This is a genomic window from Singulisphaera rosea (genome assembly GCF_054877945.1).
Map to the genome: position 1 here is coordinate 1 of NZ_JBTYIP020000049.1, position 41,384 is coordinate 41,384.

Annotated in this window: 34 protein-coding genes; 12 read left to right on the plus strand and 22 right to left on the minus strand. The window is 65.3% G+C overall.

The features are described 5' to 3' along the window. Positions 1–280: 280 nt before the first annotated feature. The 3 genes from ACYOEI_RS39435 (at position 281) to ACYOEI_RS39445 (ending at position 2,892) form a co-directional block, all read left to right on the plus strand. Positions 281–721: a hypothetical protein gene (locus ACYOEI_RS39435; protein WP_462856056.1), complete on the plus strand. Its 441-nt coding sequence runs from the start codon at positions 281–283 to the stop codon at positions 719–721. Next, the gene (locus ACYOEI_RS39440; RefSeq protein WP_462856057.1) at positions 714–1,175 is read left to right on the plus strand and encodes a hypothetical protein; all 462 of its coding nucleotides are present in this window, start codon (positions 714–716) and stop codon (positions 1,173–1,175) included. The genes ACYOEI_RS39435 and ACYOEI_RS39440 overlap by 8 nt, the downstream gene beginning before the upstream one ends. Positions 1,176–1,602: 427 nt before the next feature. Continuing rightward, positions 1,603–2,892, plus strand: a complete 1,290-nt coding sequence (locus ACYOEI_RS39445) for a hypothetical protein (RefSeq protein ID WP_462856059.1) — start codon at positions 1,603–1,605, stop codon at positions 2,890–2,892. A 214-nt stretch (positions 2,893–3,106) separates the two neighbouring features. Here the strand turns inward: ACYOEI_RS39445 and ACYOEI_RS39450 are convergent, their stop codons facing one another. Continuing rightward, complete coding sequence (locus tag ACYOEI_RS39450; protein WP_462856061.1) at positions 3,107–3,793, minus strand: phospholipase D-like domain-containing protein; 687 nt, start codon at positions 3,791–3,793, stop codon at positions 3,107–3,109. Between the two features lie 243 nt (positions 3,794–4,036). Next, complete coding sequence (locus tag ACYOEI_RS39455; RefSeq protein WP_462856063.1) at positions 4,037–4,624, minus strand: hypothetical protein; 588 nt, start codon at positions 4,622–4,624, stop codon at positions 4,037–4,039. A gap of 355 nt (positions 4,625–4,979) precedes the next feature. Here ACYOEI_RS39455 and ACYOEI_RS39460 point away from each other — a divergent pair, with 355 nt between their 5' ends. The 3 genes from ACYOEI_RS39460 to ACYOEI_RS39470 all read left to right on the plus strand — a co-directional run bounded on the left by ACYOEI_RS39460 (position 4,980) and on the right by ACYOEI_RS39470 (position 9,390). After that, a complete protein-coding gene (locus ACYOEI_RS39460; protein ID WP_462856109.1) occupies positions 4,980–5,345 on the plus strand; it encodes a BlaI/MecI/CopY family transcriptional regulator in 366 nt (121 codons plus the stop codon). Continuing rightward, positions 5,342–8,740, plus strand: a complete 3,399-nt coding sequence (locus ACYOEI_RS39465) for a M56 family metallopeptidase (RefSeq protein WP_462856064.1) — start codon at positions 5,342–5,344, stop codon at positions 8,738–8,740. The genes ACYOEI_RS39460 and ACYOEI_RS39465 overlap by 4 nt, the downstream gene beginning before the upstream one ends. Positions 8,741–9,165: 425 nt before the next feature. Continuing rightward, on the plus strand, positions 9,166–9,390 hold the full coding sequence (locus tag ACYOEI_RS39470) for a hypothetical protein (protein WP_462856065.1): 225 nt from the start codon (positions 9,166–9,168) through the stop codon (positions 9,388–9,390). A 405-nt stretch (positions 9,391–9,795) separates the two neighbouring features. On the opposite strand, the gene ACYOEI_RS39475 is transcribed toward ACYOEI_RS39470, so the two are convergent. Beyond that, positions 9,796–10,788, minus strand: coding sequence for a YsnF/AvaK domain-containing protein (locus tag ACYOEI_RS39475; RefSeq protein ID WP_462856066.1), 993 nt, complete (start codon positions 10,786–10,788; stop codon positions 9,796–9,798). A gap of 653 nt (positions 10,789–11,441) precedes the next feature. Here ACYOEI_RS39475 and ACYOEI_RS39480 point away from each other — a divergent pair. Together ACYOEI_RS39480 and ACYOEI_RS39485 are read left to right on the plus strand one after the other, a co-directional pair. Then, a complete protein-coding gene (locus tag ACYOEI_RS39480; protein ID WP_462856068.1) occupies positions 11,442–12,263 on the plus strand; it encodes a helix-turn-helix transcriptional regulator in 822 nt (273 codons plus the stop codon). A 280-nt stretch (positions 12,264–12,543) separates the two neighbouring features. Next, the gene (locus ACYOEI_RS39485; protein WP_462856069.1) at positions 12,544–14,118 is read left to right on the plus strand and encodes a hypothetical protein; all 1,575 of its coding nucleotides are present in this window, start codon (positions 12,544–12,546) and stop codon (positions 14,116–14,118) included. A gap of 27 nt (positions 14,119–14,145) precedes the next feature. On the opposite strand, the gene ACYOEI_RS39490 is transcribed toward ACYOEI_RS39485, so the two are convergent. After that, positions 14,146–14,574 (minus strand): type II toxin-antitoxin system VapC family toxin, encoded by a 429-nt coding sequence (locus ACYOEI_RS39490; protein WP_462856071.1) that lies wholly within the window; start codon positions 14,572–14,574, stop codon positions 14,146–14,148. Positions 14,575–14,605: 31 nt separating this feature from the next. Next, the gene (locus ACYOEI_RS39495; RefSeq protein WP_462856072.1) at positions 14,606–14,860 is read right to left on the minus strand and encodes a type II toxin-antitoxin system Phd/YefM family antitoxin; all 255 of its coding nucleotides are present in this window, start codon (positions 14,858–14,860) and stop codon (positions 14,606–14,608) included. Positions 14,861–15,019: 159 nt separating this feature from the next. On the opposite strand from ACYOEI_RS39495, the gene ACYOEI_RS39500 reads away from it, so the two are divergent. Then, positions 15,020–15,283, plus strand: coding sequence for a type II toxin-antitoxin system ParD family antitoxin (locus ACYOEI_RS39500; RefSeq protein ID WP_462856074.1), 264 nt, complete (start codon positions 15,020–15,022; stop codon positions 15,281–15,283). Between the two features lie 348 nt (positions 15,284–15,631). Here ACYOEI_RS39500 and ACYOEI_RS39505 read toward each other — a convergent pair whose 3' ends face one another. Then, complete coding sequence (locus ACYOEI_RS39505) at positions 15,632–16,636, minus strand: DUF3616 domain-containing protein (RefSeq protein ID WP_462856076.1); 1,005 nt, start codon at positions 16,634–16,636, stop codon at positions 15,632–15,634. 222 nt (positions 16,637–16,858) lie between these two features. On the opposite strand from ACYOEI_RS39505, the gene ACYOEI_RS39510 reads away from it, so the two are divergent. Continuing rightward, positions 16,859–17,815: an aldo/keto reductase gene (locus ACYOEI_RS39510; RefSeq protein ID WP_462856077.1), complete on the plus strand. Its 957-nt coding sequence runs from the start codon at positions 16,859–16,861 to the stop codon at positions 17,813–17,815. Positions 17,816–17,864: 49 nt separating this feature from the next. Here ACYOEI_RS39510 and ACYOEI_RS39515 read toward each other — a convergent pair whose 3' ends face one another. The 6 genes from ACYOEI_RS39515 to ACYOEI_RS39540 form a co-directional block, all read right to left on the minus strand. Then, positions 17,865–18,701 (minus strand): mycofactocin-coupled SDR family oxidoreductase, encoded by an 837-nt coding sequence (locus tag ACYOEI_RS39515; protein WP_462856078.1) that lies wholly within the window; start codon positions 18,699–18,701, stop codon positions 17,865–17,867. Further along, complete coding sequence (locus ACYOEI_RS39520) at positions 18,694–19,227, minus strand: carboxymuconolactone decarboxylase family protein (RefSeq protein ID WP_462856080.1); 534 nt, start codon at positions 19,225–19,227, stop codon at positions 18,694–18,696. The genes ACYOEI_RS39515 and ACYOEI_RS39520 overlap by 8 nt, the downstream gene beginning before the upstream one ends. Before the next feature lie 284 nt (positions 19,228–19,511). Further along, positions 19,512–19,919 carry a cytochrome c gene (locus ACYOEI_RS39525; protein WP_462856082.1) on the minus strand — a complete coding sequence of 136 codons (408 nt, stop codon included), beginning with the start codon at positions 19,917–19,919 and terminating at the stop codon, positions 19,512–19,514. Positions 19,920–20,180: 261 nt separating this feature from the next. Continuing rightward, on the minus strand, positions 20,181–21,161 hold the full coding sequence (gene galE, locus ACYOEI_RS39530; protein WP_462856084.1) for a UDP-glucose 4-epimerase GalE: 981 nt from the start codon (positions 21,159–21,161) through the stop codon (positions 20,181–20,183). Further along, a complete protein-coding gene (locus tag ACYOEI_RS39535) occupies positions 21,158–22,543 on the minus strand; it encodes an HAD-IIIA family hydrolase (RefSeq protein ID WP_462856086.1) in 1,386 nt (461 codons plus the stop codon). The genes galE and ACYOEI_RS39535 overlap by 4 nt, the downstream gene beginning before the upstream one ends. Beyond that, positions 22,540–23,532 (minus strand): GHMP family kinase ATP-binding protein, encoded by a 993-nt coding sequence (locus tag ACYOEI_RS39540; protein ID WP_462856087.1) that lies wholly within the window; start codon positions 23,530–23,532, stop codon positions 22,540–22,542. The genes ACYOEI_RS39535 and ACYOEI_RS39540 overlap by 4 nt, the downstream gene beginning before the upstream one ends. Before the next feature lie 950 nt (positions 23,533–24,482). Between ACYOEI_RS39540 and ACYOEI_RS39545 the strand changes: the two genes are divergently transcribed. Next, a complete protein-coding gene (locus ACYOEI_RS39545) occupies positions 24,483–26,648 on the plus strand; it encodes a ligand-binding sensor domain-containing protein (RefSeq protein ID WP_462856089.1) in 2,166 nt (721 codons plus the stop codon). A gap of 249 nt (positions 26,649–26,897) precedes the next feature. Further along, entirely contained in the window at positions 26,898–27,494 is a 597-nt protein-coding gene (locus ACYOEI_RS39550) for an SIS domain-containing protein (RefSeq protein WP_462856090.1), read from the plus strand. Positions 27,495–27,587: 93 nt separating this feature from the next. Here the strand turns inward: ACYOEI_RS39550 and ACYOEI_RS39555 are convergent, their stop codons facing one another. The 10 genes from ACYOEI_RS39555 to ACYOEI_RS39600 all read right to left on the minus strand — a co-directional run bounded on the left by ACYOEI_RS39555 (position 27,588) and on the right by ACYOEI_RS39600 (position 41,055). Continuing rightward, the gene (locus ACYOEI_RS39555; RefSeq protein WP_462856092.1) at positions 27,588–28,898 is read right to left on the minus strand and encodes a UDP-glucose dehydrogenase family protein; all 1,311 of its coding nucleotides are present in this window, start codon (positions 28,896–28,898) and stop codon (positions 27,588–27,590) included. Positions 28,899–29,465: 567 nt separating this feature from the next. Then, positions 29,466–30,422, minus strand: a complete 957-nt coding sequence (locus ACYOEI_RS39560; protein ID WP_462856093.1) for a GDP-mannose 4,6-dehydratase — start codon at positions 30,420–30,422, stop codon at positions 29,466–29,468. A gap of 176 nt (positions 30,423–30,598) precedes the next feature. After that, positions 30,599–32,095, minus strand: coding sequence for an O-antigen ligase family protein (locus ACYOEI_RS39565; RefSeq protein ID WP_462856096.1), 1,497 nt, complete (start codon positions 32,093–32,095; stop codon positions 30,599–30,601). Positions 32,096–32,624: 529 nt separating this feature from the next. After that, on the minus strand, positions 32,625–33,575 hold the full coding sequence (locus ACYOEI_RS39570; protein ID WP_462856097.1) for a GDP-mannose 4,6-dehydratase: 951 nt from the start codon (positions 33,573–33,575) through the stop codon (positions 32,625–32,627). A 167-nt stretch (positions 33,576–33,742) separates the two neighbouring features. After that, positions 33,743–34,489 carry an FkbM family methyltransferase gene (locus tag ACYOEI_RS39575; RefSeq protein ID WP_462856098.1) on the minus strand — a complete coding sequence of 249 codons (747 nt, stop codon included), beginning with the start codon at positions 34,487–34,489 and terminating at the stop codon, positions 33,743–33,745. A gap of 84 nt (positions 34,490–34,573) precedes the next feature. Further along, on the minus strand, positions 34,574–35,770 hold the full coding sequence (locus ACYOEI_RS39580; RefSeq protein ID WP_462856101.1) for a glycosyltransferase family 4 protein: 1,197 nt from the start codon (positions 35,768–35,770) through the stop codon (positions 34,574–34,576). 367 nt (positions 35,771–36,137) lie between these two features. Continuing rightward, entirely contained in the window at positions 36,138–37,283 is a 1,146-nt protein-coding gene (locus ACYOEI_RS39585) for a glycosyltransferase (RefSeq protein WP_462856103.1), read from the minus strand. Positions 37,284–37,465: 182 nt separating this feature from the next. Further along, the gene (locus tag ACYOEI_RS39590; RefSeq protein ID WP_462856105.1) at positions 37,466–38,017 is read right to left on the minus strand and encodes an acyltransferase; all 552 of its coding nucleotides are present in this window, start codon (positions 38,015–38,017) and stop codon (positions 37,466–37,468) included. Between the two features lie 126 nt (positions 38,018–38,143). Further along, positions 38,144–39,670, minus strand: a complete 1,527-nt coding sequence (locus tag ACYOEI_RS39595) for a lipopolysaccharide biosynthesis protein (RefSeq protein WP_462856106.1) — start codon at positions 39,668–39,670, stop codon at positions 38,144–38,146. A gap of 422 nt (positions 39,671–40,092) precedes the next feature. Continuing rightward, positions 40,093–41,055, minus strand: coding sequence for an NAD-dependent epimerase/dehydratase family protein (locus ACYOEI_RS39600; protein ID WP_462856107.1), 963 nt, complete (start codon positions 41,053–41,055; stop codon positions 40,093–40,095). Positions 41,056–41,384 lie beyond the last annotated feature (329 nt).

The window sequence follows — 41,384 nt, forward strand, 5'->3', positions numbered from 1 at the left end:
GGGGGGGGGGGGGGGCGCCCCCCCCCCCCCCCCGAGACGGGAAGGCGGAAAAACCGCAAACCGGGGTTGACGGGTCCAACCATATCAGGCGGGGCACTGCTGCCCCGCGAGATCAGCCAGTGACAGGTCTTGTGTGCAAGTCGACCGTGAGCCGCCTTCACGATTGCTGGATATCGACCTGGAACTGATTTTTGGTACACTGTGATGGTTGCCTTGGATCGATCCGAAAGGAACGGATCACCTAGGACATGCTCGGGCCGATCACCGAGGAGGGGGACCGATGTCGTTGATGGAAACGCGAATCGCGGACCCGGAGGCCGTGAAGGCCGAATGGTTGAAGTCCCTGGACGCCTTGGTCTCGCTCGTCAAGCACTGGGTCGAAGCGGTGGGATGGCAGACGAGGTTGACGACCAAGCTGGTGACGGATCCGGATTTGGGCCGGTACGAAGTCCCACTCATGCTCATGGAGCGGGGTGGTGTGGAAGTGGTCTTGAGCCCGTTGGCTCGGACTGAGCCCGGGGCCGTGGGAGTGGTTGACCTCAACCTGATGCCGACCTACGACGATATCGCAAGCCTCGAATACGATGGCGATTCATGGTCCATCCGGCTCGCCTCCCCTCTCAACTCAACGAGCTCACGTCCCGCGAGCGGGCTCCAGCGGCATCCTCTCGACAGAAATGCCATGAATCGGATCCTCGACGCGGTCGCGACCCATGCCTAACCTCTATGAGGTGTTCGACCGGCTGAAGGCGACCCGTCGTGAGTATACTGTCGTGGCCGACGCCGTCCAGCGACTCCGAGACGCTGTCCGAGCTCACCAGGTCCCCGCCCCGCAGGACTCATCCCTCCGCGACTACAATGCTGCGGCCCGCCAACTCGAGCCCACCTATCTCGTCCGGCTATGGGCCGAGTTCGAGACGGCACTTCGCTCCTATCGTAGGCATGTGATTGGCAACCCCAACGAGAATCTGAGGGCGTCCGACCTCATCGACTGGGCGCAAGGAATCCAAGAGGGGCGTAAGGTCGATGCCCGGACGCGCGAACTGGTCCACGAGGTTCGCGAGTATCGCAATTCGCTGGTCCACGAACGAGATGATATGGTGCTGGCCATCGACATCGAAGAGGCCCGCCGTCGCCTCAGTACCTATCTCTCGAAGCTCCCCGACCAGTGGTGACCACGCCCGCCGTCGGTCTCGTCGGGTTTTGGGGCAGCCGACGCCTCGGTCGATCCACCGACGACAATGAAACGCGAGCCGCGTTTGGGGAATGCCATCGGTCGTCTCTTTTGAAACCTCAAGCCTCCTGCGCGACAAGATCCACTGCGACTGAAATAGGAGTTACGCAGTTGGTATTCTGGGTGGTTTAGACTCGACGCAAGTCGTTATTTCTCGACGGATTTCCCCTGCCAGCAAATTGCCCAGAATCCCAACTGCGTAACTCCTATGAAAGTCGTCTTCGTCCAATTTCAGCAGAAGCATCGTTGCATTGGGAGCCCAGGAGTGAGCGACTTGACAGACATGCCGCGATACAACTTGAATAAGGCGACCTTTTACTTCACTAGGACGTTCCGATTCGATAGTGCCTTCATGGAAGGAGACGATCATGCGTGGTTTACCCGTGTCAGGGGCAATTGCATGGATTGTATTCGGCTCGAGTACTCTTGCCCAGGATGTTTCGGCGTCTCGATCATTATCCAGCGTGACATCGAAGCTCAGGGCCGAGGCGAAGAAGACGACCGAGGCCGAACTCTCGAAGCTCTTTACGTGGCTTGAAGACGTAAAAAACCAAGAACACATAGGATTGTCGAAAAGTCAGGTCGAGCTTATCCGGCAATTCAAGACGCTGACACGTGACATCATTCGGGCCTGGTTGCTTCGAGACCTGGACGCAAAAACGGCCCCTGCCGCGTCGATTCTCGAAGAGCGTCTCTCGGAGCGAGGGGTCCGGCTTCGGGCCCGACTCGCGGCCCATGCCGAGGCCATCGTGCTCGAAGGCATCCTGACCCCGAGGCAGGCGGAACGCTCGCGGAGGGCGACCAGTCGGAAGGCTGAGCCGTTGCTCTTCGGACACTATGGCTTGCAACCGATGCCGGTCGATCTTTCGGAGAGGACTCTTACCGAACTGGTGGACGAACTTCGTGTTATGGGTACCGAGTGGGGCCGTGCCGGTCAGTTCATTGAGGTCGTTCTTGGCCGGGCGGATTTCCGAGAAGCCTTTCCGGGCGGAATCGAGCACCTTGATCCCATCCGCCGGATCCTGGCGCGGAAGTATATGCCGAAGGTGGAACTCCTCGAGGCTCAGAGAGTGCTTGCCGAGCGGATCGATACCCTGACGCTGAGCGTGCTCCGAGCTTGGGCGACTCGTGACCTGGATCAAACTCCCCTACCACCACGAGCTATCTTGGCTGAGCGGTTGGCATGGACGGAGAGGTTCAGAGATAGCCTATTCACCCACGCCGAAGCGATTACGCTCCTGGGCATCCTGACCCAGTCACAAGCGGACCGCGGCCTGTCGGTCATTTGGGAGGGGCTAGGCCCTCGTGCTCTCTTCGACCCCTCGTTGGTCTCGCGGTTGCGAATTACGAAGTCGCAGCAAGAGTATGCTCTTCATCTGCTCGATGAAAGAGAGGCCGTTTTGCGAGAGATTATGGGGCAGACAAAATACTTCAGGATCCTTTCTGATTCCAATCCCGAGTTCCAGAAGCAAGTTCATCAAAACGAGGCCGCGTTTCATGTGAAAGAAAAAGAAATGGGCGATCTAATCATCATGGAAGCACTTACTCGGACACAGTTGCGAGCGTTTCAGCGAATTATGGGTGCCACGTCGTCGGCTCGTATCCCGGTCCCCAAGGTGAAACAACCAGAGCGTTCGAGTGGACCGCACTCATCGTGAATGAGTTGGACGACGGTGGTCATGGTGGTTGCATACGTGAAGTCCGCATGCTCCAAAACGCGGTCTGAACCCGCCCGATCTCTACTTGGCAAGACGGATCGCTCCGTGTTTGCCACGCGGCGGCATGACAACTCGAGTCCGCCGACCTCGTCGGTTCTCCACTGTTGGATCAAGACGGCCTCGTCGGGGGGAAGCGCGAGGGCCGCCGGCCGGGTCAGGCGAGGGATTTCCAGATCCGGTCGAAGTGGGCCATGAACGACGAGACGAGGCGGGCTTCGGTCGTGACGATCAGGTTCTCGGCGTTGTCGCGGGCGGCGCCTCGGGTCCAGTTGTAGCTGCCCGTTAAGAGGATTTCGAAGTCGACGAGCGCGAATTTGTGGTGCATGTGGAACGGGCTGTGGTCCACGCGGACGGCCATCCCGGCTTCCTCGAAGCGGCCGATGTCGGAGCCGAGGTCCTCGGCCTTGGCGTTGTCGGTGACGACCCGCACGGCGACGCCGCGACGGTGGACCTCGATCAGGGCGTCGGAGAGGCGGTCGTCGGTGATCGTGAAGACGCAGACGTCGACCGACCGGCGTGCCGACTTCAGGAGCCGCTGGATCGCGTGGGGGCACTCGTCGCCGGGGCTGAAGTAGACGTCGGCGAGCGGGGAGTGCGCCTCGCCTCGCTGCCCGACCCGGAGCGCCGCGAGGACGTCTTCCAGCCAGTCGAGGACGTGCTGGTCGTCTTCTTCCTTCATGGCGTCGCGAGCGATGTCGAAGGCCCGGTCGCGGATGGCCTCGCGCTTCATCTGCGGGCCTAGCTTGGCGACCAACTCGGCCAGGGCCTGCCGCTCATTCCTCGAGAGACGACGGTCCTCGAGCGTATGCGTGAGCCATTCGTCGATTTCGAGGGGTGTCATGGGGAACGGATCCTGTGGAAAATACGATGCGGACGCATCGCGCCGATCGACATCACCGGCGATATCGCCGAGGCCTTTCCGGCCGCCCTTGGCGGGCTTTGTTTTGGAGGTTACTCCCATTCTTGTCAAGGGGAATTAAAGCTATTGGCAATCTAAATATGGTGTTTTGATTGATTGAAAAGCCCGCTCGAGGGTCACAGGGGAGAGCCCCGATGACTTGCGTCACTCACTACCGGTTCCGAGTCAACCGGGGACGTTGACGACGAGCTGTCGACCGTAGTTTTCGAGCTTGCGGACGACCGCGGCGGCCTGGTTGCGGGCGTTGCGGACGTAGAGATTGCTGGTCTTCGTCGCGTCGGCGACGATCGCCGTTACGCCGTCGCCGACGTCGTTCTCGATGTTGGTGATGCCGTTGTCGATGTCGACGTCCTTGACGCCACGGGACACGGTGATGGCGTTGGAGACGCGGGTCGCGGCCGAGGCGCCGAGGGCGGCGAGCTGGCGGTCACGCGCGAGGCCTTTGGAAAGGGCGCGGATCCGCCCTGGCGCTTGGGCCTGCTGCCGGGCGTCGGCGAGCGACTGGGTCAGGCCGCTGACGGCGGTGGCGGCCCGGCCGGCGAACTGGGACGCGGCCGAGTCGATCTGTCGCGAGGCGTCACCCAACGCTTGCAAGGTGGAGACCCGGATGGCCTCGAGCTGGCGGATCCCCGCGCTCGCGTCGGCTGGGAGGGTCGAGAGCAGCCGACGCCCCTCCAGGGCCTCGACGCCCGGGGCGGCCGTTCGGCGTCGGGCAGAGTGCTCAGGAAGTGTCCGGAAAGGGCGAGCAGGCACGGGACGGACTCCACGTCGAGAAAAGTTTGAATAAATTGTTACGTGTAAATTTGGTTGGCTGTATTGCTTGGGACGCTTTGCGGTCGACCCGTGCATAGCCATAGCGGAGTGGGGACGCTCCGTTCTCTCCCCACTCTTGCCCCGCATTTTTGCGCGAGACATTTGGGAACCGCTCTGGCGGAATCCGGGTTCGCTCGGCCAATCATCGGATGTGGCCACGCTAAAAATTTCGCGGAAAGGGTCTTGCTTGAGGAAGGCTGTAGACGCTAAAAAATTAGCGTCGGCCCGGCGAGTCGTCGGGGCCGAGGGGCGCGATCGGGCCGGGTTCGGCCGGGAGGGGCCGTTGGGCGAAGGGTTGAGCCGCCGGGAGCGGCAGGTGATGGACATCTTGTATCGGCGCGGGCACGCGACGGCGGCGGAGGTCCGCGAGGACCTCGAGGAGCCGTCGAGCGACTCGGCCGTCCGGACGTTCCTGAAGATCCTCGAGGACAAGGGACAGCTCCGCCGAGAGCGTGAGGGGGGGCGGTACGTCTACCGGCCCGCCCGGTCGCGCCAGAGCGCCGCGAAGACGGCGCTGCGGAGGGTCCTGCGGACCTTCTTCGACAACTCGACGGAGAAGGCCGTCATGGCGCTCCTCGACGTCTCCGAGACGAAGCTCCCCCAGGACGAGCGCGAACGGCTCGTCCGGCTCATCGAGCAGGCCCGGAAGGAGGGGCGATGACCACGGCGATCTCAGTTCCTATCGTACTATCGGCCGTCACCTCGTCCTGGTTGACGATTCTGGGGGCCGCCACGCTCAAGGGGATGGCTCTCCTTACGGCCGGCCGGCTGTCGATGCTCGTACTGCGCGGGTCTTCCGCCCGGCATCGGGCCTGGTCCCTGGTGCTCGCGGGGCTGCTGATCCTGCCTGCCCTCGAAATGATTCCCGCGAGCTGGGGCTGGAGGGCCTGGTCGACAGAGCCGGCTTCGTTAGCCGGGGCCGATCTCCTGCCGGCCGTCCTGCCGCCGAGGGCGGAGGCGAGACTCGAGCCGACTTCGCCTCCGCCCATGCTCCCCACCCGGGAGGGCTTCGCCGAGGCTCGGTCGTCGGTGCCCCTGCCGGTGGCCTTCGAGGGGTTACCGTCGCGATCGAGGGCCTGGATCCCGGCCGGACTGGTGGAGAGTTGGCCGGTCGTGATCTTCGGGGCCTGGATTGCCGGGGCCCTGGTCGCGATCGCCCCGTTCGTGCTGGGTTTGGCGACGACCCGAGCGCTGGCACGCCGGTCGGCCTCGGTGGAGGAGGGGCCGTGGGTGGAGCTGGCCGGGGAGATCGCTCGAGGATATGGCCTCGGGCGGCGGGTGGAGCTGCGTCGGGGCGAGGCGGGGATGATGCCCGTGACCTGGGGGCTCTGGCGGCCGGTCGTCCTGCTGCCTGAGGACGCCGAAGGTTGGCCGGCGGAGCGGCTCCGCGCGGTGCTCCTGCACGAGCTCGCCCATGTCGTGCGCCTCGACATCCTGGCGCAGCATCTCGCGAGGCTGTCGTGTGCGGTCTACTGGTTCAATCCGCTCGTCTGGATCGCCGCGGGGAGGCTCCGCGTCGAGGCGGAGCGGGCCAGCGACGACCTCGCGCTCGGGGCGGGGCTGCGGGCTTCGGACTACGCTTCGGACCTCCTGCGACTGGTGGATGAGCTTCGGCCGGGCGCGGCCCCCGCGACCGTCGCGCTGGCGATGGCCCGTCGCGGCGTCCTGGAAGGGAGGCTGCGGGCGATCCTCGACGCGGGGCGCGACCGCCGAGGCCTCTCCCGGCGACTCGCCATCGCGCTGGGCCTGGCGACGCTCGGCGTCCTCGCGACGCTTGGCACCGCCCGGCTCTCGACGTGGGAGGAGGCCCTCGCACCGCCGAAGGTCGTGACGCCGAGTCCACTCAAGGACGACGCGGACGGGCTTCCGGGGCCGCCGACTCCGCCGACTCCGCCGACCCCGGAGGCCCCCTGGCGCAAGTGGGTCGGGGGAGTGGCGACGGTCGAGCTCGTCGCGGTCTCGACCAAGCCCCCCGGGGCGAAGACGTGGTGGCGCCCCGATGGCAGGGCCCTTACGGAGCCCCCGCGCAAGGAGCCGATCGGGATCGAGGCGGCGAGCCCGGACGACGCGAAGCGAAGAGTGTTTATGCTTCGGGTCCTGACCACGGCCGGGGACGCCGACGTGAACGTCGACTTTCGCCCGAACTCGGGGGGCTCCGGCTACGGTGTGACGCCGGGCGCTCGGGAAGGGGCGAGGATGGTGCAGTGGCTCGAGGTCTCGACGATCTTCCCGGAGGGCCAGGCGACGTGCTCGATCCGCGTCGGGGTCGCGGGAGGCCCCTGGAAGACGGAGGGGGAGTCGCACGGGGGGAATGAGTCGTCAGGGGGCTCCACGGAACGCCTGCCGCTCATCTTCGCGAAGCCGAGGGAGTCCAACGGGGTGACGTCACGGGTGGTCACGACCCGGGCCCGCGAGGGCCATGTCACCCGGGTGGTCGCCGTCGACCTCTCGGGCAAGGTCCTCGGGCCGAGCCGGTCCGCGACGGGCTCCGGCGACGTCCTCAAGCAGTTCGACGTCGAGTTCATGCGGCCCCTGTCCGAGATCGCCTCGTTCCGGGTCGAGAGCCGGCCGATCGCCTGGACGGAGTTCAAGGACGTCCCCCTCAAGGCCCTCCCCGGCCTCGAGCCCGTGGCCCCCGAGGTGCCCCAGGCCCATGAGACGAAAAATCGGCATGCGATCGCATTTCGGCTCGTTGATGGACCGACGGTTGCCAAGGGGCCGATCTCCGACGAGTTGATGCGACTCTCCCTGCCTGCCCCGGGTTCCCTGCGACCCGAGGTCTTGCTCGACGAGTCCCACGTCAACGGCGCCGAGGCGCTCGGGTGGGGGAGCGACGGCTGGTCGTTCGCGGTCAACTTCACGCCCGAGGGGGCGAAGGCCTTCGATGCGATCCTCCACACTTACGCCCGACGTCGCCTGGCCCTGGTGCTCAACGGCCGGGTCGTCTCGGCCTCAATCCTCGAGCCCGAGCCGGGCCTCGTCGATTATCTCTCCGGCCGGATGGAGGTGGCCGGGGCCAAGACCCTCACGGCGGAGGTCCTGGACGTGGTCGACCCCGGCACGGCCCACCCGCGACCCGTCGTCGGGTCGATCGTCTCGCGTCCTTCGCTGACGATTGGCGACGGCCTGACGGGCACGGACGCCATGGCGTTCGCGACGTCCGGCACGGCACTGGTCGGCCTCGGGACGCTGCCGGGTCCCGGCGGAGGGCAGGGGGCCCGGTCCTGGGACCTCCGGTCGGGCACCCTCGTCCACAAGCAGGTCGGGCCTTCCGAGGCGACGAACTCGTTCGCGCTCTCCCACGACGCATCGAGGGCGGTCAGCCTCGATAATCAGGGACAATTGCTTGTCTGGGACACATCCTACGGAAAAACGATTCAGTCTTTTCCGGGCTATGGAAACGCGGACCTGCGTGTTGCCTTCTCGCACGACGGTCGTTGGCTTGTGACCGCCGGTTCTTCGCGGGAACTGAAGCTTTGGGACCTTCGCAGCGGGATGGTGAAGTGGACTTTGCCCGACCGTTGGGCCAACGCCCTGGCCTTCTCGCCCGATGGCACGACCCTCGCCGGCAGCGGCTCGGGTCCGGAAGCCCGGCTCTGGGATGTCGAGACCGGGAACCTCGTCCGCACCCTCTCCGGCGCTCGCGGCGGGGTCGTCTCGGTCGCATTCTCTCCCGACGGTGCAACCTTGGCGGGTGGGGACCTTGTCATGGGCGACCGCGTCCAGAAAGGGATCCACCTCTTCAACAAGACCGTCGCCGGCGAGGTGACCCTCTGGGACGTCCGGTCGGGGAACCTGAAGCACAGGCTCGTCGGCCACGACAACGGGGTCGTCTCGGTCGCATTCTCTCCCGATGGCAAGTTCGTCGCGAGCGGCTGCGTCTACGACTACTCGGCCCGTGTCTGGGATGTCGCGACCGGACGGCCTGTCCGAACGTTCGGCATCCACGACATCGGGGTCAACTGCGTCGGCTTTTCTCCCGATGGCGCGACCTTGGCCACCATCGGCAGTGAGGGGAAGATCCGCCTCTGGGATTGGAAACAAGAGAGGCGATAGCGCGTGGCCTTCGCCGGCTCGGCCAGACAGGCGCCCCGAATTCCTCAAGACGCGCGAGATCACGCACAGGGGCGTGATGACTTGAGGATTTGGGGAGTCTTGGATGGAATGGTGAGAGGCGTTATCTGGGCCGATTTTGGTCGAGCGTCTGTTTTTGACACGGCCATGGACGATTCGCTCGGGTCTGTGGATTGGTCTCCGCCAGCGGTCCCGGGGCGTTTCTCGGCGGCCGGGCACGTCCCCTCGGCGAAATGTCGGGGATTGCACAGTTTTGCATGCACCGCTGTGAAAGGACGACTTTCGCCCGGGGCCCACGCGTGTTACCATGAGTCCCCCCACCAACAGCCCCAGTTCCCGGGGCGACTGTATGCCGAAGCGTTCGGGGATGCCCAACGTCCCCTCGCGAAGGCAAGCATGGAGGACTCATGGAGTCACGCGACCTCGAATTGTTCAGCAGTGAAGATCTCATCGACGAGTTGCTTGGCCGGGCGACGTTTCAGGGAGTCATCATCCACTCGAAGGAAGAGGCAAGATCGCCAGATTGGAGCGGACAGCGAGTCTTCCGCGTCCGCTTGAACCAGAATCTTGGTACCGAAGAAGCCGGCCGTCTGCTGGATGTCGTCGGTCAGTACATCGCCGGCCAAGAGTAAGGCGCGAAGATGGATAGACCTGGGGCGGATTGATTTCAACCCCCTTGAACTCCGAGTGGTCGAGGCGACGGCCGAGGTTGACGACGGACCGCGCAACGGGCGCTTCGGCCTTCTCGAGGCCGACCCGACCAACGCCAACGGGACGGGGGATGCCGATGCATCCCCCGTCCCGTTTTGATCAAGGGCCGAACCTCGGGCGAGGACCTGAAAATCACGGATGGGAGAGGAGGAGAACGATCAACAGATGACGCAGATTGCCGCAGATAAAATATTGGAAATATCGAATTTGGTGATAGTCTTCTGATCTGCGTTCATCGGCGCCATCCGTGGATGAATCCTCCGATCCCCTGGACTATCCGTGTTTCTCCGCTGCGGGTCGGTCTGTCGTCAGGATTGCGTGCGAGGTCAGGAGGGAAGGCCGTTCTTGCTGCGGGAGCCTCGCGAGTGGACCTCGACGTTGCCCTGCTGCTCGACTTTGACCTCTTCCTTGCGGACCTGGCCGGACACCCGCTTGGTATCCTTGACGACCCGCTTGCCGACCTTGACCTCTTCGATCACGACGGCGTCCTTGCTCACGGTAACCTGCTCTTCGCGGACGGGGATGCGGATCTCCTCGCCTTCCCGGATCGATTCCACCGACGTGCGGCCGTGGACGGGGGTCCGCTCGATGATCACCTCTTCGCGCTCGACGGGGATCTCGAGCGTTTTGGTCTCGGTGTGGACCTCCTTACGGACGCGGACCTCGCCGGCTTCCACCGGTCGCTTGTCGGCGTGGAGGCGTTCCTCCTTGACCTGGATGGTGTCGCCCTCGCTCACCTTGGCCGCTTTGGCCTTCGTGCGAGTCGAGGCGGACTTGGTCACGGGCGTGGTCGTCTCCATGGCGGTGGCGACGTTGCCGTGCGTATTCATGTCGTAGGCCCGGTGGCGGCGGAGGATCGCCTCCGCCTCGTCCGTGCGTCCCTCGGCGCTGACGGTCACGATCGTGCGGCCGGCTTCGAACTCGCCCTGGTAGTATTTCGCTTCGTGCTCGGGGATGCCGGAGCCGACGAGCGCGCCCACGAGGCCGGCGATGCTCGCCCCGGCCGCCGCGTTCGAGAGGATCACGCCCAGGGTCCCCGCGGCGAGGGCAGGCCCCACGACCGGGATGATCCCGGAGAGGACCCCGAGCCCCGCCAGGGCCCCCAACCCCAGGCCCGTCAGGGCGCCGGCCAGGGCCCCCGTTTCTGCCTGCGAGTCATCGTCGGCGACGGTCGTCGAGTCGTCCACCATCCCATGACGCATGGCCACGCCGATCTGGTCGTCGCGGAACCCGGCCATGCGCAAATCGTTCACGGCCTGGTCGGCTTGAGCCTGGTCTTCGAAGACGCCGACGACGGTACTACGCTTGATGGCCTTCATGATCGTCTCCTTCGGTTTGGAGAGTGAGCCCCTTCGGAGGCGTTGCGGCCCCTCGAAAGGTCCTCGCTCCGTCGGATCGTATGAGAGAATTGACGTTTGCAAAGCTCGTGCCGTCTGTATCCCCTGATTTGACGGATTCGAAGCACTCCCGAGAACCTCCCCCACGGTGCAAATTGCCCAGGGTCGCCCGTCTGCCACGGGGAATCGCGCCGCCAACGAATGATTTGCCACATCAAAGAAGCAAGGGGTTTTTAGCCACGGATGAAACACGGATAAATCGAAAAATCAGAGAATTGATCAACAGATGACGCGGATGAACGCAGATTGGAAATGCGATTAAATGTTCTTGATTAAAGAATTTTATTAATCATGGAAATGATTTTGAGTTTTATTTGTTTGTTGTCCGTGTTCCATCCGGGGCTAAATATTCCCCGTCTTCCATTCCATGGCAGATTTTCGCCCGATGTCAGGTCGTTTTTTCGCGACCCTGTAAGGTTCGGTCTTTCGGCGTGAATTTAGACTGCTGGGTGCGAGTGGCAGGCGATATCATCGATGACAGGACGTCCGGTCGTCGATGTTCGGGGGTGACCTCGCCGACTGACGCCTAGGCGGCGATGCCGACCGCGTGGGATCCACGGATTCGAGGGCCGACGATGACCACGAAGCTTGCGCCGGGGATGTATTTCGGGGAGAGGGGGCGAGGTTTCGAAGTCGGTGGCCTGACGTTCGCCGAGTCGGCGTACCAAGCCGGGCTCGACATCCCGGAGCACGGGCATACCCACGCGTTCTTCTATCTCGTGGTCGACGGCGCCTGCGACGAGGTCTGCCGGCGTGCTCGACGGTTCTGTGGCACGTCGACATTGGTGTTCCACCCTGCCGGCGAGCTTCATGCCAACCGCTGGTACGAGGCGGGCGGCCGCGCATTCCACGTCGAGATCGCGTCGGCCCGTGCCGACGCGCTCCGCGAATACACCACGGTCCTCGACAACCCGGCCGACTTCCGCGGAGGGGCCGCGACCTGGCTCGCCGAACGCCTCTACCGCGAGTATCGACGCCCCGACGGCGCCTCGTCGCTCGCCCTCGAAGGGCTGGCCCTCGAACTGTTGGGCGAATGCTCGAGGCACTCCGCGCCCGTCCCGGATCGCACGCCCCCGAGGTGGCTCGTCCGGGTCGTCGAGATGCTCCACGACCGGTTCTCCGAGCACCTGTCGCTCGACGAGATCGCCGACGAGGCCGGGGTCCACCGCGTCCATCTCGCCCGGTCCTTCCGCGCCCACCACGGCTGCACCCTCGGCGACTACGTCCGCCGGCTGAGGATCGAAGAGGCCTGTAGGAAGCTCGCGGACTCTCCGCTTTCGCTCGTCGAGATCGCCCTGTCGGCCGGATTCTCGGACCAGAGCCATTTCTCGAAGACTTTCCGAAATGCCATGCGCATGACCCCCGGCGAATTCCGCCGCCAACATCGCAAGGGTTGACGGCTCGAAGGCGGGTTCCCGAATTCTTGGATTCTGATGGGGTCGTGTCATTGTAGCTATGATCTTTGATGCGAGTTGGGGGCCTCGTGGGAGTCGCCGGGCGGCCTGCGACTCGGCCGCGGGTTGAAAGAACGGTCGGCGGCCGGTATTTTGTGGTCTTGCGACCGGCCCCAAGGGTCCCGGACCTCGCGACGGAGACGCGCGAGTGTACGGTGGAAGTCCTCGCGGCCGACCGGACGGAACCTGAGACGCGCATCGGCATCAGGGAGGAGACACCTCGATGAAGGACGAAGCTCAAGCCTCATCGCGGGCATGGATGGTGGTCGCCGGCCTTGCCGCAACCCTGGGCGTGGCGCTTCGGGCTCGGGCCTACCTCGCGAATCGCTCGCTCTGGATGGACGAGGCCATGCTCGCCTTGAACATCCGAGGACGAGACTTCGCCGCCCTCAGCCGCCCGCTCGAGTACGACCAGGGTGCGCCAATCGGGTTCCTGTACCTCGAGCGGCTCTCGCTGCTCACCTTCGGCACGAACGAGCTGGCCTTGCGCCTGCTGCCGTTCCTGGCGTCGCTGGCGACCCTGGCGCTTGCCTACCGCTTCTGCCGGGCGAACCTCGGGGGCTGGGGGGCCGCCATCGGGCTCTCGGTGTTGGCCGTGATCCCGGGGCTCATCTCGTACTCGGGCGAGGCCAAGCAATACGCCTTCGACGTCGCCGCCGGAGTGCTGGTGCTGACCTTGGCGGCCGACATCCTCCGCCAGGGACTGTCGCCCCGACGGGCGGCCCTCTTCGCGGTCGCGGGCGTCGCTGCGGTCTGGCTCTCCCACCCGGTCGTCTTCGTCCTCGCCGGGGCGGGGACCACGATCATCGTGAAGGAAGTCGCCAACCGCCGGGTCTCCTCGGCGCTCCTGGCGATCGGAGTGGCCGCATGCTGGCTCGTCAGCTTCGGGGCCCACTACGCGATTGCCCTCAAGGATTTGCAGTCGAACTCCTTCCTCAACGCGTTCTGGGAGTCGGGCTTCCTGACGTTCCCGCCGACGTCGATGAACGCGATCCGCCAGTACGTCGTGGTCGCGCTCGGGATCTTCGAGGCCCCGTTCCAGAACACGCAGCTCGAGGAGAGCCTCTCCGAGCGGATGTCGCTGATCGCGGCGGCGGCCTGGAGCGTCGGGGTCGTCGCGCTGGCGCGTCGCCGGGAGCGGGGGATGCTCATGCTCCTGATCTCGCCGCTCGCCTTCGCCATCCTCGCGGCGATGCTCCACAAGTACCCGGTGCGCTATCGCCTCGCCCTCTTCACCGCCGGCCCGACCCTGTTGATGAGCGTGACGGGCGTGGTCATCCTGCTCCGCTCGATGGACGGCACGGCCCGGATGATGGGCCGGATTTTGCTCGTCTGCCTGCTCCTGCTGCCGACGATGCAGGCCGCCCAGTTCCTCCTCGAACGCTCGAAGCCCTACGGCGCCCGCTCCGTACTGGAGCGTGTGGCCCAGGAGTGGCATCCCGGCGACCTCCTCCTCGTCGACGGCGGATCTGAGCCGTCCTTCCGCTGGTACAAGACCTACGGCCACATCCCGGGCCTCGACCGCGTCGTCGCGACCCCGTGCAAGTCGGGCGTCGCCGACCCGGCGAAGCTCGTCGAAGACCTCCCCTCCCTCAAGGGCCGCTCGCGCGTCTGGATCCTCGTCTCGGCCCATCTCCCCGACCGCAACGGCCGAGAAGCCCAACTCCTCCGCGTCACCCTCGACCAGTGGGGCAAGCAGCTCGAGTCCGTGACCGCCAAGGGCTATTACGCCTACCTCTACAACTTCCGCTCCCCCGTGTTCTCCCTCACCGGCCGGAGCTTCGACGGTCGCGACTGAGCAAACCTTAGCCGATCTGCAGCACCATCATGGTGTGTACAACGCGACGCCTACCGCAGTGGCCTCGGCCTTGAGCCTGTCGTCGAGGGTCGCCAGCGGCAGGCCTTGTCGCATGGCGAGCTCCAGGTAAGCCGCATCGGAGGCCGACAGGTTCCGGGCCCTCGCGGACGCGAGCGTTTCAATCAAGGCGTGAGCGGCCGTCTCGCCGTCGACGACGATGGGGAACGCCTTCAGCAGGCTGAGCCAGGTTGCGGCCTGTGCCGGCGTCGAGCGTTTACGACGCTCGCCGACCAGGAGTGTGTTGGCTACCTCCAGTGACCAGAGGGCTGGGACCACGGCTCGCCAGGGCCCGAGGAGACTGTCTCGGACCGCATCGGCATATTCGTTCGCCTCGTCCTGGAAGTACCAGCTCATGGTGACCGAGCCGTCCAGGACGAACTCCTGAATGTCGCTCATAGAGTTCCTCCTTGAGTGCCCCTGGCCGTGGCTAGAAGCGTCGTCCTTCCTCGATCATCTCGCGAATCGTGAGGCCTTCCCCAAGCCTAGGCCCTCGTTCATCGCGAAACCGCTTCATCGCCTCGACCGCCGCATGCACGTCGGGCTTCTCGGCCGCAGGAGCGGGGACGAGCATCGCCACCGGCACGCCGTGCTTCGTGATGGTGATCCGTTCCCCCTTGGCGACTCGTTCGAGGAGCTGGGGGAGATGTGTCTTCGCTTCATAGCTCCCGACTGCTGATTCCATGAGTCCCTCCACACTTCGACTGGTCTTCGACTAGTCTATAGCCAGCGACTCAGAATGCCAATTCCCCTTCTCTCGGCACGATGTCGCTTTTCGCCTGGTTTGGCCGTCCATAGCCAATTGTTGCCAACGAGGAAAGCGTGAGAGGCTAAGGAGGAACTCATGGAAACCATGAATATCGCCCTTCCCGAATCAATGAAGCAGTTCGTCCAGGAACGAGTCTCCGAGGGTGGCTATAGTATTGCTAGTGAATATGTGCGTGAGTTGATCCGCGCCGATCGGAAGCGGAAGGCCGAGGAAAGGATCGATGCCCTCTTGCTTGAGGGGCTGGACCCTGGCGGGTCGATCACGATTACCAAAGAGTATTGGGATGAGAAAAAGCGTAAGCCGAACGAACGGCTTGGGAAGATCCGGCCGAATCAATGACGCCCCGAGCTCAGATCCTGGCTTCGGCCGAGCGTGATTTGGAGGCTCACGTCGAGTACTTGTAAACAGGCCCGGGGCTGGAGACTGCGCTACGGCTTTATTGCGCGGTTGCGGTGACATTCGAGACGTTGGTGTGATTGCCCGGTATTCGGAGAGCGCCACAAGTCCCGAAGACCCCGGCTGGCTGTGCTCAGGGTCCTTCGAGTGAAAGGCTTTGAGAACCACCTCATCTTCTACCGACCGATTGAAGAGGGCATCGAGGTCGTTCGTATCCTATCATTGGGCACGCGATATCGATGGTGCCTTGGAAGACGACGAGACTTGACCCGCCGTCCCCGGTCCCCGACGTCACGGTCGTTCGAGCGTGACGCGGAGCCCTCGGAAGGTCTTCTTGGCGCCGGGGGCGGCGCAATCTCGAGTCTCCCCCGCGATCTCGCGGCGGCCGTCGTCGCTCAAGATGGTCGCGACGCGGCCGTCGAGGAAGATGGCTTCGGGGTTCAGTGAGGTCAGGTCGACGCCGGGCACGGGTTTTGGTTCCCCGTTGTCGGTGCCCGACCAGAGGTAGAGTCGGGATCCTGATTCTCCGCCGAAGTGGCCGCCGACGATGACGTAATGGTCGAGGGCAGGGGCCCATTCGAGGCTCCGGATGCCGAGGCCGCCCAGGTCGAGTTGCATCGGCGGGCCGAACTTCGCGTCCTTGTCCTCGGTCACCCCTTTCGGGTTCTTGAGCCGGGCGATCAGGGCTTTGCCGTCGGGGATCGGGTTGCGGAAGCCGATCAGGAGGTCCCCCTCGGGGGTCGCAGCCAGCCCTTCGATGCTCAAGCCGCCGGGGAGCTTGGGAGCGATTTTCGCGGCGTCCTTGAGTTGAAACCGGGCGTAGTCGGGGTGGTCGGCCAGATCCCGGATGAGGTGGCGGTAGGGGACCGCGACCACCTGGGCCGTGGCGGTAGACGCGGTCGCGGTCACCGTCGTTGCGAACAGGCGACGACGGTTCTTCCGCTCCTTGCCGTCCTTGTTGGTGCTGTGGGAACCGATCCAGTAGATGCGGTCGTCGATCCGGGCCGCACCTTCGATGTCGACCTCGAGGCTCTCGCTGGTGTCGAGCTGCAGGCGTTCGGTCGACAGCTTCGCGGCGAGCGGCTCGTCGGGATGGCCGTTGCGATAGACCCGGAGGAAGGTCGTCGGGTTGTCCTCGTCGTCGGCGACGACGAACCGGCCATCGCCGAGCGAGACGGCGGCGGAGGCGTTGCAGATCCCCGGATATTCGACGACGGCCGGAGGGGATGCCCCGAACGTGGCCGAGGCGGGCAGCAGGGCGAGGAGGATGGCGGTGCGCAAAAGTTGTCTTTTCATGTTGTGTCCATGGTGGCCAGGCCGGTGCGCCGGTCCGGAACCCCGGTGGCGTGAGAAAGTGTTGGAGACTATGTTGTAAATTAATAGAAAAAATGTCGAAGTCAATAGTCTGAATCTCCGTTCGCGGGCCGGCCCTCGTTGCCTTGCCTCGCGTCCGGGCCTCGTGGTATCCCTCAAAGGGGGCCGCTCGGGATTGGTCGCCGATGTTTGGGGAGAACCGCCATGAAGATGCGCAAATTGGGGAACACCGGCCTGGATGTGGCGCCGCTCATGTTCGGGGGCAACGTCTTCGGGTGGACGGTCGACGAGGCGACGTCATTCCGGCTCCTGGACGCGTTCGTCGGGGCTGGGTTCAACTTCATCGACACGGCCGACGTGTATTCGAGGTGGGTCCCGGGGAACCACGGCGGGGAGTCGGAGACGATCCTCGGCAAGTGGTTGAAAGCGCGGGGGAATCGAGACCGGGTCGTCCTCGCCACGAAGGTCGGGATGGAGATGGGGCCCGAGGATAAGGGGTTGTCGAGGGCGTACATCGTCCGCGAAGTGGAGCGGTCGCTCGAGCGGCTCCAGACGGACTACATCGACCTGTATCAGGCGCACACCGACGACGCCTCGACGCCGCTGGAGGAGACGCTCGGGGCGTTCGCGGAGCTCGTCGCGCAAGGGAAGGTGAGGGCCGTCGGGGCGTCGAACTACACCGCGGCGCGGCTGGCCGAGGCGCTCCAGGTGGCCAAGAAACTTGGTGTCGCCGGCTACCAGTGCCTCCAGCCGCACTACAACCTCTGCGAGCGTGCCCTGTTCGAGACCGAGCTCGAGCCGATCTGCCTCGAGGCGGGACTTGGTGTGATCCCGTATTACTCCCTGGCCAGCGGGTTCCTCACGGGCAAGTACCGTTCGGAGGCGGACCTGTCCAAGAGCCTCCGGGGTCAGCGTGTGAAGATGTACCTGAACGACCGTGGGGCGCGGATCCTCGGGGCGCTCGACGAGGTCGCCGGCCGCTACGACTCGACCCCGGCCCGGGTTGCCATCGCCTGGCTCTCGGCCCGTCCGAGCGTGACGGCGCCGATCGCGAGCGCGACCAGCCTCGAACAGCTCGAAGACCTGGTCGAGGCCACGAAGCTCGAGCTCGACGCCGGGGCCATCGAGCTCCTGAACCGGGCGAGTGCGTTCGAACGCTGACGATGCCGCCAAAGGCGCCGGCCGGATCGGAGGTCGTCGAATGGCCGCTTCAACGCGTGAGCAGGCCCGCGTCGATCACGAACTCGGATCCGGTGATGAACCGGGCGCGGTCCGAGGCGAGGAAGACGACGGCGTTGGCGACGTCCTCGGGCTCGACCCAGGGGACGGGGAGGAGGTTGCCGGCGGAACGCTCGGCGACCTCGCGGGGGGACAGGCCTTCGAGGGCCGCCAGGCCGTCGTTCATCGGGGTGTTGACGCCGGTCGGGTGGATCGAAACCACGCGGATCCCGTGCGGGGCCAGCTCGATCGCCCAGGACTTGGTCAGGCCGGTCAGCCCCCACTTCGACGCGGCGTAGTGGCCCAGGCGGCCCATACCTCGCAAGCCGGCGATCGACGAGTTGTTGAGGATCACCCCCGACCCTCGGGCGATCATGTGCGGGATCACCCGCCTCGCGACCAGCCAGGGCCCTTTCAGGTTGATGTCGATCATGGCATCCCAGGCGTCCTCGGTCAGCTCGTGCGCCAGGCCGTAGCCGCAGATGCCCGCGTTGTTGAAGAGGATGTCGATTCCGCCGAGTTGTTCCACGGACATCGCCACCGCGTCGGAGACGGCGCGGTCGTCGCGGACGTCGGCGGCGAACGTCAGGCAGGTCACGCCGAAGGCCCGGCACCCTTCGGCGAGTGACTCGAGGTCGTCCGAGGTGCCCATGTCGTAGCCGGGATAGGCGAGCGGCCTGGCCACGTCGAGGGCGGCGATGTGGGCCCCTTCGCGGGCGAGCGCGAGGGCCGAAGCTCTTCCCTGGCCGTGGGCCGCGCCCGTGACGAAGGCGACCCGGCCGGGGAGCTCGGGAATGCGCTGACCTTCCTTGATGCCGGCCTCAGGCATTGCCGGGCTCCTTGCGGTAGCGGAAGAGGGACTCGTCGAGGTCGACCCGGAGCGCGTTGTTGAAGACGTTGGTGGCGATCATCAGGCCGCCGAACACCGCGAGGGTCACCAGATGCTCCGGCTCGAGGAAGGCGGCGAGCTGGCCGTACAAGGCGTCGGAGACGTCGTTTGGATCCTGGGCGAGCTGCCGGCCGAACGTGACGAGGACCTGCTCGCGGTCGTCGAGGACGAGGGCCTCGGGGTCGTCGCCGGCGTCGATGAGGATCCTGCGGAAGAAGGTGGAGCAGATCAGGCAATCGGTCGCCGACGAGATGGCATGCGCGAAGAGGGTCGTGGGCCGTTCGCCGAGGATCGTGCGGACCTCGTCGCGGAGGTCGTACCAGGTCATCAGGGCGCGGAGGGCGACGGGGGAGCGGGCCAGGGTCCGCTTCATGTTGGTCGCCCGGCCGTAGGCGGCCTCGAGCGCGGCGACCTGGGCCTCGGCCTCGGGGCCGTCGTCCTTCTCGATCGGTCGGACTCGGGCCATCGAGTGGCCTCCTCTTTTGCGCGGGTGGAAGTCGTCCCGAGTGCCGTCCGAAGGCGACACTCGGGGATGATCCCTCGGGGTTCGCGCCGGGTTTCGACGGACCTCGGGGCGGTTGGGTTGTCGAGGCGGCACGGAGGAGCCGGGCTTCCGAAGAGGGGGGCGGGATGAAGGGATGAGCCGGATGACGACGTCCCTGGTGACCGTTGCGGAAGGCCGGACTCACGCCGAAGGGCGGGCCCCTTCGGGGGAGAGCCGAGCGGGGCAGGGGAGGCTCGGCTGATGGCTCAGCTTCGGTGGGCCTGGTGGCAGGCCTTGCACGAGGCGCCGATCTTCTTCTGGGCGGCCTGGGCGGCGTCCTTGTCCTTGTCCTTGGCGGCGTCGTCGAGGGCCTTGAAGTCCTTGACGTAGAGGTCGGAGAGCTTCTTCCAGGACGCGTTGTCGCCCTTGGGGGGCTCGTTCTTCTCGAGCGACTCGGCGAGGCCCAGGAACTCCTTGGTGGACTTCTGGATGGAATCCCACTCCGGGGACGCGGCGGCCAGCTTGGTCTTGAGCTGACCGGCGGCGGACTTGGGGCCGCCCTTGTTGATCTTCATCGCGTCCTTGATCGTCGGGGTCTTCTCGTCGGCACCTGAGGCCAGGGCCGCCGCGATGAGGACGACCGGTCCCGCCAAGATCATGATCTTCTTCGTCATCCAAGTCTCTCCGACACATGATTCCGATGCACCTGCGAGCCGAGGAGCCGTCGCCCCCGCGCCGCAGGCCGACTATTATAGTCGGCGCATGGCCAGAAGGAATCGGGCATGTCGTGGCGGGCTTGATCGGAATTGTCGGGATGGCGGTGGGGGCGTGGCCTGGCCGCCGGACCTTTCGGATACGGGCGTCGACGGCTCGGGTTGGAAGGGGAGAGACCCGGCGATCGATCGATCGATCGCCGGGGGTTGTGGCGAGGCTGGTCAGGCGTAGCCGGCGGGGTGGCTATTGTGCCAGCGCCAGGCGGTCTCGACGATGGAGCGGATGTCGGGGTAGCGGGGCGACCAGCCGAGCTCCTTGACGATCTTCGCCGGGGTGGCGATCAGGGTGCCGGGGTCGCCGGGGCGCCTGGCGACGAGCTCGTGGGTGATGGGCCGGCCGATGACGGCCTCGCAGGCGGAGAGGACCTCCTTGACGGTCACCCCCGTGCCCGACCCGAGGTTGTAGTATCGGCCGACGCCGGGCCCGATGTTCTCGACGGCGAGCTGGTGGGCCTGGGCGAGGTCGTCAGTATGGACGTAGTCGCGCACGCAGGTCCCGTCGCGGGTATCCCAGTCGTCGCCGAAGACCAGGAGCTTCTCGCGACGTCCCACGGCGACCTGGAAGGCCAGCGGGATCAGGTGGCCTTCGTGCTTTCGAGATTCGCCGAAGGCTCCGTCGGGATCGGCCCCCGAAGCGTTGAAGTAGCGCAGGAGGGCGTAGCCGAGGTTATAGGCCCGGGCGTACTCCTTGATGAGCCACTCGGCGGCGAGCTTCGTGGAGCCGTAGGGGGTCTCGGGTGTCTGGGGGGAGTCTTCGAGGAGCGGCATCTCGGCGGTGAAGCCGTAGGTCGCCGCGGTGCTGCTGAAGACGATCCGGGGGACGCCGGCCTCTCGCATGGCGTCGAGGACGTTCTTGGTCCCGATGACGTTGACGCGGTAGTAGCCTTCGGGGTCGGCGATGGAGTCGGGGACGGACGCCAGAGCGGCGAAGTGCATGACGGCCTCGGCGCCATGCTGCCGCATGACCTCGGTCATCTTGTCCTTGTCGGCGATGTCGCCGACGACGAGCCGGCCTTCGGGGACCGCGCCCTGGTTCCCCTCGCTGAGGTTGTCATAAGCGATGGGGTCGTGGCCGTTCTTGAGCAGCCAGCGAAGGCAGGCGCTGCCGATGTAGCCGGCCCCGCCGGTCAGGAAGATCTTCATCGATTCGTCTCCTCAAGGATCTCGGCCGATTCGCGAGCCGGATCGGGAATAGGGCCAGGTCTGGGGCCCGGCCCCGGTCGGGTCCCGAGGATTCGCGCGGTGGCCTCGAGCATGTTTTCGGCCACGACGTAATCCAGGTCCAGAGTCCGTTCGGCGTCGGTCAGTCCCTTGCCCGTGATGACGAGGATGCTCCCCCGGCATCGGGCGTTGATCCCGGTGAGCACGTCGCTGATCATGTCGCCGACCATCCAGGAGGCGCCGAGGTCCAGGCCGAGGTCTTCGGCGGCGCGGAGCAGCATCCCGGGACCCGGTTTGCGGTCCGGGTGGTCGACCGCGGTACGGTCGTCTTTGGTCGTGGGGGCGTGCGGCGAGAAGTAGATCGCGTCGACCGCCGCCCCTTCGGCGGCGAGCTGGCGGTTCATCTCGTCGTTGATCTCGTGTAGTCGCTCCTCGGTCAGGAGCCCCCGTCCGATCGCCGACTGGTTCGTGACGACGACGCGGGCGAACCCCGCGTCGGCCATCTTCCGGAGCGACTCCGCGACTCCCGGCAGGACCCGGACGAGCGCGGGGTCGGACAGGTAATGGACCTGTTCGATGATGGTCCCGTCGCGGTCGAGGAAGACGGCGGGGCGGCGCCCTTCGACCTTGTGGTTCCCCCGGAGAGTGGCGAGGACCGCCGGGGCGTCCTCGCGAGCCTTCTCGAGGGCGGCGAAGGTCCCGATGTCGAGGTGGTAGCCGTCGAACGGCCAACCCCGCATCCGACCGACGAACTTGGGCAGGACCTCGAAGCCGAGGTCGAAGGCCTTCAAGTCGGCGATCTCGCGATAGGCGTCGGCGTCGACGATGTAGACCCCTGCGTTCGCGAGGTCACCCTTCGGCTCGCTCGGCTTCTCGACGAAGGAGACGACGCGTCCTTCGCCGTCGAGCTCGGCGATCCCGCACGCCTTCGGGTTCGGGGCGCGGAACAGGAGCATCGTGAACGGATCATTGTGGGAGCGGTGGAAGGCGAGCATCCGCTCGAGGTCGACGCTGCTGAAGTTGTCGGCGTAGATGAGGATCACCGCGTCGGCCCCGTCGGCGAACGTCGCGTTCGCGGCGACCGTCCCGGCCGACCCGAGGAGCTCCGGCTCATAAGACTCGTCGAGCTGGACGCGTCCGGAGGCGTTGACCTCTTTGATGTACTCGCGCACCTGATCGGCCAGCGCGTGGGTGTTGACCCTCACCTCGCGGACGCCGGCGTCGGCGAGCCGGTCGATCCAGTAGTCGAGCAGCGGCTTGTCGGCGATCGGCACGAGGCATTTGGGGGTCTGGTCGGTGAGCGGCCGGAGCCGGGTCCCCAGGCCTCCCGCGAGCACGAGCGCCTTGGTGGTGTGGGCACTCATCGCCAATGCACCTCGGGCTCGTTATGGATGAAGATGTTCCGGCTCCCGTGCCGGGCGATCTTGAAGGGGAGCTCGCGCGGACGCCCGAGCGCCTCTCGGATCCCTCGATGCCGCCAAGGGGGGGCCATGATGAGCAAGAAGCCGCCGCCGCCCGCCCCCAGGAGCTTGCCGCCGACGGCACCGGCCCGACGGGCCGCCTCGTACCACTCGTCGACCTGCTGGGAGCTGATGCCGAAGCCGAGCGACCGCTTCAATTCCCAGCCGGTGTGGAGCATCGACGAGAACTCGTCGAGGTCCTCGGCCAGCAAGGCCTGACGCATCGCGTCGGCCAGGTCACGCATCTGCGTGAGCACGGTCATCCGGTCCCCGGTCTGCTCCGACTGCTTCTCGAGGATCTTGTTGGCGTCGCGCGTCTGCCCCGTGTACAGCAGCAGGGTCCGACGCTCGAGCTCGTCGAAGATCTCGGACCGGCACGGCAGGGGCTCGACGTCCACGCTGTCGTCGGGGTTGAAGCGGATGTAGTTCAGCCCGCCGTACGCCGCCGCGTACTGGTCCTGCTTGCCGATCGGGTTCTTGAGGATCTCGATCTCGATCTGGCAGGCCAGCTCGGCGAGTCGCTGGTGGCCGACGACCCGCCCCCGGTAGGCGTAGAGCGCGTTGAGCAGGCCGAGGGTCAGGCTGCTGCTCGAGCCCATGCCGGTCCCCGCCGGGACGTCGCCGATGGTCGTGATCTCGATCGGGTCGTCGATCTCGACCAGCTTCATCACCTCGCGGGCCAAGGCGTGCTGGATGTCGTCCAGGTTCTGGGCGATCTCGGTCTTGGAGTAGCTGAGCCGAATGTTCGACTCGAACCGACGATGGATCGTCACGTACATGTGCTGATCGATCGTCGTGCTCAGCACCGCGCCGTATTCGCGACGATAGAACGCCGGGAGGTCGGTCCCCCCGCCCGCGAAGCTGACGCGGTAGGGGGTCTGGGAGATAATCATAATTCCTGACTCTACCGGATTGCAGGTTTAGGGGTTCTGAATCCCGTCAGTGCGGTCGATGCCAGCAGGTCGCAGAGCGAGTGCCCATGATCGCGTCGGCCGTGGAACCGATAGGCGAGGCTATCGAACTTCCGAGGGCCGTTTCATGAGGCGAGGAGGGCCGGGAGTTCTCCCGCATCGCATGTCCGAAGAGTCGTGGCTCGGGTGGGCCCGAAAGGCCATGGGCCACCACGTACGACTCTGTCTTGGACCATAGCTTCTCTAGCATCTGACGCACAGGGGCGGTCCAGGTTTTCGAGTCACACCACCTTCGGAGCTCGCCCATCGGGCGTCGACCTGTCGCGAGGCTTGCGGGGGCCTCGGAGCGAGGTCGTCTCGGGGTGTCACGGTTGCGCCACCTCATCGAATCGGTCGATCGCTGACCTGGGGAGCGTTTGCGAAGGGGGTTCGGCCTCAACCGAGGGCCCGGTGTGCGACGCGTGAACGATCCAAGAAGAAGGGGCTCAGAAGGAGGGTTGAGCTCGGCAATCATCGCGACAAACTTCACCCAGCTTATTTCCGCCCCAAGGTAACTTGCTCCCCCATCGGTGTCAACCAGAAGATTTCAGGGGCGTCTCGCGTCCTCGTGCCATCTCAACGGGATCTCCCGACACGTTGTCCAGCTCATCAGGCCAAGATGCCTCCGCAATACCTCGGTCACGAGTTGATATTGTATAAAATCCAATATGTAAGAGGGCGTGAACAGAGAGGGGCCAATCCTCGGTCACGAGGTTGGCTGTCGAATATCGACGAGGCCGAACTCGTCGGAATCTTCGTCCTTTGTCATTCGGCGCGTATCCGCCCCTCATGTTCCGGGCGGCGTGCTGAACGACGAAGGCGTCACCCATGACCCTCGCAAGCAAGACGCTCAAGGCCCTGTTGATGAGGCCCGACTCATGCGGACTCTTTCCGTGCAATCACCCGTACGGGGGATGTTACACGCGGCCCTCCTCGTGATCCTCTGCAATGTGATCCCGGCCCCGGCTCTCCGAGCGGACGGGCCGCCAATGCCGCCGAAGGGGGAGGTTCGACTCGAGAGCGGCCGTGTCGTCGATTACACGATCCATTTCGACCGGAACTCGCTCCGAGACAGCGTGCGCTTCGGGGACCGGCTCGTCGCCGCAACATCTTCGGGCACGCTCCTGAGCTTCGAGCTGCCCGCCGTTCGCCTGGTCCGGGAGCGGATCGACATCGAGGACGTCGCATGCCTGGGTCGGGGAGAAGGCGAGGCGGTCCTCGCGGGCTTTGCGGATGGCCGGATTTGCCGCGTTGATCCGGCAACGCTCGAGCTGACGGAGCTGGCGAAGCTCAATTCCTTGCCGCGTTGGGTCGGCCGGGGGCGGGCGGCAAGAGGTCGGCCGGCGGGCCTGGTCGCCGTGACCCGCCAGACCAGGCCCTCGGATCGCGAGGGCAGTCAGCGGGACATGCCGTATTCGGTGGTCCACGACCTCGCCACGGGGAAGACGATTGCGACAGAAGAGGAAGCGACGACGTTCTGGCTCGAGGACTCAGGGCGGATCTGGCTCGGGGCGGACCGAGGCGAGTGGGGGGGCCGAGTCATCCGGGTCGACTTGATCAAGGGGACGGCCGACACGATCAAGCCGCCGCCAGCCGAGAAACCCAAGGTCCCGCCGTTCTGGGAAGGGATTTATGGGTTCGTCACGCTTCGCGACGGCCAGGTCTGGGCCTTCGGCGGCACGTCTCATATGTTCACAAATTCGGCGCATATCACGCGTGTTGACGGGGACGAACCGCGACCGCTGTTCCATTTCCAGCCTCACCCAGGGCTCGAAAACGAGCCCGACCCCGGCCGGCCCAGATTCCCGATCACTCATATCGTGGAGGAGGACGACGGGCCGCTGGTCTTCTCGTACAGCGACGTCTTCCGGGTGGATCGGGAATTGAAAGCCTGGAAGAAGGTTGCCACCCTCGAGATCCAGTACCGATGGGGGCGGCCCGACGCGGTGGGAGCCTATCCCTCCGTTTGCGCCGTCCATCCGCCGAGACGTGGCGGAGATCCCTATGTCCTTGCCACGGTCGCCGACGGATATGTGCTCCTTGATGGGACAAAGGCGACCCCACGCGGCCTTTTTGGTCAGCTCGGCGCCTCGAGCGTCGACGGTGTAGAGAACACCACGGAGGGAACTCTCGCTTTCAGCAACGACAATTGCCTCCCGACCTGGACGCTCGATGCGGAGGGCTGGAAGGTCGTTTCGCTCGCGCCGCCTTTTGAGATCGATCCGGCCGGGGACGCTGCGGAACTTGAGAAGGACTCGGAGGACTGGTACGAGACCAGCGTTCTCATCGGGCCTGGCGGGGCGATCTACACGGTGAGCGGGACCGGCGTGAGCTCCGGGACGCGAGCCACGGGGCGCCGGGTGGATGGGAAGTCCATCAGGATCGGCCGCGAAGCCTCGTCTCTGGACCCGTCGTCATCCTTCATCACGGCCGACGGCACCCTGTGGAATGCTTCTTCCGACGACCTGAAGACGTTCACGAAGGGGAGGTGGGAACGCGTCGCTCCGTTTCAGGATGGGCTCCTGTCCCGGCTGACCTCCCTCAATACGAACGGTCCTCCTTGGATGTTGCTCGACGGCGACTACGACAACCTCTGGCGGTTGGCTCACGATGCGCCGGGAAACAAACCCCAACTGACCAAGGTCGAGGTCGTGGAAGCCGGGGAGAGGCTCCACGTTGACGACGCGATCGCCTGGACCGACGACTCGGTCCTGCTCGCGACCAACGCGGGCCTGAGGGCCTACTCCGTCAAAACCCGGAAGTTGTCACGGGTCGACTTCCCCGAACCTCCACAGCCCGCGACGACGCTCGTCCGCGACGGGCTCGGTCGCCTCTGGATGGGGTGCGGCACAATCTGGACTGACCGCAAGTCAACGCGGGGACTCTGGCTGGGAGAGCCCGGGGCCAAGACAACCGTGGGCTTCGATCGCGTACCCTGGGTCGGTCGGAGCGAGGTATTCGCCATCATCCCAGACCCTCACCACGCCGATGGCGTCATCGTCGCCCTCGGCACGCGAGGCGTTGCGTTCGTGCGGGCCCGGCAGTCCCAGTCAATGTGAAAATGGTATTTTATGTGATAGTTTTTTGATTTGTTGAAATTGGTTATGCGCGGTGGCGTTTGCTCGTCCTTTGGCCGTGCGACCGCTCGAAAGGGAATCGAAATTGACTTGCAACGTGCGTGTGGGTGACCGATGCTTTGCGGCAGCGATGTCGATGGTCGCGATGGCCGTGCGTTGGTAGAATCCGGACGCGAGGTGCGGTGGCGGACGGATCGCCCGAGGATGATGTTGGGAAGGGAGTACGGACCAATGCTGGGCGCGACACTGGGGGCCGGGGACTATCTTGAGCGGGTTTGTCGGGAGATTCGGGGGCTCGACCTGACGCAGGTCGAGAACTTCAGCGACTTGATCGAAAAGGCATATCACGCCGGCCGGTTCGTCTTCATCATCGGCAACGGCGGCTCGGGGGCGAATGCCTCGCATCTCTCCGAGGATCTCGCCAAGTGCACCCTGAGAGACTTCGAGTCGCAGAAGCGGCTCCGTGTCCTGAGCCTGACCGACAACACGGCAGGGATCATGGCCTGGGCCAATGACGAGGGGTACGACCGGATCTTCGTCGAGCAGCTCAAGAACCTGGCGAGTCCCGGCGACCTCCTGCTGGCGATCTCGGGGTCGGGCAACAGCCCGAACATCCTCAAGGCGGTGACCTGGGCCAACGCGAATGGCCTGGCGACCCTGGGGATCACGGGATTCAGCGGCGGACAGTTGAAGGCCCTGGCCCAGCACCACTTCCACGTCGCGATCGACGACATGGGAATCGTCGAGTCGGTGCACCAGGTGGTCTTCCACTGGATCATCGACGACATCTACCGGAGGATCTCCGGCCCCGTCGCCGCCAAGGCCTGACCCGCGCAGGCGCCGAAAATCGTCCATTCGTATTGTTATGCGTCGGATCCGAAACCCGGCTTCTTCTGAGAAGCCGGGTCTCGCGATCGGTGGTCAGACGACCTTGGCACGTCCGATGCCGTGGTAGGTGAAGCCGAGGGCGGCGAGCTTGGCCGGGTCGTAGAGGTTCCGGCCGTCGAAGATCACCGGCTCGCGGAGGAGTCGCGCGAGGACCTCGAAGTCGGGGTTCCGGAACTCGTTCCACTCGGTCACGATCGCCAACGCGTCGGCTTGCTCCAGCGCGCCGTACGGCCGGTCGCAGTAGGTCAGGCGGTCGCCGTAGATCTCGCGGACGTTGTCGATGGCCACCGGGTCGTGGACCCGCACCGACACCCCGGCCGCGAGGAGCGAGTCGATCAGGACGAGCGAGGGCGCTTCGCGGATGTCGTCGGTCTTCGGCTTGAAGGCCAGGCCCCAGACGGCGACGGTCTTGCCCTTGGCCTGGTCGCCGAAGTGGCCGAGGATCTTGCGGGCCAGGACGTTTTTCTGGGCCTCGTTGACCGCGTCGACCGACTCCATCATCCGGGCCGGCAGGCCGTGCGACTGGGCCATGTGGATGACGGCGCGGATGTCCTTGGGGAAGCACGAGCCGCCGTAGCCTGCGCCGGGGAAGAGGAAGCTGAAGCCGATCCGCGAGTCGTGGCCGATGCCCCGGCGGACGTCGTTGATGTCGGCGCTGTAGGAGTCGCAGAGGTTGGCCATCTCGTTGATGAAGCTGATCTTGGTCGCCAGGAGGCAGTTGGCGACATATTTGGTCATCTCGGCGCTTTCGGGCGTCATGGCCAGGAACGGCCGATCGGTGCGGAGGAAGGGGGAGTAGAGCTCGCGGAGCCGCTCGCCGACCTCGGGCCGTCGGACGCCGACGACGACGCGGTCGGGCTTGTTGAAGTCGTCGATGGCGGCGCCTTCCTTGAGGAACTCGGGGTTATTCGCGACGTCGAAGGGGACGTCGGTGACGGCGGCCATGCGTCGTGTGAGCTCGGCGTTGGTGCCGACGGGGACGGTGCTCTTGATGACGATGATCTTGCGCTCGTCGAGGTGCCTGGCGATTTGTTCACCGACGGCCCAGACGCCGCGGAGGTCGGCGCCGCCGTCGTCGCCCTGGGGGGTGCCGACGGCGATGAAGATGATCTCGCTGTCGGCGATGGCCTCGGGCAGGGAGGTCGTGAAGTTGAGCCGGCCGTCGCGGTGGTTGCGGTGGACGAGCTCGGAGAGGCCGGGCTCGTAGATCGGGATGATGCCCTGCTTGAGTCGGGCGATCTTCTCCTCGACCTTGTCGACGCAGATGACGTCGTTGCCGCTCTCGGCGAAGCAGGTGCCCGACACCAACCCCACGTAGCCCGTTCCGATGACCGCGATCTTCATGTCTAGCTTCCTTCGCGAGGAGGGGCCCCGGTCCCTCGACGTTCCCGAACACGGGGTAGACCCGAAGGGCCGAGGCGCGTTGAATCTTGCCGCATGCGCGGCGCGAGGTCGACTAAGCGTGCCGTTGTCGTTTCGACCGCGGCTTGTTCTCAGACGCGATCAGCCCTTGCGAGGACGGTCGTTGCCGATTCGTAGGGGGAGGTTCGACTCTCGCATCGAGCCGCGATAAAGTCATCGATCGGGACGGCACTCGTCCGACTTGAGCCGATCGAGTCTCGGCCACCCGACCTCTCGACGGCCCTTCCTTGAACCGGCGAACATCACGGAAGAAAATATCCCATATAAGCTTATGGCGAGTCAATGCCTTGCGTCGGCCGGCCCGGGGCCGAGAGTCGCGGGATGCGAGGAGGTCCCATCCGTCGGAGACCGTCATCCCGGGCCTGTTCGCCGGAGAAGACGCGGCGACGTTGGGACTCCCCGGAGTTCGTGCTCGACTCCACCTTCCGTCCCCAAGCCCGACACTCAAGAAACCGGGATCCAGATTTTGCGATGCGATCGTTTTCCCGTTCATTGGGGCCGAGAGCGCCGGAACCAGTCGACGAAGAGTCGTAGTCCGTCCTGGAAGGGGGTTGCGGGGGTGTAACCGAGTTCGTCCTTGGCCCTTGAGACGTCGGCGTAGGTGAGCCTGACGTCGCCGGGCTGTTCGGGGAGCCTGTCGATGATGGGTTCTTTCCCGAGGGCCTCGCCCAGGGACTGGATCATGAATCGGAGGTCGACGGGGCTGGAGTTCCCGAGGTTGTAGATGTGGTATCGGGAGCAGTGTTCGACGGAGCGGACGATTCCGTCGACGATGTCGGCGACGAAGGTGTAGTCGCGTCGAGTGGATCCGTCGCCGAACATGGGGACGGGGAGCCCGCGTTCGATGAGGGAGGCGAATTTGTAGATGGCGAGGTCAGGCCTGTTCCTGGGCCCGTAAGCGGTGAAGAATCGGAGTCCGGTGACGGGGAGGCCGTGGAGGTGGTGGAAGGTGTGAGCGAGGAGTTCGCAGGCTTTTTTGGTGGCGGCGTATGGGCTGACGGGGAGGTCGACGGAGTCGGACTCTCGGAAGGGCGGGTTGTCGCGGTCTCCGTAGACGCTGGAGCTTGAGGCGTAGACGAATTTGGGAATGGATTTGAGTTTGACGGCGGCGTCGAGGAGGTTGACGGTCCCGAGGACGTTGACGTCGGCGTAGAGTGCGGGGTCGTCGATGCTGGGCCGGACGCCGGCCCTTGCGGCGAGGTGAACGACGGCGTCTGGGTTGAAGTCTTGGAAGAGGGAGTTGACGGCGTTTCGGTCGCGGATGTCGGCGTGTAGGAGTCGGAAGCGGTGGTTTTTGGAGGCGAGGGCGAGGTTGTCGCGTTTTCGGGATTCTGGGTAGAAGGAGTCGAAGTTATCGAGGGCGACGACGTCGCCGCCGGAGTCGAGGAGTCGTTCCACGAGGTGGGAGCCGATGAATCCGGCGCCCCCCGTCACGATCGTCCGCATGGCCAATCCGGAGACCTTCGGTCGTCCGCCATCGCTAAGGGAAAGAGTTCAGAGAACCGGAGCACCCCGGCCCGTGCCGTCGCTTCGGGTCGGGGCTTCCGAGACGCCAGGCGCCGATGGCCCGGCATCCGGAGACCGTCTCCGGGACCGTCGGATCCCGGCCACCGCTTCGGGAATCAATACTTCTTCACGGGCCTCGTCGAAATGGTCACGTCCAACTTCGCCGGGGCGGCCTTCCGGGCCATTTCGAGGGGCTGGGCCACGCCGGGCTCCTCCGGCTTCGCCGACGACCCGCCGAGATTCCTGGCGATCCGGAGGGCGAGGCCCAGGTAGATCCAATTCCTCGGCTCGCTCTGCAACACGTTGCCGTTGTGGAACGACGAGTTGAGCATGAACGCGAGCACCCCGGCGAACATCATGAAGGCGGTGATCCGGACGACCGGGTCGGGCATCGCCACCATGCGGACGAGCGGCCTGAGCGTGTAGAAATAGATCAACGAGATGCAGAGGACGCCGATCCACCCGAAGTCCATGGCGACGGTCATGAGGACGTTGTGCGGGTAGTCCTTGAAGGCGCTCTCTCGGGTGTTGCTGTCGATCGTGATGCCCAGCCTATCTTCGGCCTCGGTCGCCGCGAGCCAGAGGATGTTGGTCGAGATCTGGGTGGCGGCGGGCTCGAGCGGGTCGAAGACCAGGTTGGGGATGCCGAAGGGATGGAGCAAGATCACCGGGCCATAGGCCACGTAGGTGGCCCCGAGTCGCGCATCTTCCTGGATGGCTCCCCCCTCTTTTTCCATGAACGGGAGGATGACGGCGACCAGGGGGATGAGGACCATCATCCCGATGAGGCCCATCTTGAAGAAGGACGGTAGCTGCTTCCGGAAGAAGAAGGACGCGAGCGCGATCGAGCCGACGAGGCCGAGGAGGCCCGATCGCGACGACGAGCCCACGATTCCCAGCGTGCCGAGGCCCGCCGTCACGATGCACAACAGCGAGACTGGGGCCGCATAGGGCTTCTTCTTGTCCCCGAGGAAGAGCGACAGGGCCGAGATGACCGACATGACGATCGGCGTCTCGATGGCATAGGTCAGGTTGACGTAGTCGGCCTCGAGTCCCGCCGGATGGAAGCTCGTGACGTTATTGAAGTTGCTATACCTCGACCAGGGGGTCAACCAATTCAGGACCAGCTCCAGGATGACCGTGATCGAAGAGGCGATGATCATGCAGTAGAGAACGCTAATGTAAATGCGCATCCGGCGTTCGGACCGGCAGTAGTGGTACACGCAGAAGAAGAGCATCATCCCGAAGCACAGTCGGATGGGTCGCTTGAGGCTCTCGTCGGCCTGGAGTTGGGTCAGTCGCTCGACCACGAACGCGAAGTTGTAGGCGCCGATCAAGAGCGCGGGGATGGCGGCCGCGATCATGGGGAAAGGAGATCGGTCCGCGAGGCATCCCTTGATCCCGATGCTGGCCGCGAGGCACAGGAAGGCGAGGACGGTCGCGTAATAGTAGACGGGCATCTTCAAGGCTTCTTCGAGCCCTTCGAGGGCGAATGCGAAGAACCCTTGCGCCAGGAATCCGATCGTCGCGACGACCAAAAAGAAGAAGCCCGTCGAATTCGCGAGCCGATCGACCCATGCGAGCTTTTCGAACTTCGTGACGTTCGCTTTCATGGGATGGGTCTCGGGGCGTGGGCTGCTGGCGAGAGGCCCTTGACGCCCGTCGCGGGGCGTCTGCGTGGCCGGAGAGTCTTGGGCCGAGGCGATCGTACCCCGGCCGAGGTGGTGACGAACGTGCGAACAGTCGTCGATTCGACGTTGTGCTCCGGCCCTTCTCGAACGCCCACCAACCTCGCCTGGACGACCCTGCCGGGCCGTTCGATGTCACGTCGCCAGGCATCCCTGGATGGGCTACGAGCCGAGGTCCCGGATGGGACAACCTCCCGTCGAAGCACCCGCGTGCGAGGACTCGGGAGCGGAGCCCGAGGTGTCTTCGAAGTCCTGCGACCGAGGCCGGAGGATGCACGCCGGCCCTTTGGGATGACGCACACCTTCGCATCAATCTAGTTGGAGTCGAACGAGACTGTCAAGACTGCACGCAGGGAACATTGATCCATCTGTGCATCCAGTTTTGATGGCCAAGGGCAGGAGAAGCCGCCATGCAAGCTGACGGCAAAGCGCTCCGGCCCCTCGGGCCTCGGGCTCAGGTCTTGGACCGGAACCAGTCGACGAAGAGTCGTAGTCCGTCCTGGAAGGGGGTTGCGGGTGCGTACCCGAGTTCGTCCTTGGCCCTTGAGACGTCGGCGTAGGTGAGCCTGACGTCGCCGGGCTGTTCGGGGAGCCTGTCGATGATGGGTTCTTTCCCGAGGGCCTCGCCCAGGGACTGGATCATGAATCGGAGGTCGACGGGGCTGGAGTTCCCGAGGTTGTAGATGTGGTATCGGGAGCAGTGTTCGACGGAGCGGACGATTCCGTCGACGATGTCGGCGACGAAGGTGTAGTCGCGTCGAGTGGATCCGTCGCCGAACATGGGGACGGGGAGCCCGCGTTCGATGAGGGAGGCGAATTTGTAGATGGCGAGGTCAGGCCTGTTCCTGGGCCCGTAAGCGGTGAAGAATCGGAGTCCGGTGACGGGGAGGCCGTGGAGGTGGTGGAAGGTGTGAGCGAGGAGTTCGCAGGCTTTTTTGGTGGCGGCGTATGGGCTGACGGGGAGGTCGACGGAGTCGGACTCTCGGAAGGGCGGGTTGTCGCGGTCTCCGTAGACGCTGGAGCTTGAGGCGTAGACGAATTTGGGAATGGATTTGAGTTTGACGGCGGCGTCGAGGAGGTTGACGGTCCCGAGGACGTTGACGTCGGCGTAGAGTGCGGGGTCGTCGATGCTGGGCCGGACGCCGGCCCTTGCGGCGAGGTGAACGACGGCGTCTGGGTTGAAGTCTTGGAAGAGGGAGTTGACGGCGTTTCGGTCGCGGATGTCGGCGTGTAGGAGTCGGAAGCGGTGGTTTTTGGAGGCGAGGGCGAGGTTGTCGCGTTTTCGGGATTCTGGGTAGAAGGAGTCGAAGTTATCGAGGGCGACGACGTCGCCGCCGGAGTCGAGGAGTCGTTCCACGAGGTGGGAGCCGATGAATCCGGCGCCCCCCGTCACGATCGTCCGCATGGCCAATCCGGAGACCTTCGGTCGTCCGCCTCGATGATCCCGGGCCCGATCGCCTCAACACGGCCGATCGGCACCCGGATGGATCAGAATTTGATAATGATAGAGAATTTAGTGGGCTCGCTCCCGGCCCTCGCGACCCGGCGCGAGGGCGTCCGGGAGCCTCGGGGTCAGGCGGAGGGGGCGGAGGCCGTGTTCTGGAACAGCGCGTCCATCTGGTAGATCTGGCCGCTGTCATCCCTCAGGAACGCGAGGGGCTGCAGGAAGCGGAAGCCGCGGTCCTGGAGGAAATTCTGGATGTCCTGGAACAGCGGCTCGCCCTTGTAGGCGGGCTCGAACACCGTCTCGGCCAGGACGTAGTCGCAGCGGGCCAGGAGTTCGGGGGCCCCCTTAAGGGCCTCGATCTCGAATCCCTGGAGGTCGAGCTTCAGCAGGATCGGCCGCTCGAGGGCCTTGTCGGCGAGGATGGTGTCGAGCCTCTTGACCGGCACGTCGATCGGGGCGAGGTGCCGCTGGCCGGCGTGCTTGGGCTTGTCCTCGTCCTGCAGGGGGAGGGCCGAGGACGACTGGGAGTATTCGTTCGGGAAGAACTGGATCGTCCCGTCATGGCTCCCGAGCGCGGTCTCGAACAGGTGGACCTTCGGGCTGTCGGCCAGGTTTGTCCGGAAGGTCTTGGCGACCTCGGCGAGCGGCTCGAAGGAGTAGATCGTGGCCTCGGGGTAGATCTCCTTCGAGGTCCGGGCGAATTGCCCCACGTTCGCGCCGGCGTCGATGATCGTCCGGAAGACGATCCCTTTCCGCCGCATCGCCGAGACGATGAGGAAGGAGGAGATCGAGAACGGCTTCCACCCCATGAGGGCCTTCAGGCCGTTGGGCTTGCTGAGGATCTCCCCCAGGCGGATAAATTTCTTGATCATGTCGCTGAGTGGCTCCCCTGAATCGCTTGGCCCGTGAAGTTGGCTCGCGGCGTCCGGACGACGAGGCGTGGGTGTGGGTGTAGGTTAGGAGCGGCCGGCCTTCTTGTTGGCGGCGGCGTAGCTGACGATCTTGTGGTAGAACTCCTCCGCGGCCGCCATCACCTTCGAGGAGTCGACGCGTTCCGCGATCATCCGGCGGTTGTGTTCATCGGCCGAGGCGCGGAACGCGGGATCTTGGATGGCGCGGACGATCCCGTCGGCCACGGATTCGGGGCTCCCCTGGTCGATGAGGATGCCGTTGACGCCGTCGTCGATCCATTCTCTCACAGACTCGATATCCCCGGCTACCGGGAAGACGCCGCAGGCCATCGCTTCGAGGAGCGAGTTCGGAGTGCCGTCGTGATCCGACGGAGAGATCAGGACGTCGGCGAGTTGGAAGATGGACGCCATGTCCGCGTGCGACACGTAGGGGAGGAGTCGCATCGACTTCTCGATCCCCAGGCGCGAGACCCAGCCTTCGGCGACGGAGTTCCCCTCCATCATGCCCGCCAGGAAGATCGCGTTGGGGATGCGCTCGAGGACGAGGGGGATGGAGCGGAAGAAGTTGTCGTTGCGGATATAGGGCTTCATCCCCCGAGGGTTGATGACGACCGGCACGCCCTCGGGGATCTCGAATCGAGCCCGGATCGCGGGGTCGGCGGGACCCGGCTTGAGGAAGGTGTTGGAGAGCCCGCCGCCGCCGGGGAGCACCGCGGCCGGCTTGTCGGCGCCGAAGCCGTGCTCGTAGCCCAGTCGAAGGTCGCGCCGGCAGTCGGGATGGAGGCCGTCGGCCCGGTCCATCGCGCGACGGATCAATCGGTCCAAGGTGGGCGAGCTCGCCGCGCCCAGGGTGAAGTCGTTTCCCCAGATCGAGATGAGCAGGGGGATCGACGACGACCTCATGGCCTCGGCCGCGAGGATCCCCTCGTAGGGGACCCGCATGGCGTGGACCAGGTCCGGCTTGATCTCGTTGATGAGACGGCGGACCCGACTCGTCTGGTACCGCACCACCAGGGGCGCGATCTTGTCTCGCACGCGGACCAGGGTCCTCCAGGCGGCCTTCCCGCGCAGCGAGGCGAAGAACGCCGAGCCGTGCATCGTCTGGGCGTTGCCCTTGCCGGAGCGGGCCTTGGCCGAGAAATCGAACGGGGCCACATGCATCGACGCGACCGGCAGGTCGTCCGGGCAGGGGTAGGTCGTGATCAGGTGGACCTCGTGCCCGGCCTTCAGGAAGTGCCGCATCCAGTTCCTTGGGCTGGGCGTCCGTCCGTCAACGACATAACAGAGCTTCATAAAAACTCTCTCTTCGGATGCTGGTCGACCGATCCTTGGCGGGATCCGGGCGATCGTCGAGCCAGGCGTGTTCGAGTCGTGTTCCCCTCGGCGAGAGGGCCACTGGATGTCGCTGTTCACGAAGTCGGGCGGAGTCGCCGAATCCCGGGGATGGTCCGATGGAGGCTCGGTCGCCGCCGCCCGCGAGCGTGGGTCCCGCCCCGCGGGCCGGGTCGGGCGGCCGGGACGACCACCGTTGCCAGGCCATCCACGCCGTCGTCCCCCAGGCCGAGGAACCGCATCGGGCGCGTCGACGTCGGGGCTCGATCGCTCGGCATTACAACCGAACGAGGTCGGGGAACATCTCTTGATAGAATTCTTCGAAGCGGCCGGCCATCCGCTCCGCGGGGAATTCCTTGCCGTAGGCGGCCGCGTTCGCCCCGAGCGCCTCGATCTTGCCGGGGGTCGTGATGATCTCGGCCAGTCGTGCGGCGAGGTCTTCCGGCGAGCCTTTCTTGAACAGGGGGCCGACGTCGACGTCGCCGATCAGGTCGACGTGCTCGGGGATGTCCGAGGCGACGATGGCAAGGCCGCAGGTCATCGCCTCGAGCATCGAGTTCGGCATCCCCTCGTTCTCGGACGCCGTGCAGAAGACCTGGGCCCGCTTCATGATGCCCGGGACATCCTTGCATTGCCCGAGCATCCGAATCTGGTCGCCCAGCTTCAACTCGTCGATCCTCTGCTGGAGGAAGTCCGAGGCCTCGCCGCTGCCGCAGATCGCCAGGGCCGGGCGGATCCCCTTGTCCCTGAGGATCGCCATCGCGTCGATGATCACCTCGACCCGCTTATACGAGACGAGCCGGGAGGCCGCGAGGATCTTCGGCGAGAGCTCGGGATTCTCGAAGGGCGGGGGGGTCCTCGGCTCCATCGCGTCGATCTTGCCGAGGTCGAGGCCGTTCGGGATCACCTTCACGGGGACGCCGACCTTGAGCTCGTCCCGGATGTAGCGCGCTCCGGCGTGGGAATTGGCGATGACCCCGACCACGCAGTGCCTGAGGAACCAGGGCCGGAGCCTGGTGAACCATCGGTTCTTGATTTCAGGAACATGATTATGCAAAAAACTGCTGTTGCGTTCGCTCCCGACGACCGGGATCCTGAAGATCGCGCCGAGGCCGCCGGCCATGACGTCCGTCTGAGGGAGCCAGGCCTGGAGGATCGTGGGCTTCCACTTCAGGATGGCCCGGATCATCGAGGTGATGGGGTGCCAGGGCCGCCTTCCCTTGGCTTGTTCGAGGAAAATCGGGACGCCTAACGCGCGGAGCTCGTCGTGAAATTCGCCGGTCTTCCAGGCGAAGACGGCGTGTTCGACGTTCGGGGACGACTTGTAGACGAGGAGGTTCCTGAGTTGGCGCTCGGCCCCGCCCCCTCCCAGGACCGGGATGCAGTGGAGGATCCGGGGTTTCTCTCCAGGGCGTTGTCTCACCGAAACTATCCCTTCACGTCTGGGAGTCGAGGGGCGGCCGTGATCGGTCGGTCGAGGGAACGGTCGTGGGTCGAGTTCGAGAGGGCCGGGTTGGGCTGCGAGGCGAGGGGGACGGACCATCCAAGCGGGGGCCCGTTGGGCGACCTCGTGGGCCCGTGAATGGGCCGCGCGGGGGAGGCTCCTCAGGCGGGATGAGAGGACGCCGCACCCTCCGCCATCTTCTCCTGGAAGAGATTTTCCAGATGCCGGCGCTTCTCGTCGGGGGAGAGGCCGCGGATCATCATCGCCTTGGGGCGGACCCGCTCCCAGTAGTCGTCGACCGACTTGATTCGCTTGGCAGGGGCACCCACCACCACGCTCCCGGGCTCCACGTCACGCGTCACGATGGAGCCGGCGCCGACGACGGAGTTCGCGCCGATGGTGATCCCGGGCAGGAGGATGCAGTTCATCCCGATGAAGACGTTATCACAGATCACGATCGGGGCGACGACATCGATGTCGGGATGGTCCTTCCGGAAGACCCAGACACCCCCGTCGTGATTGATGAACTTCACGTTTGGGGCGATTGTAACATGGTTGCCGATGCTGATCAAGTAAGGCTCGCTGCCGAAGGTGTCGGGCGCGAGGTCCAGTCGGCAGTCGTGGCCGACCCGGACGCCCAGGGACCTTGCGTAGGCGACAGGATCGGTTCGCATCTTGATGCGACGGTTGATAGCCTTGATGATCCGAATCATGGGATCCACCCTTTGGGGTTGGAGTCGAGGCGGTCGAATTCATGCGAGAGGCCCTCGGCCTCCGCCTGGCCGAGCCCGGTGTCCTCGTGCGGGCCGGAGATCCGAGGCGGGCGAGGTGCGCGTCTCTCAAGGGTCGAGGTGAAAAAAGCGGACCCTCCCCCCCAATTTGCGCTGGAGCATCCGGATCGCCTCTTTGGGAACCTCTCCGAGCCAATGGCCCGGCAGGAGGATCCCGGCGGCGATCCCGGAGATCGCGGCGGTGGCGATCGTCACGGCGAGGATCAGGAGATCAGGCAGGCCGGTCGTACGAAGGCCGACCGTCACGGGCGCGGTGGCCAGCGAGATGACGGCGGCCATGACGACGCCGGGCAACTGGCAGGAGAGGTAGTCTTTCCAGGGGACGCCGCTCGCGATCACGGCGAGGTGCGAGATCAGGACGTAGTGGATGACCACGGCCACAAAGACGCCGACCGAGACGCCGTTGATCCCCCAGCGATACGTCAGGAAGGCCCCCAAGAGGACGTTGATGGCATAGATGCAGTGCCTCAAGGCCTGCTTGTAGACGAGCCCCTGGGCCCGTGCCACGGTGTCGCCAAGGTTCGTCATCGTCCGCAGCCACCCCGCGCCGCAGAGGATTTGCAACGGGATGATCGCCCCCGCCCACTTCGCGCCGAAGAGCCCTCGGACCAGCTCGGGGGCCACGATCCCGATCACGGTGAGGATCGGGAAGAGGACCAGGGCGGTGAGGGTGACCGAGCTCATGTAGACGGTGGCCATGCGCTTGGGATCGCCCTGGAGCTTCGAGTAGGCCGGGAAGAGGACCGTGCTGAGGGCGTTCGCCAGGTGGAAGATCGGCAGCGTCATGAGCTGATAGGCGCGGAGGAAGAGTCCCAAGGGGCCTGGGCCAAGCCAACGCCCGACGACGAAGTTGCCGCCGCTGTGGGCGATGTAGTTGGCGATCCGCGCGACCCCGACGCCGACGCCGAAGTGCAGGAGCTGGTGCGCCTCGTCCCGGGCCAGGCAGGGCCGGACGGGATGCGGCGAGAGGATCAGCAACAGGACCGTCTTCGCCAGCGCCGTGATGACCCATCCCCAGACCAAAGCCCACTCACCGTATCTCAGGTACGCGAGCGCCACGGCGACCACGCCGAACCCGATCGCGTAGGAGATCAGTTCGACCATGGCGATCTTGCGGAATTCCATCCGACGCTCGAGGAGGGCCCCGGCCGTCGAGCCGAAGCTCGCCAGCAAGAAGGTCCACGCGATGACTCGCAGGAGCGGGACCAGGTCACCCGCGTCGCCCGTGCCGAGGAGGTGGGCCGCCGGGTACGCGGAAAGCTGGAGGATCAACGTCAGGACGAGTCCCGAGAGCACCGACAGCGTGAACGCCACTCGGATATGTTTGTCGGTGAGCTCCGCCCGCTGGACCACGGCGGGTGCCATGCCGATCTCCGCGATCACCCCGGCGAAGCCGACGACGATCATCACCTGGCCGACCATCCCGAACGCCTCGACCGACAGGAGTCGCGCCAGGACCACCATCGTGAACGTCTGGAGCGCGACCTGGGAGACCGTCGCGAAGAGACGCCAGGCCAGGGCGTTCATCGTGCGGTCCGTCAGGGAAGGGGCCGCGCCCTGTGCCACTCGGCTCATCGAGGCCTCCACGGCAAGAGTGTCGTCATGTTCAATGGACCATCGGCCTTACGGGTTTGGGAGGACTCGGCATCCTCCCGTCGAGGGGAGCGGGGCCGTGTGTCGCCGTCAAGTCCCGGGAGAGCGCGTTGAGACGGAGTCCGGACTCCAACGTGCCGGCGATCCGAAAGGGACGGAATCCTCCCCGGTCGGTCGCCTTCGGGCTCCCGTACATTCTCGGGGACCTGGATCCCGGCCGACCACGCGCGGTCGGCGCAACGGCCCAAGGGGAGGCGTCGGAGACCGTCCTTGAATAGGCTCCCGCCGCCGCTTCCGTTGGGTTTCCTCGGAGCCTCGGCAGGGCCGGAGTCGGCCCTCGGACGAGGCCCAAAGGCCCGACCCTCCCCGGTGAAACGCGACCGGAGGAGGGCCGTCCTCAACTCTCACCACTTGGTATCGGCCGAAGCCTTGTTGTCGCGATACCACGTGATCGTCTTTTCGAGGCCATCCTTCAGGTTCGTCGGGGCGGTCCAGCCGCCGAGCGCCGACTTCATCCGGGTGACGTCGAGGACCTTCTTGAGGGCACCGTCCGGCTTGTCGGTGTTCCAGGCGAGCTTGCCCTGGTACTTCGACACCGTGTGGACGGTCTCGGCCAGCTCCTTGATCGAGGTGCCGATGCCCGTGCCGATATTCAGAGGGATCGAGCTGTCGTCGTAGGTCTCGGCCGCCAGGACGATGGCGTCGGCGCAGTCCTCGACGTAGATGAACTCGCGGATCGGCTTGCCGGTCCCCCAGATCTCGACGCTCGGCGCCTTGCCCTGCTCGGCCTCGACGAACTTGCGGACGAGGGCCGCCACGACGTGGGAGCGGTCGGGGTTGTACGAGTCGCCGGGGCCGTAGAGGTTCGTCAGGATCAGGTGGATCGAGTCGAGCCCGTACTGCCGCTTGTAGGCCTGGGCCTGCACGGCCATCATCTTCTTCGTGAGGCCGTAGTTGATCACGCTGGCGTGGCAAGGGCCGGCCCAGAGGTCCTCTTCCTTGAGGTCGCCTTCGAGGTAGCCTGGGTAGCTGCACGCCGTGCCGATCGCCACGAACTTGTCGACCTTGGCGAGCCGGGCGGCCTCCATGAGGTTGGCGCCCATGACCAGGTTCGAGTAGTAGAGCGTGGCCGGCTCGGAAACGTTGATGCCGATCCCGCCGTAGTAGGCGGCGGCGTGGAAGAGGACGTCGCAGGGGTGCTCGAGCAGGCACTTGAGGCAGGCGTCGAGCGCCGTCAGGTTGTAGTTGCGCTGGCGTGGGACGAAGACTTCCGCCCCGAGTCGCTGGAGGCGGGCGACCAGGTGCTGGCCGAGGAAACCCGCGCCGCCGGTCACCGTCACGCGCTTGCCGGCCCAGAATCCTTGCATCTCGAATCTCCGGAAAGAAGGGTCAGTGGTCGGTCGTTCCCGAGGGAGGCTCCGGGGCCGGGGAATGGGAAGGCGTCGGGCCCAGGGGCCCGCCGGCCGAGGAGCCCCCGCAGCAGCGGCCCCGGGGCGTTCGCCCCGGCCGGCCACCGGCCGCTCGACTTAGACGTTGGCGAAGGGGTTGTGGAACTCGATGAGCTTGGCCGCGCGGACGAGCTCGGCGATCCCGCGGTCGAGGTCGACCGTCGTCTCGAAGCCCTTCTTGCGGATCTTCTCGTACGAGACCTCGTAGTTCCGCTGGTCCGCGTCGCTGCCGACCTCGGCGAAGTGGA

What these genes read in the sequence shown, in the direction of transcription:
- ACYOEI_RS39565 (WP_462856096.1), bottom strand. Translation starts at nt 32,095, where the DNA reads ATGAAAGCGAACGTCACGAAGTTCGAAAAGCTCGCATGGGTCGATCGG.
- ACYOEI_RS39480 (WP_462856068.1), top strand. Translation starts at nt 11,442, where the DNA reads ATGACCACGAAGCTTGCGCCGGGGATGTATTTCGGGGAGAGGGGGCGA.
- ACYOEI_RS39500 (WP_462856074.1), top strand. Translation starts at nt 15,020, where the DNA reads ATGGAAACCATGAATATCGCCCTTCCCGAATCAATGAAGCAGTTCGTC.
- ACYOEI_RS39555 (WP_462856092.1), bottom strand. Translation starts at nt 28,898, where the DNA reads ATGAAGATCGCGGTCATCGGAACGGGCTACGTGGGGTTGGTGTCGGGC.
- ACYOEI_RS39465 (WP_462856064.1), top strand. Translation starts at nt 5,342, where the DNA reads ATGACCACGGCGATCTCAGTTCCTATCGTACTATCGGCCGTCACCTCG.
- ACYOEI_RS39600 (WP_462856107.1), bottom strand. Translation starts at nt 41,055, where the DNA reads ATGCAAGGATTCTGGGCCGGCAAGCGCGTGACGGTGACCGGCGGCGCG.
- ACYOEI_RS39495 (WP_462856072.1), bottom strand. Translation starts at nt 14,860, where the DNA reads ATGGAATCAGCAGTCGGGAGCTATGAAGCGAAGACACATCTCCCCCAG.
- galE (WP_462856084.1), bottom strand. Translation starts at nt 21,161, where the DNA reads ATGAAGATCTTCCTGACCGGCGGGGCCGGCTACATCGGCAGCGCCTGC.
- ACYOEI_RS39490 (WP_462856071.1), bottom strand. Translation starts at nt 14,574, where the DNA reads ATGAGCGACATTCAGGAGTTCGTCCTGGACGGCTCGGTCACCATGAGC.
- ACYOEI_RS39550 (WP_462856090.1), top strand. Translation starts at nt 26,898, where the DNA reads ATGCTGGGCGCGACACTGGGGGCCGGGGACTATCTTGAGCGGGTTTGT.
- ACYOEI_RS39445 (WP_462856059.1), top strand. Translation starts at nt 1,603, where the DNA reads ATGCGTGGTTTACCCGTGTCAGGGGCAATTGCATGGATTGTATTCGGC.
- ACYOEI_RS39595 (WP_462856106.1), bottom strand. Translation starts at nt 39,670, where the DNA reads ATGAGCCGAGTGGCACAGGGCGCGGCCCCTTCCCTGACGGACCGCACG.
- ACYOEI_RS39450 (WP_462856061.1), bottom strand. Translation starts at nt 3,793, where the DNA reads ATGACACCCCTCGAAATCGACGAATGGCTCACGCATACGCTCGAGGAC.
- ACYOEI_RS39520 (WP_462856080.1), bottom strand. Translation starts at nt 19,227, where the DNA reads ATGGCCCGAGTCCGACCGATCGAGAAGGACGACGGCCCCGAGGCCGAG.
- ACYOEI_RS39580 (WP_462856101.1), bottom strand. Translation starts at nt 35,770, where the DNA reads ATGCGGCACTTCCTGAAGGCCGGGCACGAGGTCCACCTGATCACGACC.
- ACYOEI_RS39540 (WP_462856087.1), bottom strand. Translation starts at nt 23,532, where the DNA reads ATGATTATCTCCCAGACCCCCTACCGCGTCAGCTTCGCGGGCGGGGGG.
- ACYOEI_RS39475 (WP_462856066.1), bottom strand. Translation starts at nt 10,788, where the DNA reads ATGAAGGCCATCAAGCGTAGTACCGTCGTCGGCGTCTTCGAAGACCAG.
- ACYOEI_RS39510 (WP_462856077.1), top strand. Translation starts at nt 16,859, where the DNA reads ATGAAGATGCGCAAATTGGGGAACACCGGCCTGGATGTGGCGCCGCTC.
- ACYOEI_RS39470 (WP_462856065.1), top strand. Translation starts at nt 9,166, where the DNA reads ATGGAGTCACGCGACCTCGAATTGTTCAGCAGTGAAGATCTCATCGAC.
- ACYOEI_RS39590 (WP_462856105.1), bottom strand. Translation starts at nt 38,017, where the DNA reads ATGATTCGGATCATCAAGGCTATCAACCGTCGCATCAAGATGCGAACC.
- ACYOEI_RS39570 (WP_462856097.1), bottom strand. Translation starts at nt 33,575, where the DNA reads ATGCGGACGATCGTGACGGGGGGCGCCGGATTCATCGGCTCCCACCTC.
- ACYOEI_RS39525 (WP_462856082.1), bottom strand. Translation starts at nt 19,919, where the DNA reads ATGACGAAGAAGATCATGATCTTGGCGGGACCGGTCGTCCTCATCGCG.
- ACYOEI_RS39535 (WP_462856086.1), bottom strand. Translation starts at nt 22,543, where the DNA reads ATGAGTGCCCACACCACCAAGGCGCTCGTGCTCGCGGGAGGCCTGGGG.
- ACYOEI_RS39515 (WP_462856078.1), bottom strand. Translation starts at nt 18,701, where the DNA reads ATGCCTGAGGCCGGCATCAAGGAAGGTCAGCGCATTCCCGAGCTCCCC.
- ACYOEI_RS39575 (WP_462856098.1), bottom strand. Translation starts at nt 34,489, where the DNA reads ATGATCAAGAAATTTATCCGCCTGGGGGAGATCCTCAGCAAGCCCAAC.
- ACYOEI_RS39485 (WP_462856069.1), top strand. Translation starts at nt 12,544, where the DNA reads ATGAAGGACGAAGCTCAAGCCTCATCGCGGGCATGGATGGTGGTCGCC.
- ACYOEI_RS39440 (WP_462856057.1), top strand. Translation starts at nt 714, where the DNA reads ATGCCTAACCTCTATGAGGTGTTCGACCGGCTGAAGGCGACCCGTCGT.
- ACYOEI_RS39435 (WP_462856056.1), top strand. Translation starts at nt 281, where the DNA reads ATGTCGTTGATGGAAACGCGAATCGCGGACCCGGAGGCCGTGAAGGCC.
- ACYOEI_RS39505 (WP_462856076.1), bottom strand. Translation starts at nt 16,636, where the DNA reads ATGAAAAGACAACTTTTGCGCACCGCCATCCTCCTCGCCCTGCTGCCC.
- ACYOEI_RS39560 (WP_462856093.1), bottom strand. Translation starts at nt 30,422, where the DNA reads ATGCGGACGATCGTGACGGGGGGCGCCGGATTCATCGGCTCCCACCTC.